This is a genomic window from Burkholderia sp. LS-044 (genome assembly GCF_004803625.1).
GTDB lineage: Bacteria > Pseudomonadota > Gammaproteobacteria > Burkholderiales > Burkholderiaceae > Burkholderia > Burkholderia cepacia.
In genome coordinates this window covers 56,490-113,212 of sequence record NZ_SSWO01000009.1, presented here as the reverse complement: position 1 = coordinate 113,212, position 56,723 = coordinate 56,490, and the positions used below count along the sequence as shown (strand labels likewise).

The 56,723-nt window shown below is 66.0% G+C and carries 53 protein-coding genes (2 of these 53 cut by a window edge); 24 read left to right on the top strand and 29 right to left on the bottom strand.

Translation table 11 applies throughout. The features are described 5' to 3' along the window. Together E9536_RS23250 and E9536_RS23245 are read right to left on the bottom strand one after the other, a co-directional pair. On the bottom strand, positions 1-478 hold the 5' portion of the coding sequence (locus E9536_RS23250) for a sugar ABC transporter ATP-binding protein (RefSeq protein WP_060198961.1). Its footprint begins 1,037 nt before the window's first position; 478 of the gene's 1,515 nt are visible here — the first part of the coding sequence; its start codon is at positions 476-478; the stop codon falls past the left edge of the window. 72 nt (positions 479-550) lie between these two features. Beyond that, positions 551-1,513 carry an ABC transporter substrate-binding protein gene (locus tag E9536_RS23245; RefSeq protein ID WP_059686211.1) on the bottom strand — a complete coding sequence of 321 codons (963 nt, stop codon included), beginning with the start codon at positions 1,511-1,513 and terminating at the stop codon, positions 551-553. Positions 1,514-1,745: 232 nt separating this feature from the next. Between E9536_RS23245 and E9536_RS42555 the strand changes: the two genes are divergently transcribed. Together E9536_RS42555 and E9536_RS23235 are read left to right on the top strand one after the other, a co-directional pair. Next, positions 1,746-1,871, top strand: coding sequence for an aromatic acid/H+ symport family MFS transporter (locus E9536_RS42555; protein ID WP_136470820.1), 126 nt, complete (start codon positions 1,746-1,748; stop codon positions 1,869-1,871). Positions 1,872-1,968: 97 nt separating this feature from the next. Beyond that, on the top strand, positions 1,969-2,223 hold the full coding sequence (locus tag E9536_RS23235) for a hypothetical protein (protein ID WP_136470818.1): 255 nt from the start codon (positions 1,969-1,971) through the stop codon (positions 2,221-2,223). 126 nt (positions 2,224-2,349) lie between these two features. On the opposite strand, the gene E9536_RS23230 is transcribed toward E9536_RS23235, so the two are convergent. The 4 genes from E9536_RS23230 to E9536_RS23215 form a co-directional block, all read right to left on the bottom strand. Further along, the gene (locus E9536_RS23230) at positions 2,350-2,805 is read right to left on the bottom strand and encodes a hypothetical protein (RefSeq protein ID WP_136470816.1); all 456 of its coding nucleotides are present in this window, start codon (positions 2,803-2,805) and stop codon (positions 2,350-2,352) included. 154 nt (positions 2,806-2,959) lie between these two features. Next, positions 2,960-3,295, bottom strand: coding sequence for a hypothetical protein (locus E9536_RS23225; protein ID WP_136470814.1), 336 nt, complete (start codon positions 3,293-3,295; stop codon positions 2,960-2,962). A gap of 362 nt (positions 3,296-3,657) precedes the next feature. Then, positions 3,658-3,921, bottom strand: a complete 264-nt coding sequence (locus E9536_RS23220; protein ID WP_060084741.1) for a hypothetical protein — start codon at positions 3,919-3,921, stop codon at positions 3,658-3,660. Between the two features lie 14 nt (positions 3,922-3,935). Beyond that, a complete protein-coding gene (locus E9536_RS23215; protein ID WP_059902728.1) occupies positions 3,936-4,214 on the bottom strand; it encodes a DUF4148 domain-containing protein in 279 nt (92 codons plus the stop codon). A gap of 269 nt (positions 4,215-4,483) precedes the next feature. Here E9536_RS23215 and E9536_RS23210 point away from each other — a divergent pair, with 269 nt between their 5' ends. From E9536_RS23210 to E9536_RS23200, 3 genes are all read left to right on the top strand, one after another. Continuing rightward, positions 4,484-7,711: an efflux RND transporter permease subunit gene (locus tag E9536_RS23210; protein ID WP_136470812.1), complete on the top strand. Its 3,228-nt coding sequence runs from the start codon at positions 4,484-4,486 to the stop codon at positions 7,709-7,711. Positions 7,712-7,781: 70 nt separating this feature from the next. Beyond that, positions 7,782-9,161 (top strand): efflux RND transporter periplasmic adaptor subunit, encoded by a 1,380-nt coding sequence (locus tag E9536_RS23205; protein ID WP_136470810.1) that lies wholly within the window; start codon positions 7,782-7,784, stop codon positions 9,159-9,161. 30 nt (positions 9,162-9,191) lie between these two features. Next, positions 9,192-10,748 (top strand): efflux transporter outer membrane subunit, encoded by a 1,557-nt coding sequence (locus E9536_RS23200; protein WP_136471009.1) that lies wholly within the window; start codon positions 9,192-9,194, stop codon positions 10,746-10,748. Here E9536_RS23200 and E9536_RS23195 read toward each other — a convergent pair. After that, a complete protein-coding gene (locus E9536_RS23195; protein ID WP_136470808.1) occupies positions 10,729-12,240 on the bottom strand; it encodes a heavy metal sensor histidine kinase in 1,512 nt (503 codons plus the stop codon). The two genes, E9536_RS23200 and E9536_RS23195, sit on opposite strands and share 20 nt — an antisense overlap. After that, on the bottom strand, positions 12,237-12,914 hold the full coding sequence (locus E9536_RS23190; RefSeq protein WP_021160488.1) for a heavy metal response regulator transcription factor: 678 nt from the start codon (positions 12,912-12,914) through the stop codon (positions 12,237-12,239). Before E9536_RS23190 ends, E9536_RS23195 begins: the two co-directional genes overlap by 4 nt. Before the next feature lie 199 nt (positions 12,915-13,113). On the opposite strand from E9536_RS23190, the gene E9536_RS23185 reads away from it, so the two are divergent. Further along, positions 13,114-13,371, top strand: coding sequence for a DUF4148 domain-containing protein (locus tag E9536_RS23185; protein WP_027792878.1), 258 nt, complete (start codon positions 13,114-13,116; stop codon positions 13,369-13,371). Between the two features lie 274 nt (positions 13,372-13,645). On the opposite strand, the gene E9536_RS23180 is transcribed toward E9536_RS23185, so the two are convergent. The 5 genes from E9536_RS23180 to E9536_RS23160 form a co-directional block, all read right to left on the bottom strand. Then, positions 13,646-14,758: a Rieske 2Fe-2S domain-containing protein gene (locus tag E9536_RS23180; RefSeq protein WP_136470806.1), complete on the bottom strand. Its 1,113-nt coding sequence runs from the start codon at positions 14,756-14,758 to the stop codon at positions 13,646-13,648. 24 nt (positions 14,759-14,782) lie between these two features. Next, the gene (locus E9536_RS23175) at positions 14,783-16,483 is read right to left on the bottom strand and encodes a tryptophan 7-halogenase (protein ID WP_060198977.1); all 1,701 of its coding nucleotides are present in this window, start codon (positions 16,481-16,483) and stop codon (positions 14,783-14,785) included. A 65-nt stretch (positions 16,484-16,548) separates the two neighbouring features. Further along, a complete protein-coding gene (locus tag E9536_RS23170; RefSeq protein ID WP_136470804.1) occupies positions 16,549-17,634 on the bottom strand; it encodes a monodechloroaminopyrrolnitrin synthase PrnB family protein in 1,086 nt (361 codons plus the stop codon). Beyond that, positions 17,634-19,250 carry a tryptophan halogenase family protein gene (locus E9536_RS23165; RefSeq protein WP_136470803.1) on the bottom strand — a complete coding sequence of 539 codons (1,617 nt, stop codon included), beginning with the start codon at positions 19,248-19,250 and terminating at the stop codon, positions 17,634-17,636. Before E9536_RS23165 ends, E9536_RS23170 begins: the two co-directional genes overlap by 1 nt. Positions 19,251-19,747: 497 nt before the next feature. After that, complete coding sequence (locus E9536_RS23160; protein WP_060084750.1) at positions 19,748-20,347, bottom strand: LysE family translocator; 600 nt, start codon at positions 20,345-20,347, stop codon at positions 19,748-19,750. A 795-nt stretch (positions 20,348-21,142) separates the two neighbouring features. Between E9536_RS23160 and E9536_RS41545 the strand changes: the two genes are divergently transcribed. Continuing rightward, a complete protein-coding gene (locus tag E9536_RS41545; RefSeq protein ID WP_168799564.1) occupies positions 21,143-21,280 on the top strand; it encodes a hypothetical protein in 138 nt (45 codons plus the stop codon). Between the two features lie 26 nt (positions 21,281-21,306). Here the strand turns inward: E9536_RS41545 and E9536_RS23155 are convergent, their stop codons facing one another. The 3 genes from E9536_RS23155 to E9536_RS23145 form a co-directional block, all read right to left on the bottom strand. After that, entirely contained in the window at positions 21,307-22,281 is a 975-nt protein-coding gene (locus E9536_RS23155; RefSeq protein ID WP_247873497.1) for a cysteine synthase family protein, read from the bottom strand. A gap of 11 nt (positions 22,282-22,292) precedes the next feature. Next, complete coding sequence (locus E9536_RS23150; protein ID WP_119337463.1) at positions 22,293-22,700, bottom strand: MAPEG family protein; 408 nt, start codon at positions 22,698-22,700, stop codon at positions 22,293-22,295. 219 nt (positions 22,701-22,919) lie between these two features. Continuing rightward, positions 22,920-23,786 carry an NmrA family NAD(P)-binding protein gene (locus E9536_RS23145; protein ID WP_059699618.1) on the bottom strand — a complete coding sequence of 289 codons (867 nt, stop codon included), beginning with the start codon at positions 23,784-23,786 and terminating at the stop codon, positions 22,920-22,922. Positions 23,787-23,994: 208 nt separating this feature from the next. On the opposite strand from E9536_RS23145, the gene E9536_RS23140 reads away from it, so the two are divergent. Continuing rightward, on the top strand, positions 23,995-24,927 hold the full coding sequence (locus E9536_RS23140) for a LysR family transcriptional regulator (protein ID WP_136470801.1): 933 nt from the start codon (positions 23,995-23,997) through the stop codon (positions 24,925-24,927). Between the two features lie 76 nt (positions 24,928-25,003). Here E9536_RS23140 and E9536_RS23135 read toward each other — a convergent pair whose 3' ends face one another. Further along, on the bottom strand, positions 25,004-25,966 hold the full coding sequence (locus E9536_RS23135; RefSeq protein ID WP_124544541.1) for a helix-turn-helix domain-containing protein: 963 nt from the start codon (positions 25,964-25,966) through the stop codon (positions 25,004-25,006). 185 nt (positions 25,967-26,151) lie between these two features. Here E9536_RS23135 and E9536_RS23130 point away from each other — a divergent pair, with 185 nt between their 5' ends. Continuing rightward, positions 26,152-27,030, top strand: a complete 879-nt coding sequence (locus E9536_RS23130) for an SDR family oxidoreductase (protein ID WP_136470799.1) — start codon at positions 26,152-26,154, stop codon at positions 27,028-27,030. Between the two features lie 54 nt (positions 27,031-27,084). Here the strand turns inward: E9536_RS23130 and E9536_RS23125 are convergent, their stop codons facing one another. Next, entirely contained in the window at positions 27,085-28,176 is a 1,092-nt protein-coding gene (locus tag E9536_RS23125; RefSeq protein WP_060174499.1) for a hypothetical protein, read from the bottom strand. Positions 28,177-28,965: 789 nt separating this feature from the next. Here E9536_RS23125 and E9536_RS23120 point away from each other — a divergent pair. Further along, positions 28,966-30,369, top strand: a complete 1,404-nt coding sequence (locus tag E9536_RS23120) for a GGDEF domain-containing protein (protein WP_136470797.1) — start codon at positions 28,966-28,968, stop codon at positions 30,367-30,369. A gap of 86 nt (positions 30,370-30,455) precedes the next feature. Here E9536_RS23120 and E9536_RS23115 read toward each other — a convergent pair whose 3' ends face one another. Next, positions 30,456-31,130, bottom strand: a complete 675-nt coding sequence (locus E9536_RS23115) for a lytic polysaccharide monooxygenase auxiliary activity family 9 protein (RefSeq protein WP_136471005.1) — start codon at positions 31,128-31,130, stop codon at positions 30,456-30,458. A gap of 870 nt (positions 31,131-32,000) precedes the next feature. Between E9536_RS23115 and E9536_RS23110 the strand changes: the two genes are divergently transcribed. Further along, complete coding sequence (locus tag E9536_RS23110; RefSeq protein WP_168799569.1) at positions 32,001-33,089, top strand: porin; 1,089 nt, start codon at positions 32,001-32,003, stop codon at positions 33,087-33,089. A 75-nt stretch (positions 33,090-33,164) separates the two neighbouring features. On the opposite strand, the gene E9536_RS23105 is transcribed toward E9536_RS23110, so the two are convergent. Both E9536_RS23105 and E9536_RS23100 read right to left on the bottom strand, forming a co-directional pair. Further along, positions 33,165-33,539 (bottom strand): hypothetical protein, encoded by a 375-nt coding sequence (locus tag E9536_RS23105; protein WP_027792893.1) that lies wholly within the window; start codon positions 33,537-33,539, stop codon positions 33,165-33,167. A gap of 80 nt (positions 33,540-33,619) precedes the next feature. Continuing rightward, a complete protein-coding gene (locus tag E9536_RS23100; RefSeq protein ID WP_136470793.1) occupies positions 33,620-33,856 on the bottom strand; it encodes a hypothetical protein in 237 nt (78 codons plus the stop codon). Between the two features lie 19 nt (positions 33,857-33,875). On the opposite strand from E9536_RS23100, the gene E9536_RS23095 reads away from it, so the two are divergent. The 5 genes from E9536_RS23095 (at position 33,876) to E9536_RS23075 (ending at position 41,547) form a co-directional block, all read left to right on the top strand. Then, the gene (locus E9536_RS23095) at positions 33,876-34,784 is read left to right on the top strand and encodes a LysR family transcriptional regulator (protein WP_060084758.1); all 909 of its coding nucleotides are present in this window, start codon (positions 33,876-33,878) and stop codon (positions 34,782-34,784) included. 22 nt (positions 34,785-34,806) lie between these two features. After that, positions 34,807-35,481, top strand: a complete 675-nt coding sequence (locus E9536_RS23090) for a response regulator transcription factor (protein ID WP_060199013.1) — start codon at positions 34,807-34,809, stop codon at positions 35,479-35,481. A 157-nt stretch (positions 35,482-35,638) separates the two neighbouring features. Further along, positions 35,639-38,893, top strand: a complete 3,255-nt coding sequence (locus E9536_RS23085) for an efflux RND transporter permease subunit (protein WP_136470791.1) — start codon at positions 35,639-35,641, stop codon at positions 38,891-38,893. Further along, on the top strand, positions 38,883-40,088 hold the full coding sequence (locus E9536_RS23080; protein ID WP_059699632.1) for an efflux RND transporter periplasmic adaptor subunit: 1,206 nt from the start codon (positions 38,883-38,885) through the stop codon (positions 40,086-40,088). Before E9536_RS23085 ends, E9536_RS23080 begins: the two co-directional genes overlap by 11 nt. Continuing rightward, a complete protein-coding gene (locus E9536_RS23075; protein ID WP_119337456.1) occupies positions 40,081-41,547 on the top strand; it encodes an efflux transporter outer membrane subunit in 1,467 nt (488 codons plus the stop codon). Before E9536_RS23080 ends, E9536_RS23075 begins: the two co-directional genes overlap by 8 nt. A gap of 85 nt (positions 41,548-41,632) precedes the next feature. Here the strand turns inward: E9536_RS23075 and E9536_RS23070 are convergent, their stop codons facing one another. Then, positions 41,633-42,808 (bottom strand): porin, encoded by a 1,176-nt coding sequence (locus E9536_RS23070; RefSeq protein WP_060084763.1) that lies wholly within the window; start codon positions 42,806-42,808, stop codon positions 41,633-41,635. A 322-nt stretch (positions 42,809-43,130) separates the two neighbouring features. On the opposite strand from E9536_RS23070, the gene E9536_RS23065 reads away from it, so the two are divergent. Beyond that, positions 43,131-43,403 (top strand): DUF4148 domain-containing protein, encoded by a 273-nt coding sequence (locus tag E9536_RS23065; RefSeq protein ID WP_059699687.1) that lies wholly within the window; start codon positions 43,131-43,133, stop codon positions 43,401-43,403. A 69-nt stretch (positions 43,404-43,472) separates the two neighbouring features. Continuing rightward, entirely contained in the window at positions 43,473-43,628 is a 156-nt protein-coding gene (locus tag E9536_RS41540; RefSeq protein WP_162923038.1) for a hypothetical protein, read from the top strand. A 59-nt stretch (positions 43,629-43,687) separates the two neighbouring features. On the opposite strand, the gene E9536_RS23060 is transcribed toward E9536_RS41540, so the two are convergent. From E9536_RS23060 to E9536_RS23045, 4 genes are all read right to left on the bottom strand, one after another. Beyond that, a complete protein-coding gene (locus E9536_RS23060) occupies positions 43,688-44,371 on the bottom strand; it encodes a response regulator transcription factor (protein WP_060067806.1) in 684 nt (227 codons plus the stop codon). A 58-nt stretch (positions 44,372-44,429) separates the two neighbouring features. Continuing rightward, complete coding sequence (locus E9536_RS23055) at positions 44,430-45,827, bottom strand: HAMP domain-containing sensor histidine kinase (protein ID WP_049096825.1); 1,398 nt, start codon at positions 45,825-45,827, stop codon at positions 44,430-44,432. Between the two features lie 13 nt (positions 45,828-45,840). Continuing rightward, entirely contained in the window at positions 45,841-46,518 is a 678-nt protein-coding gene (locus E9536_RS23050) for a response regulator transcription factor (RefSeq protein ID WP_021160456.1), read from the bottom strand. Positions 46,519-46,839: 321 nt separating this feature from the next. Further along, a complete protein-coding gene (locus tag E9536_RS23045; RefSeq protein WP_027792903.1) occupies positions 46,840-47,049 on the bottom strand; it encodes a hypothetical protein in 210 nt (69 codons plus the stop codon). 278 nt (positions 47,050-47,327) lie between these two features. Here E9536_RS23045 and E9536_RS23040 point away from each other — a divergent pair, with 278 nt between their 5' ends. Next, the gene (locus E9536_RS23040; protein WP_027792904.1) at positions 47,328-47,633 is read left to right on the top strand and encodes a DUF4148 domain-containing protein; all 306 of its coding nucleotides are present in this window, start codon (positions 47,328-47,330) and stop codon (positions 47,631-47,633) included. A gap of 350 nt (positions 47,634-47,983) precedes the next feature. On the opposite strand, the gene E9536_RS23035 is transcribed toward E9536_RS23040, so the two are convergent. The 3 genes from E9536_RS23035 to E9536_RS23025 form a co-directional block, all read right to left on the bottom strand. Next, positions 47,984-48,976: a LysR substrate-binding domain-containing protein gene (locus E9536_RS23035; protein WP_027792905.1), complete on the bottom strand. Its 993-nt coding sequence runs from the start codon at positions 48,974-48,976 to the stop codon at positions 47,984-47,986. Positions 48,977-49,589: 613 nt separating this feature from the next. Next, entirely contained in the window at positions 49,590-50,462 is an 873-nt protein-coding gene (locus tag E9536_RS23030) for a ferritin-like domain-containing protein (protein WP_136470789.1), read from the bottom strand. Positions 50,463-50,523: 61 nt separating this feature from the next. Then, positions 50,524-51,471, bottom strand: coding sequence for a fatty acid desaturase (locus E9536_RS23025; protein WP_060199028.1), 948 nt, complete (start codon positions 51,469-51,471; stop codon positions 50,524-50,526). A 418-nt stretch (positions 51,472-51,889) separates the two neighbouring features. Here E9536_RS23025 and E9536_RS23015 point away from each other — a divergent pair, with 418 nt between their 5' ends. The 5 genes in view from E9536_RS23015 to E9536_RS22995 are tightly spaced (each overlapping or abutting the next) and all read left to right on the top strand, a layout consistent with a single transcriptional unit that may run on beyond the window. Further along, the gene (locus tag E9536_RS23015) at positions 51,890-53,653 is read left to right on the top strand and encodes a fatty acyl-AMP ligase (RefSeq protein WP_136470787.1); all 1,764 of its coding nucleotides are present in this window, start codon (positions 51,890-51,892) and stop codon (positions 53,651-53,653) included. Continuing rightward, the gene (locus tag E9536_RS23010) at positions 53,650-54,360 is read left to right on the top strand and encodes an ABC transporter ATP-binding protein (protein ID WP_060085965.1); all 711 of its coding nucleotides are present in this window, start codon (positions 53,650-53,652) and stop codon (positions 54,358-54,360) included. The genes E9536_RS23015 and E9536_RS23010 overlap by 4 nt, the downstream gene beginning before the upstream one ends. Further along, a complete protein-coding gene (locus tag E9536_RS23005) occupies positions 54,332-55,549 on the top strand; it encodes an FtsX-like permease family protein (RefSeq protein ID WP_060170296.1) in 1,218 nt (405 codons plus the stop codon). The genes E9536_RS23010 and E9536_RS23005 overlap by 29 nt, the downstream gene beginning before the upstream one ends. After that, positions 55,546-56,286: an outer membrane lipoprotein-sorting protein gene (locus tag E9536_RS23000; protein WP_021161211.1), complete on the top strand. Its 741-nt coding sequence runs from the start codon at positions 55,546-55,548 to the stop codon at positions 56,284-56,286. Before E9536_RS23005 ends, E9536_RS23000 begins: the two co-directional genes overlap by 4 nt. Next, positions 56,276-56,723, top strand: partial view of a hypothetical protein gene (locus E9536_RS22995; protein ID WP_136470785.1) — the 5' portion only. It continues 872 nt past the right edge of the window; only the first 448 of its 1,320 coding nucleotides appear in the window; the start codon lies at positions 56,276-56,278; its stop codon lies beyond the right edge, outside the window. The genes E9536_RS23000 and E9536_RS22995 overlap by 11 nt, the downstream gene beginning before the upstream one ends.

Below are 56,723 nucleotides of genomic sequence, written 5' to 3'. Positions count from 1 at the left end.
CGACGGAAACGGCGCGCGCGATCGCGACCATCTGCTGCACGGCGATCGGGTACGCGTCGAGCGAGCGCGTGACGTCGAGCGACAGGTCGAGTTCCGCGAGCGCCGCGCGCGCACGCGCATGGATCGCGTTCCAGTCGATCGCGCCGCGCCGCATCGGCTGCCGGCCCGCGAAGATGTTCTCGGCGACCGACAGGTTCGCGCACAGGTTCACTTCCTGGTAAAGCGTCTGGATCCCGGCCGCCTCGGCTTCGCGCGGCGCGGCGAAGCGCACGGGCCGGCCGCCGACGCGAATCTCGCCCGCGTCATGCGCATGCACGCCGGTGAGCACGTTGATCAGCGTCGACTTGCCCGCGCCGTTCTGGCCCATCAGCGCATGGATCTCGCCGGGAAACAACCGGAAGTCCACGCGCTGCAGCGCGCTGACACCCGGAAATGACTTGTCGATGCCGGTCATCTCGACCACCGGCGATTGCGTCATGACCCCTCCGTCGAAACGGTTGCGAAGCGGTTGCGACTCGGGCGGCAGCCGCGCCGCCGCCCGCGCGGGACATCAGTACTTGCGGGTCGGCAGCACCTGCGCCGCGACGTTCATCGGGAACACCGTCTCGTTCGTGACGATCCGCTTGGGCAGCTGCTTGCCGGCGACCACGTCCTTCACCGCGCTCATCAGCTGCGGGCCGAGCAGCGGGCTGCATTCGACGTCGACGTTGATCTTGCCGGCGATCATCGCCTGGAAACCGCCCTTCGTCGCATCGAACGACACGACGCTCACGTCCTTGCCGGGCTTGATCCCGGCTTCTTCCATCGCCTGGATCGCGCCGAGCGCCATGTCGTCGTTGTGCGCGTAGACAACGTTGATCTGCTTGCCGTAGGTCTTCGCGAACGCTTCCATCACCTGCTTGCCGCCGGCGAGCGTGAAGTCGCCGCTCTGCGACGCGATCACCTTGAATTTCGGATTGTTCTTGATCACTTCGAGCAGGCCCGCGCGGCGATCGTTGGCCGGCGCGGAACCGACGGTGCCCTGCAGTTCGACGATGTTGATCGGGCCCGCATCGTTCTTGTAGCGCTCTTCCATCCAGTGGCCGGCGCGCCGCCCTTCCTCGAGGAAGTCCGAACCGATCATCGTCACGTACAGCGACGGGTCCTTCACGTCGACCGCGCGATCGGTCAGGATCACCGGGATATGCGCGGCCTTCGCTTCGGTCAGCACCGGTTCCCAGCCCGATTCGACGACCGGCGAGAACGCGATCACGTCGACCTTCTGCGCGATGAACGAGCGGATCGCGCGAATCTGGTTCTCCTGCTTCTGCTGCGCGTCCGAGAATTTCAGGTTGATGCCGGCGTCCTTCGCCGCGCCCTTCACCGACACGGTGTTCGCGGTGCGCCACGCGCTTTCCGCGCCGACCTGCGAGAACCCGAGCGTGATCGGCTTTTGCTGCGCGAACGCGCCGTGCGCGAACACCGTCGCCGCGGCGACGAGCGCGCCGGCCGTCAGCTTCCTGAAGAATGTCATGGTCCGTCTCCGATGATGTCGTTGTATGCCGCTGCGCTGTTGTGGTTCTGCGTGGCGCGGGGATGCGGGTCGGGCTGCAGACCGGGCTGGCGCGTGCGGCCGGCCCGGTCTGCATGCCCCGCATCAGTCTATGAACAAGTCCGATAACCTTCCAATGAAATATTGGATTCGGGCGATATCGGAATCGGCATACGTATAAACACCTAAACGGGCTGGGGGCGGTGCGGCGGAGATGGGGAAAGGCGCCGGCTATACGAGCGCGCAAGGCGCGATCATGGTCGGCTTCGTGAACTGGGCCGGCACGCCGGGCTCGGTTGCGATCGGCTGGCTGACGGATCGCTTCGATCGCTACGGGTGATCGCCGCGAGTTTTTGCCTGGCGGCACGGTCGCTCCGGGCCGCGCACGGGATGCAGTCGACGTTCCGGCCCCGGCAGGTGCTCGCCTTTGCCTGGAGATGATTCATTCCCGGCGCCCATACCGGCATGAACGCGTTGACCGCGCGCTTCTACCCGACCGTCGCGCGTTCGACCGGCTTGAGCTGGTGCATGCGTTCGGAGGGCTGGGCGCGATCGGCAGCGCATTTGCCGGCGCGGCCCTCCTCAGCGCGGGGCTGGGGCTCGGCCAGATTCTTCCGCTGATGGCCGACGTGCCGCTGATCGGCGCGGTAGCGGGGCTCGTGATACGCCGGGCGCCGGGCGCTGGCCGATGAATCGAAGGGAACGGCCGTGATTTCTGCGGCGGAGGTTTCCGCGAATACCTGACGAGAGCCGTCGCGACAGCGCTCAAATCCGGCAGGCCGCCACTTTCCTGTCGGTCTCGCCAACGATCTCCTCGGTCAACGAGCGGATAACGACTTGTGTCCCGTTGCCTTCAACGCGACATTGACATCATCGCGCGTGTTGACGATACGGCCTTCCACCTTGCAATCCGATTGCACCGGCTTCGCACCGACTGCAAATCCCACGCCGCCGAGATCGGTTGCTACCCATTGCGCGTTGCGCCTTTCAAGCGCGAACTTCATGATCTCGACCTGGTCATCCGTCATCTCCAGGCTGCCGTCCTTATCCGTCAAACCAATACATGCGAAGGCGGCATCGTGATCCTTGATCAGGTCGACCACGAAATAGCGGTAATCCTTCAGGTCGGGTTCGCTGTCGTTCAGCCGGTGAATGGCAGCCAGTATATGGGCGCGGTCAGGGTCGCTCTTGTCCAGATCGCGGGCATACGTCACGTTGGCGACGGTCGCGACGAGGATCAAGGCGCATGCAGTAAGCCTGGATAGCTTTGTCATCAAGATTCGAGAAAAAAAAGTAACCGGGATCGCCCCGTCATCGATGTGCTGCCGTCATCCGGCACAAGCGCCAGTCGATAGTCGTCATCCGTTGCGTCATAGCCGGTCGGGAGCCGATACGCTACCACCAAAGACGGCGACAGATGGCTTTTGTTCATCTCATGCGCGTTGCCCTGGTTCCCCCCCAACGTTGCCAACGATTGCAGATGTTGATGAGCATCGAAGCGATCGCGCCGTACACCGGCTTGTTCCCCTTGGTCGGCTTCCCCCACTTCGGGAAACTGCTTGCCATCGCATTGGTCTTTCCCTTCGTCCCCTCATAGCCCGCGCGCTGCATACACGAGTTCACGAATGCCGCACAGTATGCGGCGGAATTCGGATCAGCCTTGGTTTGCGACGTCGCACCGAAATACTCCTTGATGTGCTCGGCGGAAACGTCTCCTCCCTTGCGCTTGATGCCGACGCGACACTCCTCCTCTGCATACGTCATCCACGGTGCATGCCTGGCACTCGGCGCCTTGGTTTTCGGGTAATCGCTCTCGTCCCGGGAACGGACAGCATGCACTTCCGGCGCCGGCTTTGGACGGACGATCCGGCGCCCACAGGTGCCGCCACAGAGGATGAGCCTGCCGCCACCGGTTCGGCGGCCGTTGCCGCACCCGGTGACGAAGACGGGTGCGCATGTGCCTTCGGTACGGCCAGTACCCGATGCGGATACAGAAAGTACGGCGATGCAATGCCGTTCAGACGCGCCAGTACGCGATAGCTCGTCGAGTATTTTTCACGGTGTGCTCGCCGCATCACCCGCGCCGGCCGGCCGGATGACGGGCCGGTCGCTCACGCCGGCCGAGATTACCGCGCATCGCCATCGCCGGCGACGCCAAACCGCCGGTCGATGCCGCTGTCGCGACCGCGCGACGTCTCGCCGCCCCGATTCGGCACGACGCCGGCCGCATGCGGCCGACCGTCGTCGGCCGCGCGCGCCGGGTTCAACGCTTGCAGCACGCTCGCGCGCCCACCGTCGTCATCGGGCAATTGCGGCATCCCGCGTGCAAAGGCCGGCGCGACCGCCGCCGCGAGCAGCGCGGCGATCGCCAGCCGGGAAAGGCGCTTCATCGCCTGTCTCCCGGTCACTGCGCGCTGACGGCCGGCACCGGCGTCGACGCGGTCGCGGTGGCCTGCTCGCCGTGCGCGATCGCATAAAGCTCGCGATTGCGCGCGATCGTCTGCGGGCTCGGCGGATAGTCCCAGTTCGACGTGGGCACGGTGCCGTCGCGCTGCGCCTGAACGAGCTCGGCGATCACGTCGGCACGGGTCGGGCCCGACGACGACGCTTGCGCGAAAGCGGCAACCGGCGTGCCGATGGCGAGGGCGAGCAGCGCGGTCGCTGCGATCAGTCTGCGATTCATGATGAAACTCCCCAGAACGGTTCGATGAGGACGCATCGTCGATGCGCCGCCGGCGGTGCCGCGGATGCGGTTCTCCGCCCGACGTCTTCATTCTGGTGACTGCGGCCGGCACGACGCTGACCGTTACATGACAATCCTGAAATCTGCGGCGCAACGCGCAGATAACAGTTTCGTAATCTTCGAGTCAGGGCCGGGTCAACGCGGCACCGGCAGACTGCACGCTCGTCGCATCCATCGCGGCGCCCTTGCCCTGCTTCGAGGAAAACATCATGTGGATCGTCCGGCTGGCGTTACGCAGGCCCTATACGTTCGTCGTGCTCGCACTGCTGATCTTCATCGCGGGCACGCTCGCGATCCTGCGCACACCGACCGACATCTTTCCGAACATCGACATCCCGGTCGTCAGCATCGTCTGGTCGTACAACGGCTTTTCCGCCGAGGACATGGCCAAGCGCATCACGACCAACTACGAGCGCGCGCTCACGTCCGACGTCGACGACATCGAGCACATCGAATCGCAATCGCTGAACGGCGTGTCGGTCGTGAAGATCTTCTTCCACCCCGGCGCGGACATCAATCGCGCGATTGCCGAAGCCTCGAGCAACTCCGCGTCGATCCTGCGGATCCTGCCGCCGGGCACGCTGCCGCCGAACATCATCACGTACAACGCGTCGACGGTGCCGATCCTGCAGCTCGGGCTGTCGAGCAGCACGCTCGCCGAGCAGCAGCTGTACGACCTCGGCAACAGCTTCATCCGCACGCAGCTCGCGACCGTCCAGGGCGCGGCCGTGCCGCTGCCGTTCGGCGGCAAGGTGCCCGAGATCGTCGTCGACCTGAACATGCGCGCGCTGCAGGCCAAGGGGCTCGCGCCGATCGACGTGGTCAACGCGATCAACGCGCAGAACCTGATCCTGCCCGGCGGCACCGCGAAGATCGGCGCACGCGAATACAACGTGCAGATGAACGGCAGTACGCAGACCGTCGCCGCGCTGAACGACCTGCCGGTGAAGACCGTCGGCGGCAACGTCGTCTATGTGCGCGACGTGGCCCACGTGCGCAACGGCTACGCGCCGCAGACCAACATCGTGCGCAGCGACGGCAAGCGCGCGGCGCTGCTGACGGTCGAGAAGACCGGCAGCGCATCGACGCTGACGATCATCGGCCAGGTGAAGGCGATGCTGCCGAAGATCGCGGCCGGCCTGCCGAAGGCGCTGCACATCACGCCGCTCGGCGACCAGTCGGTGTTCGTGAAAGCGGCGATCCAGGGCGTCGCGCGCGAAGCGCTGATCGCCGCGTGCCTGACGGCGCTGATGATCCTGCTGTTCCTCGGCAGCTGGCGCGCGACGCTGATCATCGCGGTGACGATCCCGCTCGCGGTGCTGACGTCGCTGTGCGCGCTGGCCGCGCTCGGCGAGACGATCAACATCATGACGCTCGGCGGGCTCGCGCTCGCGGTCGGGATTCTCGTCGACGATGCGACCGTCGCGATCGAGAACATCACGCACCACCTCGAACGCGGCGCGCCGCTCGAGGAGGCGATCCTGACCGGCGCGGGCGAGATCGCCGTGCCGACCTTCGTGTCGACGCTGTCGATCTGCATCGTGTTCGCGCCGATGTTCCTGCTGACGGGCGTCGCGCGCTACCTGTTCGTGCCGATGGCCGAAGCGGTGATCTTCGCGATGATCGCGTCGTACTTCTTCTCGCGCACGCTGATCCCGACGCTCGCGATGGTGCTGATGCGCGCCAAGGGGCACTGCAAGCCGCCGCGCGGCATCTTCGCTCGCTTCGCGCGCTTCCAGGCCGCCTTCGAGCACCGTTTCGAAGCGGTCCGCGCGCGCTATCGCGCGCTGCTGTCGGCCGCGATCGCGAACCGGCGCCGCTTCGCGGCCGCGTTCCTGCTCGCCTGCGTGGCTTCCACGAGCCTGTTCGCCGTCGCCGGGCAGGATTTCTTCCCGTCGGTCGATACCGGCGAGATCCGGCTGCACCTGCGCGCGCCGACCGGCACGCGGATCGAGGAGACCGCGCGCCTGACCGACGAGGTCGAGACGCGGATCCGCTCGGTGATCCCCGCGAACGAACTGGCCGGCGTGCTCGACAACATCGGCGTGCCGGTCAGCGGGATCAACCTGACCTACGACTCGTCCGATCCGGTCGGCGCCGGCGATGCCGACATCATGATCACGCTGAAGCCGAACCACCGGCCGACCGCGCAGTACGTGACGAAGCTGCGCAACCTGCTGAACCAGGCGTTCCCGGGCGTGACCTTCGCGTTCCTGCCGGCCGACATCGTCAGCCAGATCCTCAACTTCGGGTTGCCCGCGCCGATCGACATCCAGATCGTCGGCAACCGGCTCGATGCGAACCGCGCGGTCGCGAACCGGCTGCTCGCGCAACTGCGCGGCGTGCGCGGCCTCGTGGACGCACGCATCCAGCAGCCCGGCGACGCACCCGCGATCAACGTCGACGTCGATCGCACCAAGGCGATCCAGGCCGGGCTCCAGCAGCGCGACGTGGCGCAGAACCTGCTGATCGCGCTGTCCGGCAGCTCGCAGACCACGCCGAACTTCTGGCTGAACCCCGCCAACGGCGTCAGTTACCCGGTGCTGGTGCAGACGCCGCAGTACGACGTCAATTCGCTGCAGTCGCTCGCGAACATCGCGATGCCGACCGCCGCGCAATCGCCGCAGACGCCCGCGGGCGGCCCCGCGGCCGGCGCGGGCGCGCAGAACCTGCTCGGCACGCTGGGCACCTTCTCGCGCGCCGAGCAGCAGGCCGTCGTGTCGCACTACAACGTGCAGCCGGTGCTCGACATCTTCGCGTCGGTGCAGGACCGCGATCTCGGCGGCGTGACGGCCGACGTGACGAAGCTCGTCGACGCCGCACGCGCGCAACTGCCGCCCGGCTCGTCGATCGTGCTGCGCGGCCAGGTGCAGGCGATGCACCAGTCGTTCGCGGGGCTGCTGAGCGGCCTCGTGCTCGCGATCGCGCTGGTCTACCTGCTGATGGTCGTGAACTTCCAGTCGTGGCTCGACCCGCTCGTGATCGTCAGCGGCCTGCCCGCGTCGCTCGCGGGCATCGCGTGGATGCTGTTCGTCACGAACACGACGCTGTCGGTGCCCGCGCTGACCGGCACGATCCTGTGCATCGGCATCGCGACCGCGAACAGCATTCTCGTCGTCAACGCGGCGCGCGAGCTGAGCGCCGGCGGCACGCCGCCGTGGCAGGCCGCGCTCGACGCGGGGTTCAGCCGGTTCCGCCCGGTCGTGATGACCGCGCTCGCGATGCTGATCGGCATGCTGCCGATGGCGCTCGGCCTCGGCGACGGCGGCGAGCAGAACGCGCCGCTCGGCCGCGCGGTGATCGGCGGCCTCGCGTTCGGCACGGTGTCGACGCTGCTGTTCGTACCCGTCGTGTTCGGCTTCGTCCATGCGTGGCTCGAACGGCGACGCGATGCGGCCGCCGCACGCCGCGTGCCGGACACGCCGGCACTGCCTTGAGCACGGATACCCGGATAGCTGGACTGGATACCCGCCGATTTCCTCCGACTCGCCCGACTTCGAACCCATCATGAACGACTCGACCGAACCTCTCGCCCCGCTTTCCGCCGAAACGGCGGCGGTGCCGCCTGTCGCGCGCGACACCGCACCCGACGCGCCGCCGCCCCGTCGCGGCCGCCGGCTCGCCGTGCCGCTGGCCGCGCTCGCATTCGCCGCCGCGCTGCTGGCCGCCGGCATCGTGCCGCGTATCGATGCGCGCGCCGCGCAGCGCGTGCAGGTGGCCGCGCAGCAGGCGCTGCCGGTGTCCGTGATCCGGCCCGGCGCCGCGCCGGCCGACCAGACGCTCACGCTGCCGGGTGCGGTGATGCCGTACGCGGAGGCGTCGATCTACGCGCGCACGAGCGGTTATATCGCGCACTGGAGCGCGGATATCGGCACGCACGTGAAAGCCGGGCAGACGCTCGCGCAGATCACGGCGCCCGACCTCGACGCGCAGTTGCGCCAGGCGCACGCCGACACGTCGACCGCGCAGGCGAACTACGACTACGCGAAATCGACCGCGCAGCGCTGGCAGGAGATGCTGAAAACGCAGTCGGTATCGCAGCAGGACACCGACACGAAGGTCGCCGACATGAACGCGAAGCGCGCGATGCTCGCCTCCGCGCAGGCGAATGCCGCCCATCTGAACGAACTCGTGTCGTACGAATCGGTGACGGCGCCGTTCGACGGCGTGATCACCGCGCGCAACGTCGACGTCGGCACGCTCGTCACGGCGGGCGGCACGCCGGGCAGCCCGGGGCTGTCGGGCGAGCTGTTCCACCTCGAGCAGACCGACACGCTGCGCGTGTTCGTCGACGTCCCGCAGGACAGCGCGGCCGGCGTGTCGGTCGGCACGCCCGTGTACCTGACCACGCAGCAGTACCCGGGCCGGCGCTTCGCCGCGCGCGTGGCGCGCAGCGCGGGCGCGATCGATCCCGTGACGCGCACGCTGCGGGTCGAGATCGACGTCGACAACCACGACGGCGCGCTGATGCCGGGCGCGTATGCGCAGGCGCACCTGCTCGTCGCGAGTGCCGCGCCCGCGTTCGAGCTGCCGGTCAGCGCGCTGCTGTTCCGGCCGACCGGCGTGACGGTCGCGACCGTCGCCGCGAACAGCACCACCGCGCTGAAGACCGTGCAAATCGGCCGCGATTTCGGCACGCACGTCGAGATCGTCGCGGGGCTGGCCGCGACCGATCGGGTGATCGACAACCCAGGCGATTCGATCGCCGACGGCGAGACCGTGAAGATCGTGGCGGTCGAGCCCGGCGCGGCGCAGGCGGCTGCGCAGGCCGGCTCGGCTACCGGCGTGCCGGCGGCGCCTCGCGCGGTAGCGGCCGCGGCAGCGCCGGCCGCCGTCGCGGCGCCCGCGTCGACGCCGGTTGCGACGTCGACGCAGGCCCGCAGCTGACCGTTCATGACAACCCGCGAGATCTCCACCATGTGCCTCTTTCATCCGCTCCCGTTCGCGCGCCGCGTCGTCGCGCTCGGCATCGCCGCCGCGTTGACCGCATGCTCGACGCTACCCGCCTACTCGCCCCCCACCGTCGCGGTGCCTGCGCACTATGCGGGCGTACCGGCTACGGGCATACCGGCTTCGGGCATACCGGCTACGGGCATATCGGCTTCGGCCGCCCCCGTCTCCCAACCCGGCTGGAACGTCGCCACGCCCGCCGATGCCGCGTCGCGCGGCCCGTGGTGGACCGTCTTCGACGACGCCGCACTGAACGCGCTCGAAGCGCGCGTCGACATCTCGAACCAGACCGTGAAGAAAGCCGTCGCCGATCTCCAGCAGGCGCGCGCGATGGTCGGCTACCAGCGTGCAGGGTTCCTGCCGACCGTCACGGCCGGCGTCGCGCAGAGCCGCTCGCGCTTGTCGCAGAACAAGCTCGGCTCGTCGCTCGCCGGCAAGACGACGCCCGACTACCAGGCCGGCGTCGCCGCGAGCTGGGAACCCGACCTGTTCGGCCGCGTGCGCGACGCCGTGACGGGCGCGCAGGCGAATGCCGAGGCGAGCGCGGCCGACCTGCAGGCCGTGAGGCTGTCCGTCACGGCCGAGCTCGCGACCGACTATTTCGCGCTGCGCTCGCTCGACACGCAGAAGCAACTGCTCGACGAAACGGTGCGCGCGTATGCCGATGCACTGAAGCTGCTGAAGCAGCAACTCGCGGACGGCGCGATCGACGCGTCGGCCGTCGCGCAAGCCGAGACGCAGCTCGAATCGACGCAGACGCAGGACACCGACATCGACGCGTCGCGCGCGCAACTTCAGCATGCGCTCGCGACGCTGGTCGGCGAAAGCGCGTCGACCTTCACGCTGCCGCCGCGCGTGCAGGCATTCGACGTGCCGGCGATCCCGGCCGGCGTGCCGTCGCAACTGCTCGAGCGGCGGCCCGACATCGCGGCGGCCGAGCGGCGCGTCGCGGCCGCGAACGCGCAGATCGGCGAGGCGCGCGCCGCGTTCTTTCCCGACCTGGTGCTGTCGGCGAGCGCGGGGCTCGAAAGTTCGTTCTTCGCGCCGTGGCTCACCGCGCCGAGCCTGTTCTGGTCGCTCGGCTCGCAGCTCGCCGGCACGCTGTTCGACGGCGGGCGCCGCAGCGCGTCGCTGCATGCCGCGCATGCGCAGTACGATGGCGTGGTCGCCGATTACCGGCAAACCGTGCTGGCCGCGTTCCAGCAGGTCGAGGATCAGCTTTCCGCGCTCGATGCGCTCGCATCGGAAGCGAACAGCCAGCAGCGCGCGACCGACGCGGCCGACCTGTCGCTGAAGCTGACGACCAACCGCTTCGACGCCGGTGCGGTCAGCTATCTCGACGTCGTGACCGCGCAGACGATCGCGCTGTCGAACCGGCGCCTGGCCGACCAGATCGCTGCGCGCCGGATGGAGGCGGCGGTCGCGCTGCTGACGGCGCTCGGTGGCGGCTGGAACAAGGATACGGATATGGATGCGCACGCAACGGCCGCCGCGCACGCGGCCGCTACGCCGTCGGCGTCCTGACGAACGTGAGGATGAAGCGCGTGCCGGCCGCGTCGCTTTCGACGCGTGCGGTGCCGCCGTGCAATTCCATCACCGAGCGCACGATCGCGAGGCCGAGCCCGGCCGTGCCGCCCGGCACGCCGCCGCTGCGCGCGGGGTCGCCGCGCACGAAACGCTCGAAGATGCGCGGCAGCAGCGCGGGATCGATCGGCTCGCCCGGATTCGCGACGACGACGCGCACCGCATCCGCCGTTTCGTCGACACGCAGCGTGATGACGCCGCCCGCCGGCGTATAACGCAGCGCGTTGGCCAGCAGGTTGCTGACCGCGCGGCGGAACAGTTCGAGATCGGCGGTCAGTTGCCCGTGCCCGTCGACGCGCAGCGTCGATCCTGCTTCGTCGGCCAGCCCTTCGAAATAGCCGGCGATACGCTCCAGTTCGTCGTGCACGTCGAACGCACGCTGCCGCGTGACGAAACCCGGATGCTCGGCGCGCGCGAGAAACAGCACGTTCTCGATCATCCGCGCGAGACGGTCGTATTCCTCGAGATTCGATTCGAGCAATGCCTGGTACTCGTCGGGCGAACGCGGCCGCGCGAGCGCCACCTCGGTCGCGCCGCGCATGTTGTTCAGCGGCGTACGCAGGTCGTGCGCGAGATCCGCGCTGAATTGCGACAGGTGTCCGAACGCCTGCTGCAGGCGGCCGAGCATCGCGTTCTGCGCGTCGACGAGCGCCGTCAGCTCGCGCGGCGCACGCGACGCGTCGAGCCGCGTATCGAGCTTGTCGACGGTGATCCGGCCCGTGTTCGCGACGATCTCGCGCAGCGGCGCGAGCGATGTGCGGATCAGCCAGTAGCTGAGCAGCATCGCGAACAGCGCACCCAGGCCGCCGGCGATCTTCAGCCGGTCGCGGTAGCCGTCGAGCATCGCGGCGCGATCGCTCATGTTGCGCGCGATCGCGATCCGGATCGTCGAGTGGTCGCGCAACTGGGCATCGCTGACGACGCCGCGCACGGACACGCCGCCGCCGGCCGTCCACGTTGCGATCCGGTCGGTGGTGATCCGTTCGTTCGCGGGCACCGGCGTCGCGTGCGGCGGGAACAGCGCGGCGTCGGGCAATGCCGGCAGCGCGGGCGAGGTGGGCGAGGTGGGCGTCGATGCGGCTGCCGCCGGCTCGGGCGAGTCCTCGAACCCGGTGCGCTCGACGTTGTGGCGCGCGAGCACGTTGCCCTGCCCGTCGACGACGGCGATCGACAGCGCCGCGTTGCCGAGCACCTGGCTCGTCAGCCGGTCCGCGTGCGTGCGCACCGCGTCGAGCGAATCGAGCTCGCCCGCCAGCCGGCGCGTGTGCCGCGCGGCGAGCACGATGTCGAGGTCGTCCTGCGTGCTCACCTGTCGCTCGAGGGCCGTATACACATAGGTGCCGACAAGCGCGAAGACGGCGAGCATGGTCGCGCCGAACGCGAGCGCGAGCGTCGCGCCGATCGAGCGGCCGATCAAGCGGCCGAGCTTCATGCGGCGTCCTTTGGCTCGAGCACGTAGCCGACGCCGCGCACCGTATGGATCAGCTTGACCGCGAAATCGTCGTCGATCTTCGCGCGCAGCCGCCGGATCGCGACTTCGACGACGTTGGTGTCGCTGTCGAAATTCATGTCCCACACGTACGACGCGATCTGCGTGCGACTCAGCACCTCGCCCTGCCGGCGCGCGAGCAGTTGCAGCAGCGAGAATTCGCGCGGCGTCAGGTCGATCCGCACGGTGCCGCGCTTCACGCGGCGGCGCACGACGTCGATCTCCAGGTCGCCCACCGCGATGCGCTCCGTCTCGCGCGGCGGCCCGCGCCGTGCGAGCGTGCGGATCCGGGCAAGCAGCTCGACGAATGCGAACGGCTTCACGAGGTAGTCGTCGGCGCCGAGTTCGAGGCCGTGCACGCGATCCTGCACGTCGTCGCGCGCGGTCAGGAACAGCACGGGCGTCGCGTGCGTGTCGCGCAGCCGCTTGAGCACACTCCAGCCGTCGAGCACGGGCAGCATCACGTCGAGCACGATCACGTCGTAGCTTTCCTCCTGCGCAAGCGTCAGGCCCTCGCCGCCATCCTTCGCGAGATCGACGCTGAAGCCGGATTCCTCGAGCCCTTTCTTCAGGTACGCGCCGGTCTTCGGTTCGTCTTCGACTATCAGGATGCGCATGGTCGGCTCCGTCGCATGGGGTGGTGACATGCGCCGATGTTACCGGGAAACGCGGCGCGCGAGCCGCATCGTGCAAGCGCGAAACGGGCGGATTACAAAACTGTAATCGGCGGGTCAGCGTCGTGACTGCCGCGGCAACCAGAATGGGATACGTGGGGCCGCCCCACTCGCCCGTTCGTTCAACCACCAGGGAATCGCCATGAAACTCTTCACTGCCTTTGTCGTTGCCGCGCTGAGCCTGCCGTTCGGTACACAGGCCTTCGCCCAGTCCACACAGGCGCCGCTCACGCGCGCCGAAATCTACCAGCAGCTGATCAATGCCGAAGCCGGCGGCCTGCTGCCGACGGACCGGAACGACTACCCGCCGTCGCAGGCGCAGATCGCGCGCAATCGCCAGCTTTACGCGCGCGCGCATCCCGATGCGGCGCCGGTCGCGACGGCATCGGCCGGCTCTTGATCGCCGCCTATGTTCGGCAGCCGGCTGACGGCCGGATCGCGCGCCGACCCGGCGCCTGGCGGCGGATTCCGCGGCGCCCGCAGCCGGGCCCGCGAAATCCTAGTCGCTCAAGCGCTCGAGCGCACCGGCCCGACGGCCGCCCGCCCGTCCGACGACGTGAAACGATGATCGCGAAAAAACGGGCCGTGCTCGGCCCGGGCATGCCGGCCGCATGCCTTTCCGGCGCGATCCTGCTCATTGGCCGGCTCCCGGCCGCCGCCTCACGCCTCGCCGCTCACTCGCGGCGGTGCGGTCGAGCGCCCGTCTCGGCGACGCGGTCGACCCAGCCCCGGTAGAACGCGCGGTACTTGAGCACGAGCTTGTCGTACCTGCTGTACGCGCCGCCGCCGTCCGGCTTCATCCCGTTCCAGATCCTGACGTCGTACCCCGCGGCCTGTCGGGTCTGCAACCCGAACAGCACGTAGTCGGTCGCGCGGCGCAAGACGCCACCCACCTTCTTGATCGAGATGAGCATGTGCATGACGTTTTTGCCGTCGCTCACCGGCGTCACGCACTGGAGCAGCTTGTATTTGAAGTCTCCGTCCAGCGCGACGGTCATCACGCACCCGCCGGGGTAGCCGTCGAAGTGCAGGTTCATCTGCGACATGTTCAGGCCGAGCGCGCGCGACAGCATGCCGAGCGGCCCGAAGTACCGGTTCACGGTGAAGTCGATCCCGGCACCGAACCACGCGCCCGCCCGGGCCAGCGGCTCGACCTCCGGCCACAGGCGCCAGTCGTCGAACAGCTTGAGTTCGAAGGCCGAGATCGGGAGCGCGTGCACGGGGGTCGCGTGCTGCGCGTCGTAGAAGTTCTCGACGATCCGCAAGACCGCCGTCGTCGTCTCGAACGCGAAGTGCAGGTGCATGAAGTCGCCGTTGTCGACGTCGGCCGCGGCGATTTCGGGCAGCGGGTGCAGCGGCTGCGGAGAGCCGTACCAGACCCACACGTAGCCGTACCGCTCCGCGGTGACCCACGTCGGCTGACGCGCGCCGCGCGGAACGGGCTCCAGCTGCCGCACCACCTGGCTGTGTCCGGGGATGTGAACGCACCGGCCCTGCTCGTCGTACCGCCAGTGGTGAAACGGGCACTGGATGCACCCGTCCGTGACCCGCCCGTCGGCCAGGTTCGCGCCGAGGTGCGAGCAGTGGCGGTCCATCACCACCGCCCGCCCCGTCGCGCCGCGCCACGCCACGCACGGACGGCCGAAGAGCGTCAACTCCGTCGGCTTGTCCTTGAGGTCGTCCGAGCGCATCGCGACGTACCAGCTCGCGGCCACGCGCGTGGTCGCGTCGTACACCCCCGGGGCTTGCTCCGTGGCGACCGCTTGATCGAATTGAACGTCGTTCATCGTTTTCCTGGCGGTGTCGGCCGGCTACTTCAGCGCCAGGCCGATGCGGGTCGTGATGTACGCCTTGAGCAGCGCGAACATCGGGTTGTAGTCGAAGTACCGTTTCACCTCTGCCGGCGCGCTGGTTTGCGTCCAGTGCATCAGCTTCATCGCCGGCACCAGGCTGTACTTCGAGTTGTTGAGTTGCGGCCTGGCCCCGGTGATGCAGTACCCGAAGCCGAACATCGGCCTGGCGAACTCGCGTTCGTCGATGAGGGCGTGAATCCGCGCCGCGGCCTCCCCGGCCTCCTTGTGCCCGGCGCTCACGGCCTCGACCTCGGCTTTGGCGTCGTTGAACAACTGGTAGTACCCCTCCATGTCCGCGCACAGGTATCCGAGGTACGGAGGGTCGTTGTCCAGGTGATCGAGGTCGCGCTCGTCACGCGACGCGCGGAACCTCGCATGGGCCTGCACGAGCCGGAACTGCCCGAGGATCGTGCCGACCGCCCACAGCCGGTGGAACGCATCCCACAGGCGGAAGTCCGAGAACGCCGTGTAGCAGCAACTGACGAAGTCGTCGTTGTGGTCCAGGAGCTTCTGCTGCAGGCGCTCGATGTACTCGAAGCGCTCGGGGGAGAAGTCGTCGTCGCGCAGCGCCTTGATGAGGCGCGCCGCGAGCGCATGGATGGTCACCGCGGTGTTCTCGAGCCCCCGGGAGAACAGCGGGTCGATGAACCCGTTCGCATGCAGCATCAGGCAGTAGCGGTCGCCGACGCAGGCGCTCGACGAGAATTGCAGGCGGTCGGTCTTGACCCAGTCGCGCACCGGCACGGCGTCCCGGAACTGCGCCGCGATGCTCGGGAACCGCGCGAGGAACTCGTCGAATTCCTGCTGCGCGGAGATGTCCGTTTTCGGGTAGACACGCGGGTCGAGCTGCAAGCCGACGCTCACCAGGTTGTTGGTCGATCGCGGGTGGTTGTTGAACGGAATCACCCAGAGCCAGCCGCCCGCGAACATGTGATGCAGGGTTCCCTCGTGCCAGCGCCAGCGCTGCCCCTTGACCTTGAAGATGTCGTCGAACGGCTTGACCCCGAGCATGTGCGTGTAAATGCTGCGCGAGTGCGTCTTGAAGCGGCACGGCTCTTCGCGGAGCTTGAACTTGGTCGCGAGCGGCGCGCGCGGCCCGCCGCAATCGATCATGTACCGGCCGGTGAACCGTTCGCCCTGGGCGGTGGTCACCGCGACGCCGTCCTTGTCGGCGTGGTATTCGGTCACGTTCGTCTTCTGGCGCACCGTGCAGCCGTATTTGATCGCGGCCTGCAACAGGTAGGCGTCGACGTCCTGGCGGTAATAGTGGCTCTCCGGGCCCCACGGCAGCTCGGGAATCACGCACTGCGTGAATTCCTTCGGGTCGTGTTCCTGGCCGGGCTTGTGGAACACGAAGCCGAAGTTGCGCTTGATGCCCGTGCTCGATGCGACGTAACGCTGCGTCGCGTAGAACGACGTGATGCGGTCGAGCTCCGGAATGCCGTAGCGATCGGCGATGATGCGATTCATCAGGGACGTCTCGGGGATCGACGATTCGCCGATCGTGAAGCGCGGGTGCGACGACTCCTCGATGATCAGCACGCGAAACTGCTGGTTGGCCAGGATCGCCCCCATCTGGGTGCCGGACATGCCCGACCCGAGGATGATCACGTCGAAGTGGTTGCTGTCGCGCCCGTTCGCGGGGCTCTTTTGAGTCATGAGGGCACACTCTCCTTGTGAGATGGAACACATGGCTGCACGCGTCGGGCGTCGGGCGTCGGGTGTCAGGGCTCGTCGAGCGCGGCGCGAAGGCGGGACCGCACGGCACGCGTGAGCGTGAGCAGCTCGCCGAGCATGCTGGGCGCGTAGCCCCCGCTGCCGATCGTCGGGCCGCTTCGCCCGACTTCGTACGCCCGCTCCGCCAATTTGACGTGCGGCGCGCGGAAGCGCAGCAGGATCTCGAAGACCCGGTCGAGGGCGGCCAGCCCGGCCACGACGGGCTCGCCCCGCGCGCCCGTCGCCTGCACCTCGTCGAGCACGCGGTCGACAAGCGAAGGCGCCCCGGCGAACCGCGCGTAGATCGCCCCGAACTCGGGAAGCACGTAGGGCAGGTACGTCTCCTTGAATTCCCGATAACCCGGGTGGTCCGATTGCGACCCCCACAGCACGTGCTCCAGCACGAAGAGCGGCATTTCCACCGCACCGGGGCCGAGGTAGCTCCGGCCCCCGACCCGAATCGGTTCGTAGTACGGCCGAAGCTCGTCGTAGAAGACCTGCACCGAGATATAGCGGTAGGCGTAAACGATCGATTCGACCATCTTGTGGAGATAGTCCGCCAGCTCGTCGCACCCTTCGGCGAACGACGGCGACCGCAGGGGTACGTCGTACAGCTCGACGGTCATCCCGATGGCCGCCTCGAGCGCCGCCATCGAGATGCGCACGCTCTCGAGCAGGTGCGCTTCGTCGCGCAGCCCGGTGTAGCTCCGCTGCGCGTCGGCCGCCGCGGGGTTCCAGACCGTCACGTGCAGGAGCGTCTCGCGCGGCGGCAGGCCGGTCACGCGCGCCAGGTCGAGCAGCACCGGCTCGAGCCCGGGCACCGCGTCCACGGGCTCGTGGCCGTGCCGCTTGAGCGAGCCCAGGAAGAACCCGATGTCCCGCATCGCGGCGGCGGCTTCGACGAAGCCCCAGCCGGCGGGCACGCCGCGCACCGGGAGGAACTCGCGCAACAGGCCGACGATGCCGGGCACGTCCTTCTGACGGTTCAGGCCCGGCAGTTGCAGAACGAGCGCCCGCGCCCGCAGCGGATCGCAAGCCGCCACCGCGGCGTGCGTCGCCGCGAATGCGCATGCGCGGTCCAGGGTGCGCTCCACTACAGGATTTCCGGCGCCGCGAGCGTCGGCCCGGGCTGGCTGCGAGACAATCCCGCGCCGCCGTCGCGCAGCGACCGCAGGTAGTCGTAGTTCGTCGGCAGGCTCGTCCGCAGACGCTCGGCCTCGCGCCGGATGCGGGCGAACATCGCCTCGGCCTTGTCGATCGACTCGGGCCGGTGCTGCAAGAGCGGCAGCGACCGGTCAGGCAGTAGCCCCAAGCCTGCAAAGATGCAGTAGTAGTTTCCGTTCAACCAGAAGTTCCTGAATTCGTAGTCGAACGTTTCGTAATACGTGGAATCGTCGAACGACGTGGTGGTCAGCGGCAATCCTGCCTTGTAGCGCTGAACCTTTTCCTTGATGGCATCCGAGAGGCGCAGGTCGTACCGGTTCGCGAGCCAGAACGGCGTGTCGTCGCGCGACGACGTGAAATAGTGCGCCTGGACGAAATCCCGGCAGTCGTCGAACATGTGGACGATCTCGGCGTTGAATGCGTCCGCCAGCCGCGGGTCGAACGAGGTATCGGGGAAGTGCTTCACGAGCTGATAAAGCGCCGCGTAGATGAAGTAGATTCCCGTCGATTCCAGGGGCTCCAGGAAGCACGACGACAGCCCGATCGCGACGCAGTTGTTTACCCACGCCCGCCCGTTGCGCCCGACCCGGAACTTGATCTGGTTGAGCGGCTGCTTGTCCGACAGGCCCCAGAGGTTGAGGAAGTCGGCGGTGGCCTGGTCGCGCGACGTGAACTTGCTCGAGAAGACGTAGCCGCTGCCGAACCGGCCCAGCATCGGAATCTTCCAGGTCCACCCCGCATTCATGGCGATCGCCGAGGTGTACGGCTCGACTCCCACGCGCGCATCGGCATTCGGCACGGCGCTGGCGACCGCGCTGTCGCACAGCAGGTAGTCGGACATGTCGATGAAGGGCTCTTTCAGCGCCTGGTTGATCAGCAGCCCCCGCATGCCGGAGCAGTCGATGAACAGGTCCGCCTCCAGCGTGCGCCCTTCCTTGGTGGACAGGCTGGCGATGTAGCCGCGTTCGTTCAGGTGAACCTGCTCGACCTCGTCGATCACCTGTTTGACCCCGCGCTCGATGGCCCAGCGCTTCAGGAAGTCGGCTACCAGATGCGCATCGAAGTGCCACGCGTGGGACATCTGGCGGGTGCCGTCGGACAGGCACGGTGCGAGCTTGGCGTCGAGCGCCCCGGGCTGCGGGTAGCACGCGTACTCCATCGGCTGCTGGAAGCCCTGTTCGCGCTTGCGCATCCAGTAGTGGGTAAGCGGCACGCCGTCGCAGTTCGGCACGGTGCCGAACAAGTGGTAGAAGTGATCGTCGCGCGAGCGCTCGGGGGACTTCCTCCAGTTCACGAACTTGATGGCGGCCTTGAACGCGCCGTTCACCTGGGGCATCCACTCCCGCTCCGGTATCCCGAGGAAGTCGAAGAACACCTTCTGCAAACTCGGGATGGTCGCCTCGCCCACGCCGATCCGGGGGATCGCCGCGGACTCGACGAGCGTAATGCTCGTGTGCTGCTGGAGCGCCCGGACGAGGTACGAAGCGGCCATCCAGCCCGCGGTGCCGCCGCCCACGATGACGATATTCTTGATCGGGTTGCTCATGACACGGTTCTCATAGGATTTGAAACCTGAAGGGATGGTGCCGCCTGATCGAGCTGAACTCGTAAATCGTCCGGTAACGCGTCATGAATGGATTGGCTTTCCGATGCAGAAATTTCCATTAACGCATCGAATGCACATGAAACTTCAGCCTCCCGAAGTTTTCCATACCGTTCGCGTAACCTGTCCGATACACCTTAACAGCGTTCACGACGGCATACCTCGTAAAATTTCATATCAATTTTCATAGCCCCAGAGAAATATTCAATCCATAAAATATCGGCGAGATATTTTATGGATGAGCATTTACATTTTTAAAAATCAACCATTTCATTTTTAGCCAACACACCCGTTTATTGTATAAAAACGATAAATTAACTACCCAATTAACGGGAAACGAATAAGGTCGCCACCATTTGCGAAACAATGATGTCGACCCTTGCGCATTTCGGCGAACTTGACCTGCTCCCGGCGATGAGAGGGGTGCTGCCGGACAGGCCTTAGCGGTTGAGTACGGAAAACGCCAGCGTGCCCGCGAACATCGCCAGCACGACCGACGCGCCGCGAAGCAGCGTTCCGGTATGGGTGGCCAGCGACCGGCGCGCCGTCAGGACGCCGCCGACGACAAGCCACATCGAACCGATCGTCACGGCAAGCGCCGTAAAGACCGCGATCGAGCAGAGATAGAACGGAACCGATACGAAAGCCTGCGGCGGAAAGATCGCCGTGGCGAACAACAACGCCTTCGGGTTCATGGTCGTCGCGACGAACATGTCGCGAAAGCCGATGGTGCCCGACCGGATGTCTTCAAGATGCGGGCTTTTCCATAGCTGCAGGGCGAGATAGAAGATGTAGGCCGAACTCCCCAGCTTCAGCACATCGTAAAGCCAGGGCCGCGTGGCCGCGAAGGTCGCCAGGAAGAAACCCCACAGTGATATCGCAAAGCCGTAGCCCGATGCCTCCGCCACCAGGAGTCGCGACGATTGCCGGAAGCCGACCTTGATTCCCGAGGACAGCAACAAGGTATTTGTCGGGCCTGGCGTGGCCAGGACCAGCGAAACGTAGAGTGCCATCTTCAACATCACCTGGAATGTCGGCATCTTGCTTCCTTGGTGTCGATGACGGTCGCCATGTGTCGGGGCGAGCTGTCGTATCGGTTGTGGGTCATTCTGCATTCGGGCCGCTGTCGGCGTTCGCAACAGGCGCCAGCGGTGCCCGGCAACCATGCCAATGGCGATCAAGAGAAAACCAGCCGGGTTCGAGGGACTTTGGGGAAATGGCGCGTTTTTCACGGCATTACCGTTTCGCAGCGAATTGTACGTCGCCGATCCGAATTATGCTGCGTCTGAAAATGCCCGCCCGAGATTAAAAATAGATGCAACCAATGTTACTCAATCACACATTTTTCATGCTTAAAAGTAAAGCGTAACTTTCCGCGCGATTGATTCAATTACGTGTTCTTAATCGTTTAATCGGGTCACGATGATCAAAATGGCTCCAATAGCCCCGACAAGAACCGCGCGGGGAAACAAACGTCACCTGCGCGCCACCCTGAATATGTCACGGGTCAAATCCGCCAATGGCTGGATCTCTATTGGTTCATAACAGGCACCGACCCTGCCGTTCGGCACGCAGACTTTCGCACCATCCACGCCGGCGTCGCTCATGCGCGCCGAAGTCCGCCAGCAACCGATCGATGCCGAAGCCGACACACTGCTGCCGACCAACCGTAACGACTGTCCACCGTCGCACACGCACGCGCATCCCGATGCGGCACCGGTCGGTTGTCGATCAACGGTAGACGGCCGCGTCGCAGACGCCGTCCCTTTTCATTCGCTCCACCGCTTTATTATCAGGAATCCTTTCATGTCATCCAGTAGAGCGATGCATCATCCGTGCGTGACGCGGACGTGAGTGAACCCGAGGCCTTCCCGCCAGCACGGCGCCATGCCCGCCACCGGATCATCGGCGTCGTGCCGGTCGCGCTGATCGCCGTTCACCTGCCGCGCCAGACGAAACCGGTCTCGGTGTAAAACGATGCGGCTACGACCAATGGCCGTCAGCCCGTCGTTGGCGCGAACGACTTCAGGTACTTCATGCCGGTGTCGCACATGATCGTCACGATCGTGGCGTCCGGGCCAAGCCGTTCGGCGAGTCGCAATGCGCCAGTTACGTTGGCTCCGGTCGACGTACCGCAGAACAACCCCTCTTCGGCGGCCAGTCGGAACGCCATGGCTCTCGCCTCCTCCGTGGAGACACGCTCGAGCTCGTCAGCAATCCCGTCGCGCCAAAGCGGCACGACATAACCCGCGCCGATCCCGTCGATCTTGTGCGCGCCGGTAGGGCCGCCCGACAGTACCGCGGATTCGGCCGGCTCCACACCGGCGATCCGAATGCGTGCATCGTGTTGGCGCAAGCGCCGCGAGATCCCGCGCAGCGACGCAGCCGTGCCGACGCTCTGGACGAAGCCGTCGAGGCGGCCGCCGGTCTGCTCCCAGATCTCGTCGGCCATCTTCGTATAGGCGTTGAGCTGATCGGTGTTTTCCATCTGCGCCGTGATGTACGCGCCCGTCTCGCCGGCAATTCGATGCGCTTCGCAAATCATGTCCTTCGTCAGCTTCTCGGTTTGCTTGCCGTTGTCGCTGGCGACGAGCGTCAGCTTCGCGCCCAGCAGGCGCATGTGATCCAGCTTTTCCTTCGAGAACGCATCCGATGAAACCAGATGCAGCGGATGCCGCTTGACGGCACACACCAGCGCCAGCGACACACCTGTGCTGCCGCCGGTGTATTCGACCACTGCGCCGCCGGGCTTCAGACGCCCATCCCGCTCGGGAGCTTCGATCATCTCGAGCGCGATCCGATCTTTCATGCTGCCGGTTGGATTCTGGCTTTCGAGCTTGACGAAAAGGCGTGCGCCGTTCTTCGGGACAACGTTTCGCAACGGGACGAGTGACGTGTTGCCGATCGTGTCGAGGATGTTGCCGGGAGTCGATTTCATGGTGACCTCTGAAGTAAGCAGGCAAGTGAAACGCAAGTGCGTGGGGGTCAGCTCGCGTGTCCGAGCAACGCAACAGCGAACGTGAGCGTCGCCGCGAAGCCGGCCAGGAAGGCGATCGTGCGAACAACGGGAATGCCAGCGGCGTAGACCACGTAGTGAACTAACCGGGCACCGAGATAGAGCTTGGCCGCGAACACCGTCGCCGGGCCGCTCGCCCCCGTCATTGCGCACATCAGCACGAGCGGGGCGAACACGGCGAGATTCTCGATCGCGTTCGCATGCGCGCTCCGTGCGCGTTCCGCCCACGGCGGATCGGGCGGACGGGACGGATCGGGATTGTTCAGGGCCGCCATCAGGCCACGCGTCATGATCCTGGCCAGCATGTACGGAATCCACATCAGCAGCGTTGCGAGTGCGGTGAGCGTCAGCAGGTGAAGTTCTGGCGAAAATGTCATCGGATTGGCCTTGTCGTACAGAAGGTGCAGCAGAGATCTGCGAATGCCGGAAACGCTTCGCAGTCTAGACTCGCGACGAGGTCTGATCCATAGTCACAAATGACATTAATAGCGACAATCGCGACACCCGATCGACATGGAATCCGGCAGTCGTTCGACCGCGACGATGCATCGTTGGCGCGTAGCACCAACGCGCCACACGCCGCCCACCGAATTCATTCAGACCGCACGCGACACAAGCTCGCCGAGAACCGTATCCAGTGCGATGCGACCACGCACGATTTCTTCCGGATTACTTTCGAAATCGATCCAGCCTTCGTTGAAGCCGTCCAGCATGCGCATGCGGGGTAGTGGATGTTTCATGCCCTGCGCACGGAACAGCGCTTCCCACGTTCGCCTGTCGACGCCTTCCGCGCGCACCTGCCGGCCCAGAACGCGAGCGAAGGCGAGTGCAAGATCGTCGGGGCTCACGCGGCGCGGGCCCTCGAGCTCGACGACACGCACACCGCGCCAGGTCTGCTGGAGCAGTTCGGCCGCAACGCGACCTACGTCCGCGGTGGCGACCATCGGCACGGGCTTGTCGAGCGGCTGCAGGTAGCTGGCGACGACGCCCTCGTCGCGCGCGGACGCGACGTCCCACGCGGCGTTCTCCATGAACCAGCCGGGCCGCAGGAACGTCACGGGCATCGGCATCTCGCGCAGCGCCTGTTCCATCAGCGTGCGTTGCGTGAGCAGATTGGGCTCGTCAGCCTGTGCACCGATCGTCGACAGGCAAACGACCTTTTCAGGGCGCGCCTTCAGAAGCGCCGCGGACACGGCCTCGATCACCTTCCGCGCCTCGGGAAACCCGGGCTCCGGATCGAACTCCGAAGGCGGCAGGATGAAAACGCCCGCAGCGCCCGTGAACGCGGCGGCGAGCGACGATGGGTCTTCCATGAAGGCAGTCGCAATCTCGCACCCGCGCGCCGCCCACGCCCCTGCCCGCGTCGTGTCCCGCGCGACCGCGCGCACCGGCCGCCCCGCCGCCAGCAGCTCGCTGGCCAATGCGCCGCCGACCTTGCCGGTGATTCCTGTTATCGCATACATGTTCGTTCTCCGTGTGTGAATACGTCGGTCGCATTCTGGCCAAACATCGAGCGAAACAAAACGACATGGATGGAAGCAGATAAGTGACAACGCGTCACTAATTCGGCATGATCGACGCAGACGACCGGCATTGCTGCGCTGTCCGGCGTCGGCGTAGCGGCCTTCAGTGGGTCGCCCGCGATCCGCCACCGTATGCACTCGAACAACCATGAGATCCAGTAGCGAGAAACTGTCCGGCAGCATTAGCGTGTTCGCCGCCGTGGTCGATGCCGGAACGTTTGCGGCTGCGGCCGACGTAATAGGCATGACGCCGCCGGGCGTCAGTCGAGCGATTGCACGACTGGAAAGAAAGCTGAACATCCGGCTTTTCAATCGAACGACGCGGTCGGTGTCGTTGACTGAAGAGGGCCGCAGGTTTTACGAGCAGGTCATGCCGCATCTTGCCGGGCTGGAGGAAGCAGCCGCGGCGGCCGCAGGCGGCGCCTCCGTCGTGCGCGGAAAGCTGCGAATCAATCTGGATCCCGTCGTTTACCGGGCCATTCTCGGGCAACAACTCGATGCGTTCATGGACGCACATCCCGACCTCGAAATCGAGCTCATCGCGCGAGACAGCCTGGGCGACCTCGTCATGGACGGCTTCGACCTCGCCGTGCGATTCGGCGAACCGCGATCGTCCAGCCTGATTGCGAGAAAGCTGCTCGATACCGGCGTCGTGACGGTCGCGGCGCCCTCGTACATCGCTCGCCGGGGACGGCCGGCCAAACCCGAGGACCTCGAAAGCCGGAGCCACCGATGCCTTGAATTTCGCAACCCGGAGACAGGCAAGCCGTTCGCCTGGGAATTCCATCGTCGGCGCAAACGCATCGTGGTCGACACCCGGGGACGCCTCACGGTCAACGATCCGGGCGCCCTGCTCAGCGCGTGCCTCGCCGGTTCCGGCATTGCGCAGATGCTGCTGCTCGGTGCCGAGCCGCTGATCGCCGACGGCCGGTTGATCAATCTCTTTCCCGAATGGGCCGACGAGCGGTATCCGTTATATGCGTACTACCCATCCCGGCATCACGTGCCGGCCAAGACCCGGGCGTTCCTGGATTTCATGGTCGAACTGACGGGTATTCACGGGCACGCCGGCATGCGCTAGTGCCGTTCCGGCGGCGCCCACGGCCCCTTGGCTCGGCATTCGCCGCGTACGGCACGCCGCTTTTCAAGGCCGGAGGCTACCGATTGCTGGCGCGCAATTCCCGCACCCCACGGCCGAGCCTGCGACGCAACAAGGCCCTCAACGTCGCCGCATCCGCGTAGCCGACCTCGCTTGCAATCGTCTCCAGGTCGTAACCCATCGACACGAGATTCTGCGCCCGTTCGATGCGCAGATCCTGGACGAACGCCAATGGCGACTTCCCAAGTACCGCCTCGGTACGGCGCTGCAACGTGCGCGGTCCGACGGCCAATGCGGCGGCCGCCGCCTGAAGCGAAAAACCCGTGGAAAGATGCTCGCGGGCCCATCGCTCGAATCGAGCGACCAGCGGATCCGCATGGGCAAGGTAATCCGGAATGATGTATTCGGCCTGCGACGAACGCTTGTCGATCAGCATGAAACGGGCAACGAGCGTGGCCAGTTCGGGACTCGCCTGACGCAGCAACCACAGCGCAAGGTCGAGATGGCCCATGGCCGATCCCGCCGTCACCAAGCGATCCGCGGCGACGACCATGCGTGAATCGTTCAGATCGACCGCAGGATAACGTTGACGAAAGAAGGGCGAGAGCGACCAGGTGGTCGTCGCCTCGCGATGATCCAGAAGCCCGGCTTCCGCCAGCACGAACGTACCGATGCAAGCGGCGGCGACGCCGACGCCATCGGCATGCCACGCCCGAAGGTGCGCCATTGCATCGCGCACGTCCGGACGCTCCAGCGCCTCGATCAGGCGCTCCGGCTGCCTGATGCCAGGCGCGGGCACGACCACCCAGTCGGTATGGCGTGCGCTGCTTGCGGGCTCCGCCAGCATGGACAGTCCGTGCGCGGTACGGACGCGTCTGCGTACGCCGACCACCCCGACGTCGAAGGGCGGCGCGGCAAAGCCCTGAGCGGCAGCCAGTTCGTTGGCCATCGCGAAGGTATCCAAAAGCACCGTCAGGCCGGTGTCGAACAGCCCTTCGAGCGCCAGAATGGACAATCTCATGTCGTAAACGCATCCATTAATGTCATTTGCGACTATAGCCCGCTTTCCGTGAAAAACCTAGACTGCACTGCAATGCGGCGAAGAGTTCTCCAATGACGTCGCCCATTTCATCTCGACCGCGTCGGACATGCTCGCGCTGATTCGGTTGCGGCTCTCCAACCTTGTTTTGCTGGAACACACTCGACATGTCCAAAACTATTCTGATAACCGGCGCCAGCAGCGGCTTCGGCCGCGACACTGCAGAAGGGCTCTCGGCGGCCGGGCACCGGGTATTCGCGTCGATGCGCGACATCGCCGGCCGAAACCGGCCGCATGCCGAAGCCCTTCAAGCGAAAGGCATGCACGTCATCGAACTGGATGTGGCGGACGATGCGTCCGTCGAGCGAGGCGTGGCTTCCGTGCTGGAAAATGCCGGGCATCTCGACGTCCTCGTCAACAATGCAGGTATCGGATCAGCGGGTATTTCCGAGGCGTTCACGACAAAGCAGGTACAGGCGCTCTTCGACGTGAATGTATTCGGCATCCAGCGAACGTCGAGGGCGGTGCTGCCGACCTTCAGGAAACAGGGCGAAGGCCTGATCGTGAACATCGGCTCGATACTCGGCCGCGTGACGTTTCCGTTCTTCGGTCTCTATGGCGCATCGAAGTTCGCGCTCGAAGCGTTGACCGACAGCTACCGCTACGAGTTGTCGACGTCGGGCATCGACGTCGTTCTCGTTCAACCCAGCAACTATCCGACGAATATTTTCGCCAGCGCGCAGCGGCCCGCCGACGCCGCACGCATACCCGGCTACGGCGAGGCCGGTGCGATTCCGGACAAGATGGTAGAGACCCTCATGGCGCTGTTCGCGAGCGACCACGCGCCGAACCCGCACGACGTCGCCGACGCGATCGTGCAGCTTGTCGCACAAGCCAACGGTACTCGCCCGCCGCGTTTGATCGTGGGCGAGTCATTCGGCGCTGACGCCCTCAACGCCCAAGCGGCATCGATTCAGGCGCAGGTGCTCGAGGGCCTCGGGCTGGCACACCTCGCCGAGCCGAAAGGGCGATCCGCCGCGGCCTGAAGGTACGGTCGACGCGGAAGCCGACACCGATCCGACGCGCTGCCCCCGCTTCGTTCAATTGCCGGGCGCGAGGTCGTTGGCAAACCGGTTCGTATAACCGAGCGTACCGACGCCGCCGATGGAGTTGCACGTCGACGATGCGGCGCCGGGCGGACAATCGACGTCACGGTCGAACGACCAGAAGTGGACACCCACGAGGCCATTCTGTTTCACGAACTGCGCAACGGTGTCCGCATCGGCCGGCGTAAAGGTTTCGCCGCTCACATCGTTGCCGCCGATCATCGGCGTCAGCTCGATCTGGCTGTACGGTACGCCCCAGTGATCGTGCAGGTTCATCGCCGCCTGGATCGCCGACTGTCCCATCTGGCAGGTGCCGTTCGCGACCACGCAGTTCCCCGCCCCCGCCGACCCGTAGTCCATCGTCATCAGGTCGATGGTGTAGTTCTTCAGGCCGTACGCCTGGATCGCCTGCATGACCCAGTCTCCATACACGTTGAAGCTGTCGGGGGCGCTGGCGCCCCAGGAGCCGGCCGTGGTCGCGCCCTGCTGGGAAGGGGCCAGTGTCGCGAGCGTAAAGCTGAAGCGCAGGCCGGGATAATTCTGCTGGGCGACCGCCACGCGCCGGACGAGATCGTCGATCACCTGTTGTGTCTGCCCGCCCTCGATATCGAAGTCGATCCCGATGAGGTTGTTCGATGCATAACGATTGATGAAGGCCGCCATGCCCGCATCCGACCCGCACGTGAACATGCCGGCCGCGCCGCCGGTGGAAATCACGTAATTCACATTGGCCGCGGTGAAAAGCGGCACATTGGCGGCCGCCATCGCGCCGCCGTCGACGCCCGCCCAGTTCTCGCTGCCGCATTCGCCGGTCGCAAACGCGAGCGTCAGCGTACGGACACCGGCTGGCAGCACCGACAGCACCGGGCGCATCTGACCGGTGACGTTCGACGAGATGACGTTCGTGTTCCAGTTCATCGAAATCGTCGCGTCCTTGTACGGGCTATAAACGAATGCCGGCGCCGTGCCCGTACCCGTCCCGGCTGCCGCGGCGGTGCCAGTGCCGAAGGACGACCATGCCAGCAGAAGCGCCAGCGCGCCCTTCAAGGTCGATCGCTGCATGATTCCAGATCGGTTGCTCTTCATTTTCACGCCCTCATCGCGTTTTACGCATTGCCGGCATCGGTCTTTCACGCGATACATGCCGGGGAAGATTTCAGGAAGACGCGCTCCGTCCACACGGGCGTAACGAAAACCCGCCACGTCATGCGGACGGCAAGCGCCTGCACCATTGATACGGACTACCGAATCAACATCGTGATCAGATCAGCCTTGCGGCTCCTCCACCCGGTGGCTTCCACTTTCGATTGACAACGCTCCGCCCAGGTCGAATTCAAGAGAAATCAACCTTACAAATTGCCGTCCGAAGACAAATTTCGATATTGATTTTGTTTTTATATCTACGACGGAAAAAACTGCGACTTCGGTCTATGCTGGTGAAGCATGTACACGCCACTTTCGCGCAAGACCGGATGCCCGTCACAAGCGCGATGCAGGCGGTACGTGAAGCCGTCACGCAGGCTTGGGATAGCGTGCCTGCCACGCGGCGGCGGATACCGGTCTTTCGACGGCCGATGTAGTGATGCTTCAATCCGACGCCTGCGTTTCGTTTGGTTATACTACATAATCGTCAGGCATCAACCCTTGAATCGAGTATTTTCACCCATATCGAAATCAGAAATATTCACGCGATCGCATTGCCATATTGCAATTATCGCCATTCGATAATTTAACCGGATATCCCGCAGCCATTTGGCTGATTGTTCAAATCAACGAAATTCAGGCGACGCGATCTGGCTTCATCGTATTGGCTGCCGACCCGCGATGACGTCACGTAGCCGTCCTTGATGCATCCACCGAATCCGGAGGCCGAACATGACTGTCGATCTCGCCCCCCAAGCGTCGACCCGCACCGCCCAACTGGTCACCCGGGTGTACGCGAGGCTCCTGCTGGTCGGCTTCGCGCTGCTGCCCGCCTATCTGATCGCCTACCTGTACTTCTTCCAGGACCCGTCGCTGAAATTCGAGAATCACGCCTTTCACGAGCTGGCGATCGCGGCCGCCACGCTCGAAGGCGCGTTCGTCACGTATGTCTGCTGGCGCTGCTATCGCCTGTCGGGTGAGCCGTTGCTTCGCTGGCTTACGCTGGGCTTTCTGGGCTTTTCCGTCATCTATGCGTTGCACGGCCTGTTCACCGGCATGGCGCATCACAACATCTGGCTGTTCCTGCTGTACGGGCCGGCATCGCGCCTGACCATGTCGATCCTGATCCTTGTCGGGCAACTCACCTATAGTCACAAGGCCGACAGCGCAACGACCCGCGCCGATCCCCGCATCTGGTTGCCCTGGCTCGCGCTGTTCGGACTCGTCGACGTCGCGGTCGCCGTGATCGCCTTCTCGCCGGTAGCCGGCCACCTGTGGGTGCGCCTGTCGATGGAAGGCGGCGCACTGCTGCTCTCGGTCGTGAACGTCGTTGCGCTGGTCATACGCCGCATCCGCTCGCCGCTGATGACGATCTACGGCATTTCGGTCACGTCGTTCGCACTCTCGTCGCTCGCCTTCATCCTCGGGCGGCCGTGGAATCACATGTGGTGGCTCGCGCATGCGATTTTCGCAGCCGGCTTCTTCCTGCTCAGTTTCGGCGTGGTGCAGGCCTTTCAAACGACCCGTTCCTTTTCGAAGATCTACAGCCAGGCAGAACTGTTTGCCCGGTTGAGGGACGCGATGGCCAGGACGGAGCGCGCGTTGCAGGCGCTGCAACGGACCAACGAAAAGCTCGAGCACCTGGCGGCCACGGACCCGCTCACGGGCGCGACCAACCGGCGGCAATTCATCGAAAGCGTGGAAGCGGAAATCAACCGGGCCAAGCGCAACGGCGCGCCGTTCTCGCTGCTCGCGCTCGACCTCGACCACTTCAAGGCGATCAACGACAGTTACGGGCATCAGGCGGGCGATCAGGTGTTGCAACGCTTCGTCGACAAATGCACCGATGCGATCCGGCCGTACGATGGCGTTGCGCGGGTGGGCGGCGAGGAATTCATGGTGCTGCTGCCGCAAGCCGCGCTGGACACGGCCCGGTCGATCGGCGAGCGCATCCGCGCGGCAATCGCCGGCGCGCCGTTCGAAGCAGGCATCGGCGAACCGATCAAGGTCACCGTGAGTGTCGGCGCCTCCGAATTCGGCCGGGACGGCGAGACGATCGACGCGATCCTGCGCAAGGCCGACGAACGCCTGTACCGCGCGAAGCATCAAGGCCGCAACCAGGTGGTTGCCGGGTAAGCCGGTTGCCGTGTCAGTGCCCCTCACACGGGTTCTTCAACTCATGACGCGCCGGGCGTCGCCGGGCGCGTCATGTCGCGACCGTATCAGAACGGGCTGCGTGTCGTATCGCCATTGGTGAAGATCGCGTCGACGACCTGATAGAACGCCATCGCCGTATCCGCGACTTCCCAGACTGCAAGGATGACGTGGTAGCCGCTACGCATCGGCAGCCGGCACGCGTGAATGGTCGGCTGCTGGGGCACCAGGTTCGCGTTCGGGTTCCAGTATGGCTGGCCGGGATTCTGGATCGTGCAGAACGGCGTGGGCTCGAACTGCGCACGCGTGAGCTTTTCCGACGGGTTCCAGTCGGCGCGTGTAATGAAGTAGTTCCAGCGACGCGTCTTGTGCACGGCGCTGAACTCCCATTTGAAATTCTGCACCGCGCCCGGCCGTAGCGGGATCTTCTGCCAGCGGCCCGGCGACTGCTCGTTCAGCACGGGCAGCGGGCCATTCGTGCTGGCGCCGGCGATTTCGCCATCCTTCGGTGGTGCGGCATTCTTCGCGTCGTCCGGCGCGAACGGATCCGACAGGCCGCTTTGCGTCGCGGGGAAGAACTTGCCGTTCTCCATCGCGTTAGCGTGCCACGCGTCGACAGGGCAGTTCGGATTCTGGCCTTGCGTGCACAGCACGATGCGCGAAGGCGGTTCGGTCAAGCGGCCGTGCGCGTGCGCACCGGCCGCCGCGACCAGCAGTGCCGCACCGGCCAGCGCGCATGGCATGACGGAAGCAACGTAGCTGCGGATGTTCTTGTTCATGAGCCCTCTCATGGCATGAATGTCGAAACGGATATGCGCACATCGAGCCTGTCGCAGGATTCCGCGAAGAGATTCCTGTCGACGCGTCGTCGCGCATGCTGATCGGCGAAAGCGGCGGTCGAATGAAACCGCGGCAAGCAATGATCAATCGCCGCGCTTCCTGACAAATCACTTTCACCGAGTCGAACCTTATCCGCAAAAACCGGAAAAATAAACGTCCGTCATTGATAATCATTTGATTCGCGGCATCGAATCATCCATTCCTGGTTTCTTCGCCCTTCAACCCTGACGTAACGCGGATTCTGGCGTTTGACGATCGTGAATGATCGATCCCGGCATTTCGCGTTCTAAGGCCACCGGAATGGCCGCCTCCATTGCTCAATAATTTTATTCGTCGATTGATATTTGAATTGGATCAAACCCGCCAATAATTAAAAATCCGGATCGGGATGAATTATTGTTTCGCTGAAAATTACGCCTGATCTGAAAATAACTCGCAGGCCATCGTCGACCGGGAGCCTCCAGATCCGGGCATATTCAAACGCTGGCGCGCTGCGCATCGATGTCGTCAATGTCGGTCGCGTTGCGAAGCACGGAGTCATCCCCCCCAGCCCCCACCCCGAAGCGAACAACCCACAGCGCCCAACACCCGCGTTGTCGACCGCCCACAGGCACGAAACCAACGCAAAAACTGAAAGACTGAATTGCCGATCCGCACGCTTTTGACGCAGCTATATTCTCGACGACCAGCCCTTTAAACAAGGACTGCGAACAATATCCGTCAACCTCCGTTCGAGACCTTCATCCATGAATAAAACGACACGGCTGCTGCGCATGACGTGCGCACTCGCCTGCTGCGGCCTGTTCTCCCACGCGCATGCGCAAAGCAGCGTCACGCTGTACGGCGTCATCGACACCGGGATCGACTTCGCGTCGAACGTCGACGGCCAGCACCTGTGGCAGATGGCGAGCGGCGTCAGCGCCGGCAGCCGCTGGGGGCTGCGCGGCAAGGAAGATCTCGGTGGCGGGCTCGCCGCGATCTTCGATCTCGAAAGCGGCTTCAATTCCACGAACGGCGGGCTCGGCAGCGGCCTCGCGTTCTCGCGCAACGCTTACGTCGGGCTGTCCGACCAACGCATGGGCACGCTGACGCTCGGCCGGCAGTGGGATCCGATCGTCGACCTGATCGAACCGTATTCGCTGAACGACTATTACGGGGGCTGGTATTTCTCGCACCCGAACGACATGGACAACCTCGACAACGGCTTCGCGATCAGCAACGCCGTGAAATACACGAGCCCGACGATCGCCGGCTTCACCGCCGAGGCGCTCTACTCGTTCGGCGGGCAGCCCGGCCGCTTCTCCGACAACGCCGCGTACAGCGCGGCGCTCGCGTACACGAACGGGCCGTTCTCGGCCGGCGTCGGCTACCTGCGCGTCAACGATCCGGAGCAGGCTGTGCAGAGCTACCAGAATGGCAGCGGATACACGAACGCGGTGTACGGCGACGCGCTCATGAACGCGCGCAGCCAGAACATCTTCGCGGCCGGCGCGTCGTACCAGATCGGCAACGTCAAGCTGATGGGCAACTTCACCGACGTCGATTTCCAGCAAGGCGACGACGCGCAGGACGTGAAGTTCCAGAACTACGAGATCGCCGGCACGCTCGCCGCCACGAGCCAGCTCAATTTCGGCCTCGGCTACACCTACACGACCGGCCGCGACCATGCGACCGGCCAGGAACCCGACTACCGGCAACTGAACGCGAGCGCCGAGTACGCGCTGTCGAAGCGCACGGCGATCTATGCACTCGCGGCACTGCAGATGGCGTCGGGCGGCGCCGTCGCGCAGGTCGCGGGCTTCGATCCGTCGTCGAGCGGCCGGCAGGCGGTCGGCCGGATCGGGCTGCGCCACACGTTCTAGGCGATCGCGCGAAGAAGCCGGCTTCCCGTGTACCGGAAGCGGGCCCCGGCCGGCGCGATCGACCCACGCGCCGAATCAGTTCGGCAGGCTGACCACCATCTGCTCGTCCTCGAGCAGTTGCGTGAGCGACCCGTGCAGACGCTCGAGGCTCCGCGGCGGCAGCGCGAAACTCGCCCAGCCGAGCCCCGTGTGCCGCAGCAACAGCACCGCGCCGCCGTACAGCGGATGGCGCTCCGCATACCAGCACGGGTCCATCTCCGTCACGAACTGCTGCGCGCGCGGCGGCATCTCGGGCACGGCCGGCTGCATCGACGCGCGCAACAGGCTCAGATACTGGATGACCGCGTCGACGTCCTCCGGATCGAGCACCGCGGCACCCCGTTCGACCGACACCAGCACCACCGGCTTGCCGTGTTCCTGGATCATCTTGATACTCAGCGGCTGCGTCATTATTGCGTTCCTCGTGGCTACTCGTATCGGCCCATTATCGGCAGCCGCGTCGCGCGCGCACCTGAAGATTTGATGCAGCTTCATGAATTTATTTTTAGGTTGACTGCCGTTGCGACAATCGCGTATTCGCCGTCACGACGCACGACGATCTCGATGGCATGGTCGTCCGCCGCTTCCTTAAACGAAATTTCATCCATTCCGCGTCGTTTTTTAAGCGTCCGGCGCCGGCCCGCATCCCATAATCGGCTCGCTACCTTGCCGGTCACGCGCGGCGGCACGCATCGAGCGATGCGTCGGCGGCGCATGCGAACGGTCAATTCTTTCCTTCGGCGGACCATGAACCAACTGCAAGCGATGCGCGTGTTCACGCGTGTAGTCGAGTTGTCGAGTTTCAATCTCGCCGCGCGCCAGCTCGGGATGTCGGCGGCCGCGGTCACGCGCAGCGTCGGCATGCTCGAAGCGCACCTGAACATGCGACTGCTGAACCGGACGACCCGCAGCCTGTCCCTCACCGAGACCGGCCGCGAATATCTCGACGGTTGCCGCTCGATCATCGAGAAGCTCGACGAGATGGAATCGAACCTCGTGCAGGTCACGCGCGACCCGCGCGGCACGCTGCGGATCGCCGCGTCGGCGACCTCCGTTGCGGCCGGCCTCGGCGTGCTGCTGTCGGCGTATCGCGACGGGCATCCGCGCGTCCGGTTCGACGTGACCACGTTCGACACGCACGTCGACATGGTCGAGGGCGGCTACGACGTCTGCTTCTGCGACGATCGCCGCCTCGTCAACGCGACCTTCGTGTCGCGGATGCTGACGAGCGTGCGCGACGTCGTCGTCGCGTCACCCGAGTACCTCGCGCGCCACGGCACGCCGAACGATCCCGTCGAACTGAACGAACACAGCCTGCTGACCGTGTCGAACGGCACCGCGCGCAGTTGGGAATTCTCGGACGTCGACGGGTCCTACCGCGTCTACACCGGCAACGCGCTGGCCTCGACCGGCAGCATGATGGTGCGGATCGCGGCGCTCAATCACATGGGCATCACGCAATTGCCGCACCCGCTCGTCGCCGACGATCTCGCACGCGGCGCGCTGGTGCCGCTGCTCGAACGCTACGAAGTGAACGGCGGCGCGCGCTGCATCTCGATGCTTTACCCGAGCCGCAACCATCTGTCGACCAAGGTCCGCAGCTTCATCGACTACGTGGTCGAACACTATCGCGCGCCCGAGCGCGCCGCCGCCTGATTCCGCCCGGGCCGCTCCGTCCATGCCCCACATCCTGACGATCGAAGACGATCCGCTGATCGCGGATCACATCACCCAGACGCTGCGCGCCGCCGGCCACCAGGTGGACGTCGCGCGCACCGGCCGCGACGGCATGGCCAGGGCGATGAGTGCCGACTACGACGTCGTGACGCTCGACCGCATGCTGCCGGATCTCGACGGGCTCACGATTCTCGCGACGATGCGCGGCGTCGGCCTCGACACGCCGGTGCTCGTGATGAGCGCGATGTCCGACGTCGACCAGCGCATCCAGGGGCTGCGCGCGGGCGGCGACGACTATCTCGTCAAGCCGTTCTCGCTCGACGAGATGTGCGCGCGCATCGACGTGCTGATCCGCCGCCGGCCGCGCGGCGCGCAGGTCGAGACGGTCCTGCGCGCGGGCGAGCTCGCATTCGACCTGGTGCGGCGCCGCGTCACGCTCGGCGCGAGCGAGCTCGCGCTGCTGCCGACCGAATTGCGCGTGCTCGAATTCATGATGCGCCACGCCGGCCGCGTGCTCACGCGCACGATGATCTTCGAGGCGGTGTGGGGCTGCCGCTTCGATCCGGGCACCAACCTGATCGACGTCCACGTCGGCCGCCTGCGCAAGAAGGTGAACCGGCCGGGTGCGGCACCGTTGATCCGCACGATCCGCGGCGCGGGCTACATGCTCGGCTGAATCCGGCCGCCGCCACCTAAAACTTCTTTCATCTTTTTAGCGACCGGCTGTTAGGGGCCGCTCCGCAGAATGCGGTCATCGGCTGCGTATCGGTGTTTTCCCGAAGCCGCGCGCATCCGGCTCTTCTTCACGACGCTTTTGAACGGAGCAGCACCCCATGCTGAAAATTGTCCGGCTCGCGCTCACCCGGCCCTACACGTTCGTCGTGCTGGCGCTGCTGATCCTGATCGCGGGTCCGCTCGCGGCACTCCGCACGCCCATCGACATCTTTCCGGATATCCGCATTCCGGTGATCAGCGTCGTCTGGAACTACGCCGGCCTGCAGCCGGACGACATGTCCGGACGCGTGATCACGTACTACGAACGCACGCTCGGCACGACGGTCAACGACGTCCAGCATATCGAGTCACAATCGTTCCGCGGCTACGGCATCGTGAAGATCTTCTTCCAGCCGACCGTCGATATCCGCACGGCGACCGCGCAGGTCACGTCGATCTCGCAGACCGTGCTCAAACAGATGCCGCCCGGCACCACGCCGCCGCAAATCCTCAACTACAACGCGTCGACCGTCCCCGTGCTGCAGATCGCGCTGACCAGCAACACGCTCGACGAACAGAAGCTGGCGGATTACGCGGTCAACTTCATTCGACCGCAGCTGCTGTCGGTGCCCGGTGTCGCGATTCCGACGCCGTACGGCGGCAAGTCACGTGAAGTGCAGATCGACCTCGACCCGCAGGCGCTGCAGTCGAAAGGGCTGTCGGCGCAGGACGTCGCGCACGCGCTCGCGCAGCAGAACCAGATCATCCCGGCCGGCACGCAGAAGATCGGCCGCTTCGAATACAACATCAAGCTCAACAACAGCCCGCTCTCGCTCGACGCGTTGAACGACCTGCCGATCAAGTCGGTCGACGGCACGACGATTTATATCCGTGACGTCGCGCATGTGCGTGACGGCTACCCGCCGCAGGGCAACATCGTGCGCGTGGACGGCCGCCGCGCGGTGCTGATGAGTATCCTGAAGAACGGCTCGGCATCGACGCTCGACATCATCGCGGGCGTGAAGGCGAAGCTGCCGCTGGTCGAACAGACGCTGCCGCCGGGCCTGAAGCTCGTCACGATGGGCGACCAGTCGACCTTCGTGAACGGCGCCGTCAGCGGCGTGGCGCGCGAAGGCATCATCGCCGCCGCGCTGACGTCGCTGATGATCCTGCTGTTCCTCGGCTCGTGGCGCTCGACGCTGATCATCGCCGCGTCGATCCCGCTGGCCGTGCTCTCGGCGATCGCGCTGCTCGCGGCGACCGGCGAAACACTCAACGTGATGACGCTCGGCGGCCTCGCGCTCGCGGTCGGGATTCTGGTCGACGACGCGACGGTGACGATCGAGAACGTGAACTGGCACCTCGAACAGGGCAAGGACACGCGCACCGCGATCGTCGACGGCGCGAAACAGATCGTGATGCCGGCGCTTGTCTCGCTGCTGTGCATCTGCATCGTGTTCGTGCCGATGCTGATGCTCGACGGCATTTCGCGTTTCCTGTTCGTGCCGATGGCGAAGGCGGTGATCTTCTCGATGATGTCGTCGTTCGTGCTGTCGCGCACCTTCGTGCCGATGCTCGCGCAATACCTGCTCAAGCCGCACGCGTCGGCCGGCCATGCGTCGGGCGAGCTCGCGGCGATCATGGATTCGCATGCGGGCCATGCCGGCGCGCACGACGCGCCGCCGTCGCGCAATCCGCTGGTGCGCTTCCAGCGTGCATTCGAGCGCCGCTTCGAGTCCGTGCGCGCGTCGTACCGGATCCTGCTGGGCCTCGCGCTCACGCGCCGCAAGCCGTTCGTCGTCGCGTTCCTGTGCGTGGTGGCCGCATCGTTCCTGCTCGTCCCGTGGCTCGGCCGCAACTTCTTCCCGACGATCGACTCGGGCGAGATCTCGCTGCACGTGCGTGCGCCGGTCGGCACGCGTGTCGAGGAAACCGCCGCCGAGTTCGACCGTATCGAAAACACGATTCGCGGCGTGATCCCGCCCGCGCAGTTGCGCGAAGTGGTCGACAACATCGGCCTGCCGAACAGCGGGATCAACCTGACCTACAACAACAGCGGCACGCTCGGGCCGCAGGACGGCGACATCCTGATCTCGCTGTCGCACGACCACGCACCGACCGCCGACTACGTGCGCGAGCTGCGCGAACGCCTGCCGCGCGCCTATCCGGGCACCACGTTCTCGTTCCTGCCTGCCGACATCGTCAGCCAGATCCTCAACTTCGGCGCACCGGCCCCGGTCGACCTGCAGGTGGCCGGCCCCAACCAGCAGGCCAACCTCGCTTATGCGCGCGAGCTGTACCGCAAGCTGCGCCTGATCGCCGGCGTGGCCGACCCGCGCATCCAGCAGGCCAGCACCTATCCGCAGTTCACGGTGGCGGTCGACCGGACGCGTGCCGACCAGCTCGGCATCACCGAGCAGGACGTGACGAACTCGGTGGTCGCGACGCTCGCGGGCACCAGCCAGGTCGACCCGACCTACTGGCTCAATCCGCGTAACGGCGTGTCCTATCCGATCGTCGCGCAGACGCCGCAGTACCGGATGACCACGCTGTCGGCGCTGCAGAACCTGCCTGTCACCGGCGCGAACGGCCAGTCGCAGCTGCTCGGCGGTCTCGCGACGATCACGCGCGGCGTCGGCAACGCAGTGGTGTCGCACTACAACATCGAACCGCTGTTCGACATCTACGCGACCACCCAGGGCCGCGACCTCGGCGCCGTCGCCGCCGACATCGGCAGCATCGTCAAGGCCACCGCGAAGGACCTGCCCAAGGGCTCGACCGTCACGCTGCGCGGCCAGGTGCAGACCATGAACAGCGCGTTCACCGGCCTGCTGCTCGGGCTCGCGGGCGCCATCGTGCTGATCTACCTGCTGATCGTCGTGAACTTCCACTCGTGGGCCGATGCGTTCGTGATCGTCTCCGCGCTGCCGGCGGCGCTGGCCGGCATCGTCTGGATGCTGTTCACCACGCACACGCCGATGTCGGTGCCCGCGCTCACCGGCGCGATCCTGTGCATGGGCGTGGCCACCGCGAACGCGATCCTCGTCGTCAGCTTCGCGCGCGAGCGCCTCGCCGATACCGGCAACGCGCTCGCCTCGGCGCTCGAAGCCGGCTTCACGCGCTTTCGCCCCGTGCTGATGACCGCGCTCGCGATGATCATCGGCATGGCGCCGATGGCGCTCGGCCTCGGCGACGGCGGCGAGCAGAACGCGCCGCTCGGCCGCGCCGTGATCGGCGGCCTCGCGTGCGCGACGATCGCGACACTGTTCTTCGTTCCCGTCGTGTTCAGCCTCGTGCATCGGCGCGATGCGCTGAAACACGACGCACCTCGCGCTTCCTTCCCTTCCGCGTCCGGAGCTTCCCATGTCCACTGAGATCGAAATCAAGTCGCCGAAACGGCTGCCCAACCTCAAGCTCGTCGCCACGATCGCCGCGCTGGTCGCGGTCGGCATCGTGACGGCCGGCATCGCAGGCCGCGCGCACGCGAAACAGGAAATGACCCGATGGTCCGCCGAACAGGCGGTGCCGACCGTGGTCGCCTACACGCCGACGACCGGCGGCGACGGCGCCGCGCTCGTGCTGCCCGGCCACCTGTCCGCATTCGAAAGCGCGCCGATCCATGCGCAGGTGTCGGGCTACCTGCATGCGTGGTACACGGATATCGGCGCGCACGTGAAGTCGGGCCAGCTGCTCGGCCTGATCGACACGCCCGAGCTCGACCAGCAGCTTCAGCAGGCGCGCGCCGACCTGCAGAGCTCGCTCGCCAACGAGAAGCTGGCCGCGTCCACGGCCGCGCGCTGGACCAGGATGCTCGCGCAGGATTCCGTGTCGCAGCAGGAAACCGACGAGAAGACCAGCGACCTCGCCGCCAAGCAGGCGATCGTCGCGGCCAACGAGGCCAACGTGCGGCGTCTCGACGCGCTGGAGGCGTTCAAGCGCATCGTCGCGCCGTTCGACGGCGTCGTCACCGCGCGCAAGACCGACATCGGCCAGCTGATCTCGGCCGGCGGTGGCGCCGGCCCCGAACTGTTCGCCGTGTCCGACGTGCACCGGATGCGCGTCTACGTGAGCGTGCCGCAGAACGAGGCCGCCGCGATCCGCCCCGGCATGAGCGCGACGCTGACCGTGCCCGAGCATCCGGACGAGACCTTCCATGCGACGCTCGCCGACACCGACGATTCGATCGCCGATTCGACCGGCACGCTGCTCGTGCAGCTGATGGTCGACAACCGCGACGGCAAGCTGATTCCGGGCGAATACACCGAGGTGCATTTCGCACTGCCGGCCGGCAGCAGCCACGCGTTGACGATTCCGGCCAGCTCGCTGATCTTCCGCCAGGCCGGCCTGCAGGTCGCCGTGGTCGGCAAGGACGATCGCGCGGTGCTCAAGCCCGTCACGATCGCGACCGACCTCGGCACGCACGTGCAGATCGCGACCGGCCTCGCGCCCGACGATCGCGTGATCGACAACCCGCCCGACTCGCTGTCCGCGGGCGACCGCGTCCGGCTCGCGACGCCGGCCGGCACCGTCGCGGCGGCCGTGCGCGACACGGAGCGTGCGAATGGCTAACCCGCGTCGGCTCTGCGCGATGCTCGCCAGTATCGCGTTCCTCTCCGCCTGCTCGTTCGCGCCCGTCTATCATCCGCCACAGACCACGCTGCCTGCCCAATTCAAGGAAGCGGGCGGCTGGCAGCCGGCACAGCCGGCCGACCGCATCGCACGCGACGGCTGGTGGAAGGCGTTCCGCGATCCGGTGCTCGACCGGCTCGAAGCGCGGGTGGCGGCCGCCAACCCCGACGTGGCCGCCGCGGTGGCCCGCCATGACGAAGCCGGCGCGCTGTTCGATCAGGCGCGCGCGGGGCTGTTCCCGACCATCGGCCTCGGCGCGCAGGTCTCGAGCAACCGGCAATCGGCCACGCGCCCGCTGCGCGGCGCGAACCAGCCGAACGTGTACGGCTCGAACACGCTCGACGCCGGCTTCGACTACGACCTCGACCTGTGGGGCAAGGTGCGCAACGAGGTCGCGGCCGGGCGCGCGAACGCGCAGGCCAGCGCCGACGATCTCGCATCGGTGCAGCTGAGCCTGCAGGCCAGCCTCGCGAACGCGTACTTCAACCTGCGCGGGCTCGACCAGCAGCAGCAGTTGCTGTCCGACACGATCGACACGTACCAGCGTGCGCTGAAACTCACGATGAGCCGGCACGCGGGCGGCATCGCATCCGATCTCGACGTCTCGCGCGCGCAGACGCAGCTCGACTCGGCCCGCGCGTCGGCCGAGGACGTGCGGGCACGGCGCGCGCTGTACGAGCACGCGATCGCGACGCTCACCGGCGTACCGGCCTCGTCGTTCGCGCTCGCGCCGGACCTGAGCGTGGCGTATCTGCCCGCGATCCCGGCCGGCATTCCCGCCACGCTGCTGCAACGGCGGCCTGACGTCGCGGCCGCCGAACGCCGCATGGCGGCCGCCAACGCGCAGATCGGCGTGGTGCGCGCGGCGTTCTTCCCCGACATCACGCTCGGGCTGATCGGCGGATACCAGAGTTCGGGGCTCGGCCATTGGCTCAGGGCGCCGAACGAGATCTGGTCGATCGGGCCCAGCCTCGCGCTCACGCTGTTCGACGGCGGCCGCCGCCAGGCGCTCACGGCCCAGGCGCACGCGCAGCTGGCCGAGAACGGCGCGAAATACCGCGCGGTGGTACTCGATGCGTGCCAGCAGGTGGAAGACAACCTCGCGCTCACGCACCATCTCGGCGACGAAGCCGATCGCCAACAGGAAGCGCTCGACGCGGCCGAACGCACGTTGCAGTTGTCGATGTCGCGCTATCGGGACGGCGTCGTCAGCTATCTCGACGTGGTGACCGCACAGACTACCGAGCTCGAGACGAAGGTGGCGATGCTGGAACTGAATACGCGCCGGCAGTTGGCGGCGGTCGGGTTGATCGCGGCACTGGGCGGAGGGTGGTCGGCCGACGAAGCAGCGTCCGGCGCGAAAGCGCCGGTCGCGACGCCGGCGCGTTCGACGACCTGAGCCCGTTGCGGCACGTGGGGAGCGTGTCGCGTTTGGATGCACCCGTCATCGCGACGGGTGCTTTTTTTTCGCGGGCCCGGCGCACTCAGAACTTGTGACGGATGCCGGCCGCGACCACCGCCTGGCGATCGTTGCCCGACGCGGCCAGATTGAAGATTCCTGCGTTGCCGAGCACCGCGACACCGTCCGCGCCCGTCACGCGCTGATACACGCCTTCGAGATAGAGATCGGTACGGCGCGACAGCGCATAGTCGGCCTGCAGCATGAACTGGTTCCACTTCGGCGCGATGCTGCGGCCCGCATCGTCGAAGCGGCCCTGCGTGAACGTATACGAGCCGCCCAGCGAGAAGGCCGGCGTCAGGAAGTAGCGCCCGTTCAGTTCGTAGTTGCTGAAGGTCAGCAACTGGCCGTTCACGGTGCCGTATGCGCCGCCCTGCGACAGTTCGCGCGGGTCGTTCAGGATCGTTCTCGTATAGACGAAGCCGATCGTCGCATGATCGAACGCATAGTGCGCGCCGGCGCCGAACGTGCGCCAGCGTCCGCCCGCGAGCATCGCATCGCCGTCCGAGCTGCTCAGCGATCCGCCGGTGTTCTTCGGCGCATTCACGCCGCCCGGCTGGTTCGACTGCAGGTACGCCACGCCCACGTCGAGCGGACCGTTCGCATACCGCGCGCCGACGCTGTACGCGTTGTTGTTGCTGAACCCGCCGCCCTGGTTGCTGAAGCCGTACGCGCCGCCGAACGTGAGGCCGCCGTAGTCTGCGCTGCGGAACTTCACCGCGTTGTTCATCCGCGTGTCGTTGGCGAGGTTGTCGTTGTCGTACGGGTGATCGGCGAGGTTGCCGCCGAATCCCGAGCCCGTCGCCGACAGCGGCGCGACGAAGTCGACCAGGAAATCGTATTGCCGGCCGAGCGTCACCGTGCCCCATTGGCGGCTCGCGAGGCCGACCCAGGCCTGACGGCCGAACTCGTCGCCGCCGTTGCCGAACTTGCCGTTCGCGACGTTGAAGCCGTTCTCGAGGGTGAACACGGCGGCCAGGCCGCCGCCGAGATCCTCGTTGCCGCGCAGCCCCCAGCGCGACGTGCTGACGTTGCCGCTCTGCACGCCGTAAGCGGGCCCCGCGCCGGCCGCCGATTTCTGGTTGCTGATGTAGTCCAGGCCCGCGTCGATCGTGCCGTACAGCGTGACGCTGCTCTGCGCATGCGCCGCGCCTGCAAGCAGGCACGCAACCGCTGCCGGGATTGCCAGAAGTTTCTTCATGATGGTTTCGCTAGAGTGGATCGGTCTTCTCGCATCGCCGGCCGGTGTGGAACGGCCGCTCCGTCCGCGATGCGATGGCGCACAATTTAGGCAGCGGGCATGACAGCGCCGTTATCGAAACGGCCCGAAAAATGAAACCTTCTTCATCCTCGCGATACGCCGCATTCATGTCCGTGCGGAACGCACAGGCGCATGAATTTCTTTTCACGTTGCGTATGCCGATCCGATAGCCCCCCTCCCCTATGCTTGTCCTCAACCCGACGCGCGGCATCGACTGGCCGTGCCGGGGATGATCCAGTCAATCATCATGAGGATTCCGAACATGAAAACCGCCAAGATCGTCGCTTCCACGCTGCTCGCCGCATGCGCCGCGCTGTCCGTTCCCGCGTTCGCGCAAACGAGTACCCACGCGATGCAGATGACGCCGGCCGCCACCAAGGACGGCGTGCCCGGTGCGCAGGCCGCCGGCCAGTGGGTGCCGCCGTACGGACAGCCGATCCACGAGAAAACGCGTGCCCAGGTCTACGCGGAACTCGTGCACGCCGAACAGGACGGGCAGATCAAGTACCTCGACTCCACGCTCTATTCGCATTGATGCGCACCGCCGCGCGGCCGGGCGTGCTGCCCGGCGCGCGCCGCCCACCTCTCGCATCACCCGTCATTCATGAAGCTTCGTCCCTTGCTCGTTCGTTCCGCCCGTGTTGCGCTCGTCGCGATCGCGGCCGGCGTGATGCTGTCCGGCTGCGCCGGCGCGCAGCCCGACGGCCCCGGCGATTGCGTCGGCCCGCCCGATTTCTGTGTGCCGTTCTTCGGCTCGTAAACGCACGACGGGCGCGCTGCCATCGGCAACGCGCCCGTTCGTACAGGGGGGCCGCGCGGTTATGCGTCCGGCAGCGTCACCTGGTAGCCGTAGCGGCTCACCGTATCGATCCGGACATCGGGCAGATGCCGCGCGAGCTTGCGGCGCAGCCGCGACACCACGAGATTGACGCTCGATGGATCGACATCGTCCTTGTCCTGCCACACATACCGGATCAACTGGTCGCGCGGCACCGGCGCGTTCGGATGGCGCATCAGGCATTCGAGCAGCAGGCATTCGCGCCGCGTCACGGCAAGGCGCAGCTTGCCGTCCTTGAGTTCGCGCGCGAGCGTCTCCAGCATGGACACCGACGCGACCGGGCCTTCCGTGTCGCGCGGCCCGGCCAGCCGCTGCAACGCCTGCAGGCGCTCGTGCAGTTCGATGAACGAATACGGCGCGCCGAAACACGCATCGGCACCTGCGTGCAGCACGCGGATGCGCTCGCGCGCCGACGCCTGGCCGATCAGCACCACCAGTGCCGCACCGCCGCCGTCGGCGACGAAACGCGGCAGCATCGCGATCAGCGCGGCATCGCTGCCCGGCTCGAACGCGGTCGCGACGATTGCGTCGAACGTCTCCTGCGACGCGAGGAACAACCCGTCGCGCAGATCGTCCGCACGCTGCAGGCTGTGCCCGCTCTCCTGCAGCGCCTTGTACAGCCACGCTGCTTCCGGGTGCGGCGAAGTCACGAGCAGCACGCGCATCGTCAGCCCGCCTCGCGGCGGCAATGCGCGCGCACGTGCAGCCGGATGCGAACGACCGTCATGCGAGCGACCTCGGCCAGCATTCGATCGTCACGCGCGTACCGGGCTCGGCATTGCCGATGCGCAGCGTGAAGTCGTGCACGTTGACGACCGTCGACACGATGCTCAGGCCGAGCCCGGCCCCGGCGAGGTGCCCGGTGCGGCGGCTGCGGTAACGATGCTGCAGCACGGCCTCGCGCTCGTTCGCCGCGATGCCCGGGCCGTTGTCGACCACGTCGATGCGCGGACCGGACGGCGTATCGTGAAGTTCGAGGCGCACGGTGTCGCCCGAGGTCGTGTACTTGAGCGCGTTGTCGAGCAGGTTCGTGAGCGCCTCGAACAGCAGCGCGCGATCGCCGTGAATCCGCGCGACTGGTTCGACGAGCACGACGAAATGGATGGCACGGCTGTCGGCGAGCGGCTCGAACAGTTGCCCGACGTCTGTGACGAGATCTTCCAGCGCGAGCTCGGCGAACCCGCCGCGCCGCTGCAGCGACCCGATTTCGGCGATGCGCAGCATCGCGCGAAACCGGCTGAGCAGCACGTCGGTCTCGTTGCGTGCGCGGGCGACGAGCGTCGCCAGCGCGGCATCGTCGAGCCCGTCCGCGCGCTCCGCCGCATGCGCAAGCAGCGTATGCACGTGCGCGAGCGGCGTTCGCAGGTCGTGCGCGATACCGTCGCAGACGCCCTTCACCTCGTTCATCAGGCGCTCGACTTCCTCGAGCATGTGATTGACCAGATGCGACAGCAGGTCGATCTCGTCGTGCCCGCCGATCGGCAGCCGCTGCCCGAGGTCGCCCTGCGCGATGCGCTGCGTGATGCGCCGGACTTCCTTCAGGCGCCGCATCTGCCGCACGCTGAGAATCAGGCCGCCGACGACGCCCGCGCCCAGGCAGAACAGGCCGCCGCCGACCAGCGCCTGGATGATCGCCGCGCGAATCCGCAGGATGTGCGTCAGGTCGCGCCCGAGCACCAGCACGTCGCCGTTGGCGCGCCGCTCCGCCATCGTGCGGACGACCGGCGGCACCTGGTCGCCCGCGATCGTCATCGTGTGGTCGAGCGTCACGCCGGTGCGATCCGGCCGGATGCCGTCGGGCATGGCCAGCACGTCGCCGGCGACATGCCTGCCGTCGGCCGTGAAGAGCCCGTAGTAGTTGGTGTGCATCCGCTCGTGCTCGATCCGGTGCTGGATGGCCGCGGCAAGCTGGTTGTCCTGGAGCGAATCGAAGTAGATCATCTGCCAGTCGATCACCACGTCGGTTTCGCGCTCCATGTCGTGCGTGATGATCGATGCGATGAAGCCGAGCAGCAGCATCACCGACACGGAGAACGTCACCGCGTAGACCGACACGAGCCGGAACGTGCTGGAATACCAGTGACGCTTCGGCGCCGGCTGGACGTGATCCGTCGAGGACATCAAGGTTGCGGAGTCAGCCAAGGATGTAGCCCGCGCCGCGTACCGTCTGGATCATCTGCTTCGCATCGGGCGGATCGATCTTCTTGCGCAGCCGGCCCATGTGCACTTCGATCAGGTTGGTGCCGGGATCGAAGTGATAGCCCCATACGGCCTCGAACAGCATCGTGCGCGTGATGGTCTGGCCGGCATTGCGCATCATGTATTCGAGCACGCGGTATTCGGTCGGCAGCAGCGCGATTTCGTCGCCGTCGCGAAACACCTTGCGCGAAATCAGGTCGAGCCTGAGCGGGCCGACGGTCAGCGTCGTGGCGAACGGCGCCGGCGCGGTCTGGCTCCGGCGCAACAGCACCTCCAGGCGTGCCGCCATTTCCTCGGGATCGAACGGTTTGGTCAGGTAATCGTCGCCGCCCGCACGCAGGCCGCGCACGCGTTCGTCGACATCGCCGAGCGCGCTCAGCATCAGCACCGGGGTGCGCACGCCGACGCTGCGCATCGTGGTCAGGATCGTGAGGCCGTCGACGACCGGCAGCATGCGGTCGAGCGTGATCACGTCGAACTCGTTGCCGAGCGCGCGGGCCATGCCGTCGCGGCCGTTCGCCACCCATTCGACCGTGAAGCCGCGCCCTTGCAGTTCCCTGACTATTTCGTTCGCGGTGATTTCGTCGTCTTCGATCGTCAGTACGTGCGCGATGGCCGTACCGCTCTCGGCCGGCCGGTCGGGCAGGGCCGGCGTGTTACCGGGGGAAACTGATGATGCCATTTACGATTCTCGTCTTCAGCGAAGGGACGCACGCGCTTCGACACCCGAAGGGCGAGCGCGTTCGGATGGAGACTACACGCGCGCGCGTAAATCGTGCGCGTCGACTTCATGAAGAAAGTTTCATATACGGCGGCAACGCCCGCCGGGGCTACCGGCGCGCGTTGTTGCGACAGGATGCCGCACGGCCCTTCGCCTTCGCGCACGGGCGGTTGCAACCGATCGCGTCGAAAGGTATCGGTAAAGAATCGCGCATCAGCTTCGGTGCGGCTCCGCGCCGGGCTGGTCGACGCGATGCGAAGCGACACGATGTGCCGCGTTCTCCACACGCTGCGTGCGCTCGACCTTCTCGTGCGCGAGCGTCACGTCGGCAATCGCGAGCCCCGTTCCCTGCACCTTCGCGAACGCCAGCACCGGTGAGCACACCAGCGCGATGAGCGCGGCCATCCTGACGGTCTCTTTCATTGCATTACCCCGATGCGGGCCGCGCCGTGCGCAGCGTCGATTGATCACGGGTTCGACGATACGCCCGCACGGCTAACCGTTCGGTCGCGCGTGCATGAAGGTTTCTTTAAGGTCCGATGCACACGAAGACGATCGCTCCAGCGCGCGGTCGATGCGGATAAAACTAGTTTCATCTTCGCGCGGCCGTTTCGATAGTCCACGGTGCCTAACCTGTGTCGTGAGGTCGACGTTGGCAATCCACCGTACGGCCGGTTCCCAACGCTTCCCAGGAGTCGAAGATGAAACATCCCGCCCGTTACCTCGCCTGTTCCGCGCTGCTCGTGATGAGCTTCGCCGCGCATGCCGCGCCGACACTCACGCCGGCGCAATGCCACGACTATCCGTTCGTGCATACGCACGGCCCGGTCTCCCACCGGCAACTGATCAACGAGCTGAACGAGCTGGAATCCGTCGGCTACAACCCGTCGTCGGGCGACGAGAGCAGCTATCCGGACGATATCGATTCGGCGCAGGCGCGCCTGATGACCGAGTATCAGAAGGATTGTGCGGGCGCAGCCAACACCGTCGCGTCGAACGGCAACTGACTCGCCACCGGCGAACGATCTCCGAGTTTGCGCGCGTGCCTCGCGGCCGCGCGTTTTTTTCGTCGATGCCGTGCACGCTACGCGACCGTTTTTTCCAACGACGGGCGGATCGCGACGGAAGGCAACGTCGTGATCGTGAACGTCGCCGGACGCGCGGTGATCGGCACGATCGATTTCACCGGGTACCACGGGCCGCCGCGATCGCGTGTTGTCCCCGTATGGCAAGCACGCACGCGCTCGCGATCGGCTTCAACGTGTCGGTGTCGCTGTTCGGCGGCACGACGCCGCTCGTCACCGCATGGCGCGTCGATCGCACCGGCGTCTCGCACGACGGCGCGCCGCGTGCCGTCCTATCCGACGCGATACATCGGCAACACGTTGCTGCCGGCCGCTTCCTGGCCCGACGCGAGCGGATGGTGCGCCTGTTCGAGCAGCCAGTTGGTCAGCACCGCGATATCGAACTCGTTGCACGCATCCGGGTTCTGCACCAGCACGTAACTGCCCGATGCGACCGTGCAGTGCGCGAACAGTTCGACGAGCCGGCCCTGCTTCAGCAGCCCGTCGACCAGCGGCCGCCGCCCGATCGCGATGCCGTGCCCGTCGACCGCCGCCTGCACCAGCTGGTCGTACTGGCTGAAATGCAGCGCGCCGGCGGGCCGCAGGCGCGGCACGCCGAGTTCCTTCAGCAGATGGCTCCACCCGTGCCACGGCCATTCGCAGCGCGGATCGTCGAGATGCAGCAGCACGTGCTTTTCAAGATCCTCCGGCTTCATCGACGCTGCATCGCCCGCCGTCGCCATCAGGCTCGGGCTGCAGACCGCCACGACGCGCTCGCGAAACAGCACGTCCGTATCGTCCGTCGACGTATACGGCCCCGCATATCGCACGGCCAAATGCAAACGTTTGCGCTTGAGATCCTCAATTTCGCTCGTTGCCGATACGCGCACGTCGATGTCGGGGTAGCTTGCGCGGAACGAACCGAGGCGCGGAATCAGCCACAGCGCCGCGAACGATACGGTCGTCGACAACGAGATCGCGCGCTGTCCCACGCTCGACGACAGCTTGCCGATCACCGATTCGAGGTCGGACAACGCGAACGAGATCGCGTCGTACAGCTCCCGTCCCTTGTCGGTCAGCGTCAGCGATCGAATGTGCCGGTGAAAGAGCTCGATCCGGAGCTGCTCCTCGAGTGCCTTGACCTGCCGACTCACGGCAGATTGCGTGACGTTCAGTTCCTGCCCGGCGCGTGTAAAGCTCAAATGACGCGCCGCGCATTCGAAGCCTCTCAGGAAATCCAGCGAAGGCATACTTCTCAATCGTTTTGCCAATCTCACATTAGCCATACCGCCGCCTCAAAGTTGCACCCATCGACAGGCAAGTCGCCTTTCGTTCCCCTGAATCGTTTCTCCTATTTGGATTCGGAAGCGATTTTATATTGAAGAATGGATGCTGATCATTCTTATTTTCAATCGTGACACTCGTATTTATCTATCGATTTTAGTCGGCCCGATATTCTTACATTAACATTATTAAGTAGTGGTTTTGTAAATAAATATTCTGGCGGAATGACGCCTGGAATGGCCTGAAAATGCCCATCAAAACAGGGGATTGCGGGCAAAAATCGATGTCACGGCGGACATCTCGACATCGCAACGGAATCACGCCCCGCGCCTACAATACAATTTCAATCACCCGACATATCATTTCATTTGCCGCATTACGGAAAGAAAACACACGCCAACATACACGCGAAATACCATTTAAATCAGGAATTTCATGTTTATGAAAATATACTAAACGCATGAATTTTGATTCAATCATGCAATAACAGGAAATTGATGAACCCATTATGTCCGGAAATGAATATCCCGCCGGCCGGATACCGGACACCGTACGCACTACGTCATCTTGCCGGCCGGAATCGGTTCCGCCCACGCTGGACGGGGCACGCATCCGCTATACGCCGTCCACCACGCCATCCGCCACACGGTTCGTCCGCGCGGTCACTTCGCGGCGATAGCGGTTCAGCTCCTGCGCGGTCGCGAACGTGCGCCCGAACAGGATCGACAGGTTGTGCAGGATCCGCTCGACGACCTTCTTTTCCCACTCGCCGTCGAACCGGATCTGCTCGTCGAGCCAGCGCTCGAGCCATTCCGGATCGGGCAGGCGCGACTGCACGGTATCGCGCGGGAACAGCGCCTGGTTCACGTGCAGGTTGGTCGGGTGCAGCGGCTTCTCCGTGCGGCGCGCCGACGCCATCAGCACGCCGATCTTCGCGAACGCCGCGCGCGCGACGTCGCCGCAGTCGTTCAGCGCCTTCTTCATGTAGCGCAGGTAGGCGCCGCCATGGCGCGCTTCATCGCGCGAAATCGTTTCGTAGATCTGCTTGATGACCGGCTCGGTGTGCCAGTCGGCCGCGCAGCGGTACCAGTGGTTCAGGCGGATCTCGCCGCAGAAATGCAGCATCAGCGTCTCGAGCGGCGGCGCCGGGTCGAATTCGAAGCGCACCGCGTGCAGTTCCGCTTCGGTCGGCACCCTCTCCGGCCGGAAGCGGCGCAGGTATTCCATCAGCACGAGCGAATGCTTCTGCTCCTCGAAGAACCACACGCTCATGAACGCGGAAAAGTCGCTGTCATGCCGGTTGTCGCGCAGGAACATTTCCGTCGCGGGCAGCGCCGACCATTCGGTGATCGCGTTCATCCTGATCGTCTCGGCCTGCTCGTCGGTGAGCAGCGAAGCGTCGAACCGGTTCCACGGAATGTCCGTCTCCATGTTCCAGCGCACCGCTTCCAGCGACCTGAATAATTCCGGATAGAGCATCGTCGTCACCGTCGTTGAACAATGTTCCGGCACGGCACGGCACGCACGCGGGCGGCCGGCCCCGTCGCGGTCATGCCGATTGCGTGGACGCCGGCGCCGCCGCTTCGGCATCGGGCGCACGCTCGTCCGCGTCGTCGTCCACCGTGCGCGGCGCCAGCCTGCCGCGCAGCAGCGCGTAATAGAACTGCCGGTACGTGCGGTGGTAATAGCGGATGCGCGGCCCGATCGCGCCATGCAGGTCGTGCAGCCGCTCGATCGGCAGGTTCGGCATCATGTGATGCTCGACGTGATAGTTGTTGCCGTTCGTGAACCACGTCATGAACGCGTTGCTCTCGATCGTCCGCGTGTTGCGGAACGGGTCGGTGCTCGTCAGGTCGCAGCGGTAGTGCTCGGGCATCTCGACCAGCGCATGCACGGGCGCGGCGACGAACACCAGCGGCACAACCCACACCCACACGGCAAACCACGTGTGCAGCGCGACCGACACGCCGGCCAGCAGCGCGATCGCCGCGACCATCAGCAGGTGATCGCGGCGGATCGCGCGCGACACGAGCGGGTTGTCGCCGAAGCGCGCTCCCGGCACGACGAGCTTCGCGACGTTCTTCGCGAACTGGATATAGTGCGCGGCCATCGACAGCCGCCACGCCCACAGGCCGAGATTGACGACGGGGCTCGCGCCGTACTGGTCGCCGTAGTCGAAGAACTCCTTGTTCTCCGGCGTGCCGAGCAGCCGGTGATGACGCAGGTGGCTGTCCTGGTATGCGTGGAACGACACCAGCATCGGCATGCCGAGCAGCACGCCGAACACCATGTTGAGCCGCTTGCTCCGGAACCCCTGGTAGTGCAGCGCCTGGTGCTGCAGCTCGACGCCGTGTGCGTACATCGCGCCGATCAGCAGGATCCCGACGATCTTCAGGATCACATACGTCGACAGCGCGAACAGCATGCCGTGCGCAACGAGCGCGACGTATACCGCGAGCTTCAGCGAGAAGACGACGCCGCTCGGGCGGCTCTTCATGTCTGCAACCGGTTTCTGACGGGCGACAAGCGATGAGGTGACGGACAAGACGCTCTCCTTGAGCCGGACCCTGCCCGGCGCCATGACACGGCGACGCTGGCGCGCTGCCGGGTTGCAATTCTTCTGTGAGTCGATGCTTCGGACAAACGAATTTTCCGAACGCATTGCATGACGCCCGCGCATGAGCGCACCACATCGTGAACTAGACGACCGGTCGAATGCGTACCGGCCATTCACCCGGCGCGGGTTCACATGCATACGTGCGGGGCAGACACGAGTGGATGCGTAGCGCTCATGCATAGCCTGCAAATATTCCGTTTGTCGTGTCATGTCGATCCGGCAAGAATCCCCCTCACTCGACGAACGGCGCCGCCGGCACCGTGGCACGAGCGGCCGTGTTCCTCAACGGGAGATTCTCGTGACGAAGTGCGCATCCACCATTCATCGCCTGATCGAATCGCTCGAGGACGTCACGGGCGCCACGCATCGCATGACGTTCGTCGACGAGGCCGGCAACGAGGCAGGCATCACGTACCGGCGCTTCGCGGAAGAAGTGTTTCATCAGGCCGGCGCGCTGCGTGAACTCGACGTGCGCGAGAACGACCTGGTGATGCTCGCCTTGCCCGCATCGGTCGAGCACGCGGTCGCGATGATGGCCTGCGTGATGACCGGCGCGCTGCCCTGCACCGTGCCCGTTCCCGCGCGCCGCGCCACCGCCGGCAGGCAAGTGATCGACGTCGCGTGCGAGCTGTACCGGCCGCGCCTCGTCATTGCCGCCGATGCACAGGCCGCCGCGTGGCGCGACGACGCATTTCCCGCGGCATCGACGCGCGTGGTCGATCTCGACACGCTGTCGATCGCCGCGGATGCCGGCGCGCGCGCACTGATCAGCGCGAAGAGCGGTCACGATCCGCATCACGTGCAGCTCACGTCGGGCTCGACGTCACACCCGAAAGCCGCGGTGCTCAGCCACGAGAACGTGATCGCGAACGTGCTCGGCATCGGCGGGTCGGTCCGCTTCGACATCGCGGCCGGTGACGGCACCGCCTCGTGGCTGCCGCTCTATCACGACATGGGGCTGCTCACGCTGCTGTCGAACCTGCACTACCGCGCGCCGCTGCTGATGATGCAGCCGAACAGCTTCATCCGGAATCCGCTCGGCTGGCTGAAGCGCATCGCGTCGGCGCGCGCGACGACGACGTCGGTGCCGACCTTCGCGCTGCGCTACTGCGTGCGCCGCTTCAACGCCGCCGCGATGGAAGGCGTCGACCTGTCCGCGTGCCGCAACATCTTCATCGGCGGCGAACGCGTGGACGACGCGACGCTGCGCGACTTCGCCGCGACGTTCGCGCCGTACGGCCTCGCGGCATCGGCGCTGCAGCCGTGCTACGGGATGGCCGAATCGACGCTCGCGGTGTCGATGCATCGTGCGTGGCATGAAGGCACGGTGGACAGCGCACCGTACGTGATCGCCGACACGCTCGACCGGCGCGCGCTGATCGAGCGGCGCGACGCGCAACCGGCCGCCGCGAACGACGGCGCCGTCACCGAGACCGAAACCGTGCTCGCGATGGGCACGCCGATCGACGGCATGGCCTTCCGGATCCTCGACGACGGCGACCACGCCCTCGCGAACCGCGCCGTCGGCGAAGTCGCGATTCGCGGCACGTCGGTGATGCTCGGCTACCTGAATCCCGACGACGGCTCGATCGCCGCGCCGCTGACGGCCGACGGCTGGTTCCGCACCGGCGACATCGGCTACGTCTCGGACGGCCAGCTCCATATCCTCGGGCGCAAGAAGGAAGTCATCATCATCCGCGGCAGCAACTACTTCCCGCACGACATCGAGGAAGCGCTGGCATCGCATCGCACGCTGCGCAAGAGCACGTGCATCGCGTTCGGGCTGCCCGACCCGGAGACGGGCACCGAGCGGCTGGTCGTCGCGATCGAGGCGCGGCCCGCCGACGCGACACCGCAGACGCGCGCCGAGTGCCAGCAGCTGCTCGCGTCGCGCATCGGCTTCGCCGCGCAGGATCTGTGCTTCGTCGAGCCCGGCTCGTTGCCGCGCACCACCAGCGGCAAGCTGCAGCGCCTGAAATGCCGCGACCTCTATGCGAACGGTGCGCTGCCTGTCATCCACGCAGCGGCGGCGGCCGAAGCCGGCCAGGGAGCGTACGCATGACGGCCGCCCCGCTCACGCCGGTGCTCGAGCTGCGCGACGTCACGCGCGTGTACGAGGGCGCGGGCCGCGTCGTCGCGGTGCGCGACGCGTCGATCTCGATCGGCCCGCGCGACGTCGTCGCGCTCGTCGGCCCGTCGGGCAGCGGCAAGAGCACGCTGCTCAACCTGGCCGGCTTTCTCGACGTGCCGAGCAGCGGCGAACGCTGGCTCGAAGGCCATCGGATCGACGACGCGCCGGACACGCTCGAACGGATCCGCCGCGAGCGCATCGGCTTCGTGTTCCAGCAGTTCAACCTGATTCCGGTGATGTCGGCGCTCGAGAACGTCGAGCTCGGCTGCTTCGCGTGGGGCACGCCGCGTACGCGCCGCGAGCGCGCCCGCGCGATGCTCGACGCGGTGGGACTCGCCGCGCGCGAACGCCACCGCCCCGGCGAGCTGTCCGGCGGCGAGCAGCAACGGGTCGCGCTGGCGCGCGCGCTCGCCAAGGAGCCGGCGATCGTGATCGCGGACGAGCCGACCGCCAGCCTCGACAGCACCAACGCGCGCGCGGTGGCCGAGTTGATCCTCGACACCAACCGCACGCTGGGCACCGCCTTTCTGATTGCGTCGCACGACGATCGTCTGTGCGCGCACCTGCCGCGCCGCATCGAGATGCGCGACGGCGTACCGGGAGTGAATCGTGAACTGGTCGACGTTTGCGTGGCGTAACCTCTGGCGCAACAAGCGCCGCACCGTGCTGACGATGGCGATGATCGGCGTCGCCGCGTTCGCGTCGAGCCTCGCGCTCGGCTACGTGATCGCGACCTTCGACGCGGTGCGCGAAGGCTCGATCGACAGCGGCGTCGGCCACGTGCAGGTGCTGCACCATGGCTATCTCGACCTGATCGGCGAACGGCCGCTGCAGTACGGGCTGACCGCCGACGAGCAGGCTGCCGCCGCGCGCGCCGTCGCCGCGCTGCACGGCGTCGCCACCACCGCGCGCGGCATCGACTTCGACGGGCTGATCTCGAACGGCGATCTCAGCTACGGCTTCGTCGGCGAAGGCATCGAGCCGAACCGCGAGCCGCCCGGCTTCTTCGACTATCACACGGTGCTGTCGGGCCGCTACCTGTCGCCCGCGAATGCCGGCACCGAAGTCGTCGTCGGCGCCGAACTCGCGCGCAAGCTCGGCGTGCACGTCGGCTCGGTCGTGCAGTTGATGGCCTCGACCGCGCACGGCGGCATCAACGCGACCGACGCGCAGATCGTCGGCGTGATGAGCACGGGCAACAAGGACGTCGACGAACGGATCGTCGACGTGACGTTCGCGGCCGCGCAGGCGCTGCTGCGCACCGACCGCGCGTCGCGCATCGCGGTGTTCCTGTCGGACACGGCGCACACGCCGTCCGCCGCCGCGACGCTACGCGCCGCGCTACCCGCGCTCGACGTGAAGACCTGGGACCAGCTCGTGTCGCTCTATCACCAGGTCGTCGCGCTGTACAAGAACCAGTTCTCGGTGTTCGGCGCGATCCTGTGCGTGACGATCCTGCTGTCGATGAGCAACTGGATCCTGATGAGCATCGTCGAGCGCCGCCGCGAGATCTCGACGCTGCGCGCGCTCGGCGTGCCGGCCGCGACGGTGCGCGGCGTGCTGATCCAGGAGACCGCGTTCCTCGGCCTGCTCGGCGCGGCCGCCGGCATCGCGGCGGCGCTGCTGACGATGGTCGCGCTCAACCATGCGCAGATCCACCTGCCCGCGCCGCCGGGCCGGGTGAAGCCGATCCTGCTCGAATTCACGGTTTCGCCGGCCGCCGTGGCCGCCGTCGAAGGCGCGTTCGTCGTGCTCGGCGTGGCCGCCGCGCTGCTCGCGACGCTCGGGCTCGCCAAACGCAACATCCTCGAAGGACTCGCCCCATGAACCGCATTCGCCTGATGGTCGCCGCGCTCGTCGCGTGCGCGCCGCTCGCCCACGCAGCCGACGCACCGGCGGCCCAGACCATGCTCGCCCGTGCCGACGCGTACCGCAGCACGGCCGCCGATACGCAGACGAACATCCAGATCACGAACGAGGTCGGCGGACAATCCGGCGACGCGACGCGCTATCTCGTCTACACGCGCGGCAACGGCGACACGCTCGCGCTGACGCGCAGCGGCGAGAACGACGGCCAGAAGTATCTCGCGACGACGCGCGGCCACTGGTTCTACGTGCCGAACACGCGCAGCGCGGTACGCATCAACGGGATGCAGCGGCTGCAGGGCGAGGTCGTGATCAGCGACATCACGCGCACGCACTGGGCGGACAGCTATCGCGCGTCGGCCGCGCCCGGCGCGACGACGATCGCCGGCAAGCCGGCCACCGAGCTCGACCTGACCGCGACCGACCCCGACAACGTCTATCCGACGATCAAGCTGTGGGTCACGCCCGACACCGACGTGCCGGTGCGCGCGCAGTTCTTCCTCGCGAGCGGGCTGCTGTTCCGCAGCGCCGATTTCTCCGCGCCGGTCGATGCGAACGGGCGCAAGGTGATCCGCAAGATCACCTATCGCAACGAGATCGAAAAGCAGCGCGCGAGCGTCGTCGACATCCTCGACGGCCAGCCGCGCAAGATTCCGTCGGGCTGGTTCAACCCCGACACGCTTGCCGATGGCCAGTGACCACGACGCCCATGCCGACGCCCGTCGTGACCGCCCTCGTCCCTCGCCCGGCCGCCTCCGGCGCGGCGTCGTACTCGCCGTTCCGCTCGCGCTCGGCTGCACGCTCGCGCACGGAGAATCGCTGATGGAACAGTTGAGCACGCTGAACGGCGTCGCCTACGCACGCTCGGTCGACAGCATGGACGGTCATGCGCTGCTCGGCAGCCTGATCGGCGACCAGCCGCGCAACCAGCAGGAAGCGGGCCTGCTCGCGCGCATCGACGGCGAGAACCTGTTCCTGAACGCACGCGCCGTCGCGAGCAACCATTCGCTCGGCGCGCAGGCCACCCGCTTCAACGAGGCCGGCGTGCGCTACGCATTCGACAACGGCATCACGCTCACCGCCGGCAAGCGGATCGACCCGCTCGACACGTCGCAGGCGTTCTTCCCGCTCGGCT

Excerpts from the sequence above, each read along its gene's own strand:
- E9536_RS23245 (WP_059686211.1), bottom strand. The coding sequence starts at position 1,513 with ATGACATTCTTCAGGAAGCTGACGGCCGGCGCGCTCGTCGCCGCGGCG.
- E9536_RS42555 (WP_136470820.1), top strand. The coding sequence starts at position 1,746 with ATGGGGAAAGGCGCCGGCTATACGAGCGCGCAAGGCGCGATCATGGTC.
- E9536_RS23235 (WP_136470818.1), top strand. The coding sequence starts at position 1,969 with ATGATTCATTCCCGGCGCCCATACCGGCATGAACGCGTTGACCGCGCG.
- E9536_RS23230 (WP_136470816.1), bottom strand. The coding sequence starts at position 2,805 with ATGACAAAGCTATCCAGGCTTACTGCATGCGCCTTGATCCTCGTCGCG.
- E9536_RS23225 (WP_136470814.1), bottom strand. The coding sequence starts at position 3,295 with ATGACGTATGCAGAGGAGGAGTGTCGCGTCGGCATCAAGCGCAAGGGA.
- E9536_RS23220 (WP_060084741.1), bottom strand. The coding sequence starts at position 3,921 with ATGAAGCGCCTTTCCCGGCTGGCGATCGCCGCGCTGCTCGCGGCGGCG.
- E9536_RS23215 (WP_059902728.1), bottom strand. The coding sequence starts at position 4,214 with ATGAATCGCAGACTGATCGCAGCGACCGCGCTGCTCGCCCTCGCCATC.
- E9536_RS23210 (WP_136470812.1), top strand. The coding sequence starts at position 4,484 with ATGTGGATCGTCCGGCTGGCGTTACGCAGGCCCTATACGTTCGTCGTG.
- E9536_RS23205 (WP_136470810.1), top strand. The coding sequence starts at position 7,782 with ATGAACGACTCGACCGAACCTCTCGCCCCGCTTTCCGCCGAAACGGCG.
- E9536_RS23200 (WP_136471009.1), top strand. The coding sequence starts at position 9,192 with ATGTGCCTCTTTCATCCGCTCCCGTTCGCGCGCCGCGTCGTCGCGCTC.
- E9536_RS23195 (WP_136470808.1), bottom strand. The coding sequence starts at position 12,240 with ATGAAGCTCGGCCGCTTGATCGGCCGCTCGATCGGCGCGACGCTCGCG.
- E9536_RS23190 (WP_021160488.1), bottom strand. The coding sequence starts at position 12,914 with ATGCGCATCCTGATAGTCGAAGACGAACCGAAGACCGGCGCGTACCTG.
- E9536_RS23185 (WP_027792878.1), top strand. The coding sequence starts at position 13,114 with ATGAAACTCTTCACTGCCTTTGTCGTTGCCGCGCTGAGCCTGCCGTTC.
- E9536_RS23180 (WP_136470806.1), bottom strand. The coding sequence starts at position 14,758 with ATGAACGACGTTCAATTCGATCAAGCGGTCGCCACGGAGCAAGCCCCG.
- E9536_RS23175 (WP_060198977.1), bottom strand. The coding sequence starts at position 16,483 with ATGACTCAAAAGAGCCCCGCGAACGGGCGCGACAGCAACCACTTCGAC.
- E9536_RS23165 (WP_136470803.1), bottom strand. The coding sequence starts at position 19,250 with ATGAGCAACCCGATCAAGAATATCGTCATCGTGGGCGGCGGCACCGCG.
- E9536_RS23160 (WP_060084750.1), bottom strand. The coding sequence starts at position 20,347 with ATGCCGACATTCCAGGTGATGTTGAAGATGGCACTCTACGTTTCGCTG.
- E9536_RS23150 (WP_119337463.1), bottom strand. The coding sequence starts at position 22,700 with ATGACATTTTCGCCAGAACTTCACCTGCTGACGCTCACCGCACTCGCA.
- E9536_RS23145 (WP_059699618.1), bottom strand. The coding sequence starts at position 23,786 with ATGTATGCGATAACAGGAATCACCGGCAAGGTCGGCGGCGCATTGGCC.
- E9536_RS23140 (WP_136470801.1), top strand. The coding sequence starts at position 23,995 with ATGAGATCCAGTAGCGAGAAACTGTCCGGCAGCATTAGCGTGTTCGCC.
- E9536_RS23135 (WP_124544541.1), bottom strand. The coding sequence starts at position 25,966 with ATGAGATTGTCCATTCTGGCGCTCGAAGGGCTGTTCGACACCGGCCTG.
- E9536_RS23130 (WP_136470799.1), top strand. The coding sequence starts at position 26,152 with ATGTCCAAAACTATTCTGATAACCGGCGCCAGCAGCGGCTTCGGCCGC.
- E9536_RS23125 (WP_060174499.1), bottom strand. The coding sequence starts at position 28,176 with ATGAAGAGCAACCGATCTGGAATCATGCAGCGATCGACCTTGAAGGGC.
- E9536_RS23120 (WP_136470797.1), top strand. The coding sequence starts at position 28,966 with ATGACTGTCGATCTCGCCCCCCAAGCGTCGACCCGCACCGCCCAACTG.
- E9536_RS23115 (WP_136471005.1), bottom strand. The coding sequence starts at position 31,130 with ATGCCATGCGCGCTGGCCGGTGCGGCACTGCTGGTCGCGGCGGCCGGT.
- E9536_RS23110 (WP_168799569.1), top strand. The coding sequence starts at position 32,001 with ATGACGTGCGCACTCGCCTGCTGCGGCCTGTTCTCCCACGCGCATGCG.
- E9536_RS23105 (WP_027792893.1), bottom strand. The coding sequence starts at position 33,539 with ATGACGCAGCCGCTGAGTATCAAGATGATCCAGGAACACGGCAAGCCG.
- E9536_RS23095 (WP_060084758.1), top strand. The coding sequence starts at position 33,876 with ATGAACCAACTGCAAGCGATGCGCGTGTTCACGCGTGTAGTCGAGTTG.
- E9536_RS23090 (WP_060199013.1), top strand. The coding sequence starts at position 34,807 with ATGCCCCACATCCTGACGATCGAAGACGATCCGCTGATCGCGGATCAC.
- E9536_RS23085 (WP_136470791.1), top strand. The coding sequence starts at position 35,639 with ATGCTGAAAATTGTCCGGCTCGCGCTCACCCGGCCCTACACGTTCGTC.
- E9536_RS23080 (WP_059699632.1), top strand. The coding sequence starts at position 38,883 with ATGTCCACTGAGATCGAAATCAAGTCGCCGAAACGGCTGCCCAACCTC.
- E9536_RS23075 (WP_119337456.1), top strand. The coding sequence starts at position 40,081 with ATGGCTAACCCGCGTCGGCTCTGCGCGATGCTCGCCAGTATCGCGTTC.
- E9536_RS23070 (WP_060084763.1), bottom strand. The coding sequence starts at position 42,808 with ATGAAGAAACTTCTGGCAATCCCGGCAGCGGTTGCGTGCCTGCTTGCA.
- E9536_RS23065 (WP_059699687.1), top strand. The coding sequence starts at position 43,131 with ATGAAAACCGCCAAGATCGTCGCTTCCACGCTGCTCGCCGCATGCGCC.
- E9536_RS41540 (WP_162923038.1), top strand. The coding sequence starts at position 43,473 with ATGAAGCTTCGTCCCTTGCTCGTTCGTTCCGCCCGTGTTGCGCTCGTC.
- E9536_RS23060 (WP_060067806.1), bottom strand. The coding sequence starts at position 44,371 with ATGCGCGTGCTGCTCGTGACTTCGCCGCACCCGGAAGCAGCGTGGCTG.
- E9536_RS23055 (WP_049096825.1), bottom strand. The coding sequence starts at position 45,827 with ATGTCCTCGACGGATCACGTCCAGCCGGCGCCGAAGCGTCACTGGTAT.
- E9536_RS23045 (WP_027792903.1), bottom strand. The coding sequence starts at position 47,049 with ATGAAAGAGACCGTCAGGATGGCCGCGCTCATCGCGCTGGTGTGCTCA.
- E9536_RS23040 (WP_027792904.1), top strand. The coding sequence starts at position 47,328 with ATGAAACATCCCGCCCGTTACCTCGCCTGTTCCGCGCTGCTCGTGATG.
- E9536_RS23035 (WP_027792905.1), bottom strand. The coding sequence starts at position 48,976 with ATGGCTAATGTGAGATTGGCAAAACGATTGAGAAGTATGCCTTCGCTG.
- E9536_RS23025 (WP_060199028.1), bottom strand. The coding sequence starts at position 51,471 with ATGAAGAGCCGCCCGAGCGGCGTCGTCTTCTCGCTGAAGCTCGCGGTA.
- E9536_RS23010 (WP_060085965.1), top strand. The coding sequence starts at position 53,650 with ATGACGGCCGCCCCGCTCACGCCGGTGCTCGAGCTGCGCGACGTCACG.
- E9536_RS23000 (WP_021161211.1), top strand. The coding sequence starts at position 55,546 with ATGAACCGCATTCGCCTGATGGTCGCCGCGCTCGTCGCGTGCGCGCCG.